The sequence below is a fragment of the Cesiribacter andamanensis AMV16 genome (genome assembly GCF_000348925.1).
Classification (GTDB): Bacteria; Bacteroidota; Bacteroidia; order Cytophagales; family Cyclobacteriaceae; genus Cesiribacter; species Cesiribacter andamanensis.
Genome location: NZ_AODQ01000013.1, coordinates 1 through 57,671 on the forward strand (window position 1 = coordinate 1; position 57,671 = coordinate 57,671).

Sequence of the window (57,671 nt, forward strand, 5' to 3'; positions counted from 1 at the left end):
CGGGCAGAAAGGCCACAAAGGGGGGTACCCAGGGGCCGTAATTAGCGCCCGATAGCACCCCGCTCAGGATATCGACTATACTGCCCAGGCAGTAGCCCTTATGACTTCCCCGTTCGTACTCACTGCCAAGTGGCAGCAGAGCGCCCCCGGCTTTTAGCTCATTGGGGTTGGTGCTGCTGCCTCCGGCGGCATCCTGAACCCAGCCCGTGGGGGTGGAGAGCTGCTTGCGCTGCAGAATCTCCAGCTTGCCATTGGCGGCCGTGGTGGTGGCAAAATCGGCTACAAAGGGAGGTTCCTGACCGGCGGGTACTGCCACGGCTATAGGGTTGGTGCCCAGCATGCGCTCGCTGGCAAAGGTGGGGGCCACCAGGGGGCTTGCATTGGTCATGGCCATGCCAATCATGTCATGGGCCAGGGCTTGCATGGCATGCTGGCCGGCAATGCCAAAGTGGTTGGAGTTGCGCACCGCTACCCAGCCGGTGCCCACCACCTGAGCCTTTTCTATGGCTAGTTTCATGGCAGCAGGGGCACTTACAAGGCCCAAGGCACCATCGGCATCCAGCACAGCAGTAGAGGGGGTTTCATGCACCACCTGCATGTTGGGCCGGGCATTGATGCGCCCTGCCTCCCACAGCCGCACATAACCCGAGAGGCGGGCTACCCCATGCGAGTCGATGCCACGCAGATCGGCGCTCAGCAACACCTGTGCGGCAAGCTGTGCTTCGGCGGCCGTGCAGTCCATGGCCCTGAATATTTCTTTAGTAAAGCGGAGGAGCTCCTGGTAAGAATAGGTGTGTGATGCCATACAGCCAAATGCCAAACATAGGGAGTGCCCTTTCTGGTAGAGAAGGGGGGTAATTTGGGCTGCAAGTTACTGTTTTCGGCCGATCAGGAGAAGCTATGCCCTAAAAAGTTGCGGGCCGGCATGCCGGTGGGCTTGCGCAGTCCGGGCTGGGGTTTGGTCAGAATCTCTCCCAGCACCCCTTCTTTAAGGGCGTAGGCAGATACGCGGATGCGCTTGAGCCCGTAGGCCTCCAGCACAAAGCGGATCAGGCAGGAAGCGACCACGATCATATCTACCCGAAGGGGGATCATACCCGGAATCTGCAGGCGCTGGGCCTTGTCTTTCACCAGCAATTCTTCATGAATGGGGTAGTAGGCTGGCAGCGAAAGTGGAAATTCCGTTCCCATGGCATCGCGTTCTATTTCATGTTTATGGCAGTAAATGTCGCTGAGGGTGTCAAAGGAGCCGCTTGAACCTACCAGGGTGCTGGGTTGCAGCCGGGCTACAGCTTCGCTTAGGGGCTGAAGCTTTTCGTGCAGGTAGTGGTTAAGGCGCAGCACCTCGGCAGGCAGCATGGGGTCGTGGTGATGGAACAAATCCAGCAGGCGCTGGGCGCCTATCTCAAAGCTTTGCTTGTAAAATGCCTGGCTTGCATCGGCAATGATGAACTCTACACTGCCACCGCCTATGTCCATGATCAGACTCTTCTCGCTGCCCAGGTCCATGGCGCGGCGCACACCCAGGTAGATCAGTTCGGCTTCTTCCTCGCCGGAGATCACCCGCACGCGGATGCCGGTTTCTTTATAGATCTGCTCGGTAATAGCAGCAGAATTGCGGGCATTGCGGATGGCACTGGTAGCCGTAGCGTATACCTCCCGGATGCCGTTTTCTTCAATGATGCGGCTGAAGTGTTTCAGCGCCGATATAGCCCGGGCCTGCGCCTCTTCTATGATGATGCTGGTAGTAATGCCCCCTTCACCAATCTTTACGGCCACTTTTTCACGATGCAATAATTCTGTCTTTTGCCCGCGAATACGGGCAATTAAGAGGTGGAAGGTATTGGTTCCAAGATCTATGACAGCAACTTTTCGCATGCGTTCTTATAAAAAACTTCGGCAAATATAGCGTTTTAGTGGCTTGTACAGCCAGTAGGCGTACGCTATTGCAGGATTTTTTAGAATTTAATATCCTAAAAATACCTTTTGTGCAGGCTGCACAAATAGTGCCAGTCTTTTGTTTTACGTATGCCAGCCTAAAAAAGTGGCGTTACCGTATAAAAACTACCGCTGCGCTAACTTTATAAAGGCCATAATCGTTTACTTACATCAGGTTTTGCACAGGCCACTGTGCGGAAGCACCAGCACCTGATCATTCATCTCTTTTTATGGGGAACAGCCTAGACAGTGCACCTGCACTTATTTTTATACCTGATATCAATGGCTTTACAGCCTACATCAGCAAAACCGATATACGGGTTGCTAAAAAGGTAATTCCTGCCCTGCTGGAAACAATCATTGAGCAAAATGAGCTTGACCTGAAGCTGGTAGAGATTCAGGGCGACGCCATTCTCTACTACAAGATCGGGGAGCCGCCCTCGCCCACGGCTATGGTGTCGCAGGCAAAAAAAATCTTCTCGGCCTTTACCGAGAAGCTGGAGGAACTCAGCCTGAGCCTGCCCCAGGAAACACTCTCACTGCCCGAGCGCCTGGGGATCAAAATTGTGACCCATTACGGCAAAATAGCCATTACCAAGATCAGGGGCAATGTACGCCTCATAGGCGAAGATGTGATCATTGCCCACCGGCTGCTGAAAAACAGCATAGAAGCAGATGAATACCTGCTGATGACCGAAGCCTATACCTCCTATTTTGAGGAAGAAGAGCTGGAGCAGGTCTTTGCCTTTGGCGAGCTTATGAAGGGGCAGGATACCTATGAGCATATTGGGCCGGTAAACTACCGCTATGCCAGCCTTAAGCCGCTCTTTAGCCGCTCCGTACGCTGAGGGGGCAGTACATACCCCCTTGCCAGCTTAGCGCATGTTGTACTGGGTTACAAAGAAGATGCCGATAAAGGCCACCACGGCCAGCACCAGCCCTCCCATAAACACACTGTAGGAGATGCGCAGCAGGCGGTATTTTTCCGTCAGCACCAGGCCCAGAAAGTAAATATCAATGCTCATGCTGTCATAAAGCAGGTCTTTTGACTGCCCTATTTCCTTCATGTTCTTAATAAATTCGGGCAGCTCCATGTTGGTGAAATTGCCAAAGAAAAGCGCACTGCTTTGCTTGTTGCGAACCTTCTCCAGGCTAACATCCTTTTTGGTCACATTGGGCCGCGCCGAGATGATGGCGTAGATTACCGATACCAGTGAGCCGATCAGCAGGATGCAGATGGGGATGGTAAAGCGCATGTTTTCAATAAAGGCCCGCTCGGTAAGCGTAAAACTACCACCCACTACAGTAATGATAATGGACATGATAATGGTATTGATGCTGATCATCATGTTGGCCTTGCTGTCGGCAATGGCGCTTAGCTCTATGTGGTTGCGGTAGGTAGCCCGGTACATGGTTTCAATGCCACGCTTGGGTTCCTTGTCTTTTTCCTTTTTGCTTTTGGCCTTTTTATGTGCCGCCCGTTGGTCGTTGATGTTTTTTTCCCGCCGGTCGCCGTATTCCTTGCGGAAATAGTCGGTATAAAAATGGGTGTTCAAAATATACTCCTGCTGCAGCTTGTTCCATTCAGAGGGGCTGTAGTGCTTATCCAGGAAAACCTCCCATTCAATGCGCAGCAGCTCGGCTTTTCGGGCAAAGCTTTTTTTGCCAATACTGATGCGGTCAGCATCGTGCAGGATCTTTTCCAGCAGATCAGTGGGCTCGTGCTCCCATTTGGTAGAATTGATCAGGCGCATCACCTCCTTTTGCCGATCGGCCGGGTACTGCTCCTGCTGTAGAAAGGCGCTGGCAATGGTCTTGCTTTCTTCCTCATGCCCCCTGTAGGTGGTAACATAGCCGGCATCATGAAACCAGGCGGCCACCAGCAATACTTCCTGCTCGGCCGGGGGCAGCTCATAATAGTCAGCCGCCTCGGCACAGGCTTCTACGGTCTGGCGGGTATGGTTCAGGTTGTGGTATACGTATTTGTTAGACAGCTTTCGGGTAAAAAAATCGGTTATGAAGTCCCGCGATTTATCAACGATCTTCATGCTTTGTTCTTCCATATAAAAGGGATGGTGTTAGCGGCTTATACGGAATACAAACATTCAGGGATAGTGCTATGTTTTAAGGATAAGTGCTTTTTCTGCACGGCCTCTGGCAAATAGCCTGCTATCCTTGACGCTATCAACTGACCATGAAACCCACCTGGCTCTACCTACTAAGCTGTATGCTCCTGCTGCTGGCCTGCCGGCAGGAGGGCGATGGCGGAACGAACGGTGCAACTACCTCTCCTTATACTGGCAGCGAAAGCCTGGCCGCCCTGGGCTATCGCATTGACCAGCCGGCCAAAACCTATACCCTGCCCGGTAGCCTTAGGGAACTCTCCGGCATGCAAAGCCTTGGGCAGCAGCAGCTAGCCTGCATTCAGGATGAGGAGGGCATTATCTACCTCTTCGATCTGCAAAAAGGGGAGGTGGTGCAGGAGGTGCCCTGGGGAGAACCGGGCGATTACGAGGGCGTAGCCGGCAGCCGGGAAGAGCTGTGGGTGCTCAAAAGCGATGGCACCCTCTACCAGCTACGCAAGCTGTGGACGGGCGAGGCTCCCCAGGTACGGGAATTTCAGACCCCCCTTACCCAGGCCTGCGATGCCGAGGGCCTAAGCCTGCTGCCCAACGCTCAGGCCCTGCTTATCGCCTGTAAAGAGGGGGCTGCCGGCGAAAGGCGCATCTGGAGATTTAGCACCGACAGCCTGCAGCTGGATCCGGTTCCTTATTTGCAGCTGGAGCATGCCGAGATGGAGGAAGAATTTATTGAAACAGAGTTGGATCGGGTTTCCTTAAGCCTGCAGAAGTTCCTGAGCGTACGGGGCGAGTCTGGTGTTTTTGTACCCTCCGGTCTGGCCATACACCCCCTTACGGGAGATTTATTTATTCTGTCGGCGGCCAGCAAAATTCTGGTTGTGGTAGACAAAACCGGAAAGCTATCGTATATACAGGAATTACCAAGCGCTATTTTTTTACAGCCTGAGTCCATCACCTTTTTGCCAGACGGTACCCTGCTGATTGGCAACGAGGGAGGGGCCGCAGAGTCAACTATTTTGTTATTTACCTATGATGCACACTAAACCGGCAGCTGTTAGCTGGAGCTGGGCGCTACCCCTGGCATTTTTTATAGCCGCCTGTGGAGCCGTAAAACCCTATATAGCAAGAGAGCAGCGTAGCTGGCAGGAGGTAGCCCTGCCCCCTGCAGAAGAGCTGCTCCACACCGTATACCTGGTAGGCGATGCCGGCAAACCCGACAAAGACCGGCAGGAGCCCAGCCTGCGCCTGCTGGAATCGCAGCTGCGTGGCCAGTACCGCTCCGAGCAGGATGGGGGAATCTCCCAGCTGCCCGATTCGCTCAAATCGGTGATCTTTCTGGGCGATAATATCTATGAAGATGGCCTGTCTGCCCCGGACGATCCCGACCGGGAAGAGGAAGAGCGCATCATTGTAGAGCAAATGCAGGTGGTGCAGAGCTGGGCCGGTACCCCTGTTTTTATCCCCGGCAACCACGACTGGAACCATAGCCGGGTAGGGGGGCTGGAGAAGGTGATGCGGCAGGGCGAATTTGTACGCCAGTTTCTGGACAATCCCAGAGCCTTTCTTCCCTTTAATGGCTGCCCCGGTCCCGTAGCCCTGCCGGTAGGCGATAATGTAGTGCTGGTGCTGATAGATTCGGAGTGGTGGCTCACCCCCCATCGCCGTCCGCGCGGCCCTGAGGGAGGCTGCAATGTAGAGTCGGAGCTGGACTTTATTGTGCAGCTGGATGATATGCTCTCCCGCTATAGCGATAAGCACATTGTGCTGGCGCTGCACCACCCCCTGAAAAGCAATGGCAACCATGGGGGGCACTACAACCTGGGCGACCATATTTTTCCGCTCAGGCTCAAATATGCCAATGCATATGTACCCCTTCCCCTGATTGGCTCCATTTACCCCCTGGGCCGTATGTATGGCGTTTCCCGCCAGGATATTGCCAACCCCAAATATCAGCAGCTTATCAATGCCCTTACCAGCATTACCGAGGGCCGCACCAATGTGGTGATTGCCGCCGGGCATGAGCACAACCTGCAGTTGCAGGAGCTAAACGGGGTTATGCACATTGTCAGTGGCTCGGGTGCCAAAGAAACCTTTTGTGTGGGGGGGCGCGATGCTCTTTTTGTGCACAGGTCCAAAGGCTTTGCCCGCCTCAACTACTATAAGAATGGCGAGGTGTGGGTAGAATTCTGGGTGCCCGAAGGGGATGGCGAGCAGGGAACCCTTACCTTCCGTACCCCCCTCTATGCCCTTACTCCGGCAGAAAGTAAAGAAGTGAAGGAGGCCGTAGCTGACCTAAACTATTCGGACAGCACCAAGGTAGTGGCCGCCAATCCTGAATATGCCCAGCGCAGCAGACTGAGCCGTGCTATCTGGGGCGATCATTACCGGCAGGAGTGGAGTACGCCCATAGAGGTACGCTATCTGGATTTACAGCGTGCCAAAGGCGGACTTACCCCCATTCGCAAGGGGGGCGGTAAGCAAACGCTGAGCCTTCGCCTGCTTAACCCTGATAGCATCCAGTACCAGTTCCGCTCCATAGACAAGATTCCCTCGGCCATTTTGCCGCCAGGCCTGCAAACTACCTTTGCGGCCGATGTGGTGCAGGACCAGATCTCATCCGCGCACCCCTATGGCAGCTTTACCGTACCGCGCATGGCTGATGCCATCGGCATCTACCATACCGATCCCGAACTGTACTACATGCCCAGCTCAGCCCTGCTGGGCCCTTATATCAGCGATTTTGGCGGCATGATCGGGCTGCTGGAGATCCGGCCGGATGAGGACCTGACCGCCTACCGCAACTTTGGCTTTACCCAAAATGCCATTAGCACCCGCAACATGCTCAGCAAATTGCAGGAAGATAATGATGACGACATAGACCAGCCCCTGTACCTGCGTACCCGTCTATTTGATATGCTCATAGGCGACTGGGACCGCCATGAAGACCAGTGGCGCTGGGCAGAGTTTGAAAAGGAAGGAAAAGGCAAGCGTTACCTGCCCATTCCCCGGGACCGGGATCAGGTGTTTGTAAAGTTTGATGGAATAGTGCCCTGGCTTGGCTCCAGAAAGTGGGCGGTACGCCACTTCAGCCATTTCGATTATGAGTTTGAAGACGTAAAGGGCCTGAACCTGAGTGCGCTTAAAATGGACCGGCGCCTGCTTAGCGGACTCTCCTATGCCCAGTGGCAGGAACAGGTAGCGCATATTCAGGAAAACCTGGAGGATGTGTTCATAGAAGAGGCCATGCGCCAGATGCCCGATGAAGTGTTCTCCATCAGCGGTCCGGAGATCATAGCCAAGCTAAAGAGCCGCCGTGCTGTGCTGGATGAAGCCGCCCGGGAATACTACCTGGCACTGGCAAAATATGTGGACGTATTTGGCTCCGATAAGCATGAGCGCTTTGAAGTAGAGCGCCTGCCCGATGGCAGCACCCGGGTAGTGGTCTACAAGATCAAAAAAGACGGTGAGCAGGAGCATATCCTGTACGATCGCCTCTTTCTGCCCGACGAAACCCGCGAAATACGCCTGTGGGGACTTGCTGGCGAAGATGAGTTCCGCATAAGCGGCGAAGCACCTGATGCCATACTGCTGCGCGTAATTGGAGGTGCTGAGAAAGATAGCTACAAGGATGTCTCCCGGGTACGGGGCGGCAGAAGCATTATTTATTATGATAATGTGCTGGATGAAAACAAGATCGAGAAGGGGCAGGAAACCAACCTGCGCCTTTCCAACAAGGACTACATAAACGACTACGATGCCGACGATTTCTTCTATACCTACCTGGGCCCCCGGCTTTCGCTGGCCTTTAACCCCGATGATGGTGTGTTTATTGGTGGAGGAGCTAACCTGCGGAGCTATGGTTTCCGAAAAAGCCCGGCGGCCTCAGACCAGACGCTGCTGGTAAACTATGCCTTTGCAACCGGTGCCTACAATTTCCGTTACAAAGGGGCCTTTTACCAGGCTTTTGGCCGGGGCAATGATCTGCTGCTTGATTTATCCTACCAGGGACCCCAGTTTGTGCTCAACTACTTTGGGCAGGGCAATGAGAGCCCCAAAACCGAGCCTATTGATTTTTACCGGGTGCGCCTCAATAGCTTTAATGCCGAGCTGCTGGCCAACCGCCGCCTGGGTCCGTTCATTAACATCGGCATAGGCCCGCATTTTCGCTGGGTAGGGGTAAACGAGAATAAAGATACCTACATTGACTCGGATGATTTCCGGACCAGCGATCTGTATGCCAGTGAGGAGAGCATGCTGGGGGGCAGGGCTTATTTCAGGCTGGATGCCACCAACGACCCCCGCATCCCCACCCGGGGGGTGATCATTGAAAATTCCCTGCAGTATACCAACAGCCTGCGCTCTGAAAACATCAACCTCACACGGCTGCATTCGGAGTTCTCCATCTACATATCGCCGAATACCGATCGCTTTCGCCCCACTATTGCCCTGCGCTTTGGGGGGCAGCGCAACTGGGGAGATTATCTCTTCTATCAGTCGGCCGCTATCGGCAACAATACCACCCTGCGCGGCTTTCGCAATTACCGCTTTGCCGGCTATGGCGCGGCCTACCAGAATACCGAGCTGCGGGTACCCATCAGCCCTATCTACAATTATGTGTTTACAGGCAGCTGGGGGCTCTATGGCTTTATTGACCATGCCCGGGTGTGGGCAGAAGGGGAGGACTCCATCCGCTGGCACCGGGGCTTTGGGCCGGGTGCGTATTTAAACCTGTACCAGTTATTTGTGGTGTCGGGAGGAGTGAGTTTTTCAAGAGAAGGCCCCTATTTCCTGCTGCGCTCAGGCTTCTTCTTCTAGCCTGAGCGATCGGCCGGATACGCAAGGAGGCACTCTTCTCCCTGCGTATCCGGCCAGGCAGGCCAGGGGCTTAGGCGTGGGTGAGGTAGGTCTGGGTCTCGGCCACTTCCATCAGGCCTTCGGCCGTCAGGCCGGTCATGTCTACCGGCTTTAGCTCGTTGATGAGCATGGGGTCGTATTTGGCGGCTACCCGCACATAGTTTTCGGTAAAGCCGTGCATCATTCCGGCTACCACATCATCCTCAAACAACACAGTAGCCGTGCGGCCTATGTTCTGCTCGTAGAAGTAGCGCTTCTTTTTCTCGCTCAGGCTGCGCAGCATGCGGCTGCGGCGGTTGCGCTCCTTCATGGGCACTACCTGCTCCAGCTCGGCGGCAGGGGTATTGGCCCGTTCGGAATAGGTGAATACGTGCAGGTAGCTTACCGGCAGCTCGTTCAGAAACTGGTAGGTGTCCAGAAAGTGCGCCTCAGTTTCGCCGGGAAAGCCCACAATCACATCTACCCCTATGCAGCAGTGCGGCATCAGTTCCTTGATCTTGGCTACCCGCTCGGTGTAGAGCTCCCGCTGGTAGCGGCGGTACATGGCCTTTAGGATCTCATTGTTGCCCGATTGCAGCGGCAGATGAAAATGCGGCACAAAGCGGCGGGACTGTGCCACAAACGCAATGATCTCGTTGCTGAGCAGGTTGGGCTCAATGGAGGAGATGCGGAAACGCTCAATGCCTTCAATCGCATCAAGGCCCTGCAGCAGGTCCAGGAAGCGCTCTTTGCGGCGGCCCTCCTGTATACCAAAATCCCCTATGTTCACCCCGGTAAGCACCACTTCCTTAATGTCGGTAGCGGCTATTTCGCGGGCCGATTCCAGTATGTGCTCAATACTATCGGAGCGGCTTTTGCCCCGGGCCAGAGGTATGGTGCAAAAAGAGCAGTTGTAGTTGCAGCCGTCCTGTACCTTTAAAAAGGTGCGGGTACGGTCGCCGTAGGAGTACGCATTGTGAAAGGTATTGGCCTCGGAGATCTCGCTGGCAAGCACACGGGCAGCCGGTGCTTTCTCAAAGGTAGGAATGAGGTCCAGCAGCCTGAATTTTTCGGCAGCGCCCAGTACGGCATCCACCCCGGGTATGTCGGAGATCTCCTGCGGCTTTAGCTGGGCATAGCAGCCGATGATGGCCACATAGCCCTGGGGATTGATCAGCTGCGCTTCCCGCACAATCTTGCGGCATTTTTTATCGGCATTATCGGTCACCGAGCAGGTATTGATAATGAAGATATCGGGTGTGTCGGAAAACTCTACCTTACGGAAGCCGCGCTCCTCAAACTGGCGGCCAATGGTAGAAGTTTCGGAGAAGTTGAGCTTACACCCCAGCGTATAAAAGGCTACTTTCTTCATGCAGCTGCAAAATTACACAATCTTGATCTCTTGACCAACGAGCCTGCACGCCAGGAGGTTCCGGCTGTTGCTGTGAAAAGGGGTGCCCACTCGGCCTGCTGCTTCTCCATGGCAGAGTGACCCAGTGAGAGCAGCAGGCTGGCGGGTGGCTGGGGGCGATGGATGCAGCCGCTTGAACCCCAGCCAGACAGAATCTGCGCCAAGATTTTTTTGCCGGGTTGGAAGGGGTTGCGTAAGCTTTTGCCTCCGGATGGCGCTGTTTCCTAAACAGACTTTCCCAGGCCAGAAGTGGGAAGCGGGGAGCCAGGGGGCTGTTTGAGAGCCAGAAGAAGGGAAAAAGGGGTGCGGGCGTGTAGTGTGTTGTTAGGTAGGGTGTAAGGATGATCCGTTATTTACGCAGCATGTGCAGGATCTGGACTGTATCTTCATCCTTTCATTTAGGTAGCCAAAAGAACGCCGGAAAATGGGAGGAGAGGTACGAATAGTAGTGGCGGATGATCACCGGATGGTGCGCAAGGCATGGCAGCTGTTGCTGTCGGCAAAACAGCAGTATACCGTTGTGGGCCAGGCGGCCAATGGCGCCGAAGTGCTGCAGCTGTTGCAGACGATGCGGGCCGATCTGGTGCTGATGGACCTGGACATGCCCGTAATGAACGGCTTTGATGCTACCGAACAGATCAAAAAGCGCTATCCCTGGATCAAGGTGATTGGCCTTACCCAGCAGAAGGAAAGCGGCTATATCAAAAAACTGTTTGCGCTGGGCGCCTCTGCCTACCTCACCAAGAATGCATCGGACGAGGAGCTGTTTGAAGCCCTGGAACATGTGCTGGACGAAAAACGCTACCTTTCCAGGGAAGTAAGCGATGTGCTGAGCAAAAGCCTGCTTACCCCCCCTTCTGAAGGATCTGCCGATCAGGTATTCATGGGGCTTTCGGCCCGCGAGATTGAAATCGTTAAGCTGATTGCGTCGGGCCATACCACTCTGCAGATCTCCAATACGCTGCACCTGAGCATCAAGACCATTGAGAGTCACCGGCGTAACATTTTTAAGAAGCTGCAGGTTAAGAATGTAGCCCAAATGATTGGCAAGGTAAAAGACAGAATTGTATAGGGAGCGGATAGTAGCTGCTCCCGATTTTTTAAGCTGGAGGCCCATTGCCCGCAGGCAGAAGGTAGCCCCTTACCCCCTTTGTACGCATCGGGAATTTTTTTTAAAAAGCATGAATTCAGCTCTTTCCCTACTTGAGTTTACATCCCTTCATCAGTTCCGGGCGGTATATGAGCCGGTGAGTGACCTGGTGTTTCTCATCGACCTCCATAACCATGCCATTGTAGCCGCCAATCCGGCCTTTAGCCAGCTGATTGGCGAAAATGGCGGGCTGCCCGGCCTAAATGCCGATAGCCTCATACCGGCAGACGTATTCCGGCAGCTGCCCCTGCTGGATGTGCACACCCTCAGCATGTGCCGGCCCGGCAGCGATCCCTTTGAGGTAGTGCTGCAGCTGCTGCCGGCCCGCATTGGCGAAGAACTCTATTATCTGTGCATCGCCCGTGAAAGCGAGCGGGCCGAGCTGGAAGACCTTATTGCCGCCGCCGAAAAGGAAAAGCGGGCCCTGTTGAGCGAGGTGTACCACCGGGTAAAGAACAATCTGAACATTATCCTCAGCCTGCTGAGCCTGCAGCTAAACCGGGTGCAGGAGCCCAATGCCCGCCACCTGCTGCTGGAGAGTAAAAGCAGGATCTATACCCTGGCCCTGCTGCAGGAACGGCTCTATGCCTCGCCCCGGCTGTCGGAGATCAGGGCAAATGACTATCTGGTCAAGCTTATGCAGGCCGTGCTGGCCTCCTTTCGCATGCCTGGCCAGGAGATAGCGCTTCAGCACCAGATCAACGCTGCCTGGATGAATGTAGATCAGCTCCTGCCCCTGGGGCTAATTGTGCATGAGCTGCTGGCCAATGCCGTACAGCATGCCTTTAGCGCCCGCACAGATGGCCGAATTGAGGTAACACTGGCCGAGCCAAGCTCCGGCAGATGCCGGCTGACCGTGCGTGACAATGGGAGCGGGCTGGCAGACCCAACGCTTTATGCTACTCCCAAAAGCGGAAGCCTGGGCGCCCAGCTGGTGCTTAACCTGGTGCGGCAGCTAAAAGGTGAGCTGCAGCTGACCAGTACCTCTGCAGCGGGCACCACGGTACTTGTTGAATTTCCTTTTATACCGGAGCATGCCGCATAGTGTACTGATAGTAGAGGATGAGGTGATTGCGGCCCTCTCCCTGCAGGAAACCCTGCACCAGCTGGGCTATAGCGTATGCGGACTGGCCTCAGGCAGTGAAGAAGCCTTACAGGCTGTGCGGCAGCAACAGCCGGATCTGGTGCTTATGGACATAAACCTGGGCGAGCAGCAGGATGGCATACAGCTTGGCCAGACCATCATGCAGGCGTACGGCCTGCCGGTGGTCTTTTTAACGGCCTATTCTGATAGGGGCACTATAGAACGGGCAAAGGAAGCCTTCCCATACGGCTATATGATCAAGCCCTGGCAGGAGGCCGAGCTGCTGGCCACCCTGGAAACAGCCCTGTACAAGCACCTTGCCGACAAGCGGCAGTTTGAGCTGCAGCAAACCCGCAACAAGTTTTACACCATCATTGGCCATGATCTGCGCAGCCCGCTGGCGGCCTTGTCGGTTTCTACCCGGGCTTTGCTCAAGCATCTGGATGCGCTATCGCCAGATGATCTAAGAGAATTTATCAGTGATATTCACCATACGGTAGAAAATCTGTATGCCTTTACCGATAACCTGCTGGAGTGGTCCAGGCTGCAGTCGGGCAGGCTGGAGTACCGGCCGCAGGCAGTAGCCGTACAGCCCCTGGCCGAGGAGGTACTGGCATTGCTGGAAAGCCATGCCCGCAACAAAGGGGTGCAGGTGCGCCTGCAGGCAGCTGCCCGGCTGCAGGTGCAGGCCGACCGGAACATGCTGCATACCATACTACTCAACCTGCTGAGCAATGCCATTAAGTTTTCCTATCCGGGCAGCGAGGTGTGGCTGGAGGTGTCCCGGCAGGATGCTGCCCGCCTAGAGCTGCAGGTACGGGATAGGGGCAGGGGTATACCTGCCCAACAGCTGGCGAGTCTCTTCGATTTTAAAACAGCCATTCATACCCCCGGCACACAGGAAGAGAAGGGCACCGGCCTGGGCCTGCTGCTTACCAAAGAATTTGTAGAGGCCCATGGCAGCCGGCTGGAGGTTAGCAGCCAGGAGGGGGTGGGGACCTGCATTCGCTTTTTCCTGCCCCTGATCACTTAACGAAGCTGCTCCAGGAGCTGGTGCAGCTCCAGCATGTTTACGGGCTTTACCAAAAACCCATCTACCCCGGCAGCTTCTATGCGGGCCACTGTTTGGGGCTCTGAATTGCCGCTAATGATGATCACATGGGGAGAGGCCAGCTGGCGGATCGCTTCCAGGGTTTCAAGTCCGTCCAACCCCTTGCCCAGTTTTATATCCAGCAGCACCAGATCTACCGGCTGTTGGGCCAGCAGCTGCAGTGCCTCCCGGCCGCTGGGGCAAACGTCCACTATGGTATAGCCGCTATCTTCCAGTTCTGCCGCCAGCGCCATGCCTATTACAGCTTCATCTTCTATTATCAGGATTTGCTCTACAGGCATGCGGTCGGTTTCAGGTACTACATTGGAGAAGTATCGGTAAAAGTGATCAGAAAGTGTGCGCCGCCCTCGGAGTAGGAGTGCAGGCTGCCGCCCAGCTGGCGCACAAGGCTATTGACCAGCTGCATGCCCAGGCTTGTAGATTGGCTGCTCTCAAACTGGGCGGGCAGGCCGTGCCCGTTGTCGCTCACTTCCAGGGAATACAGGTCCCCTTTTTGTTTAAACTTAACCGCTATAGCTCCCTCTTGTTTTCCATGGAAGGCATACTTATAGGCATTTGTGATCAATTCATTTAAAATTAATCCACAAGGTACGGCCTGTACAATATCCAGATCTGCGGCATCGGCCTGTATCTGCAGCTGCACACTGGTCTGGCTGCTTCTGAAAGAATAGGAGATGCCCTGGGTGAGCTCCTGAATGTACTTCTGAAAGTTGATACGGGATAAGTTCTTGTGCTGGTAGAGCAGCTCGTGGGTAAGGGCCATGCTTTTAATGCGCTGCTGACTTTCCCGGAAAAGCGTACGCACCTCGGGCTGCTGGCTGTGGCGGGCCTGCAGGCTCAGCAGGCCCGAGATGATGGCCATGTTGTTTTTAACCCGGTGGTGAATTTCCTTCAGCAGCACTTCCTTTTCCTGCAGTGACTGGTGCAGGTTGGCTTCTACCTGTTCCCTGGCCAGCATTTCCTGCTGCATTTTGGTGAGGGTGGTTGCCAGGCGGGCAGTCTTTTGGGTTACCTTGGCCTCCAGTTCGGCATTGAACTGGCGCAGCAGCTCCTCGCTGTTCTTGTGCTCGCTGATGTCGGCAAGGGCGCCGGTGATGCGAATGGCCCTGCCGTCAGCATCCCGGATCACATAGCCCCTGTCTTTCACAAATTTATAGGAGCCATCGGCGCAACGGTAGCGGTATTCAATGGTCCACTCGGTGCGCAGGCTGTTCACTACCCTGGTCAGGTTAGCCAGTACCCGATCCCTGTCCAGGGGGTGCAGGTGGTCCGACCAGTAGGGTAGGCTTCCCAGGCTGGGATCCTGCCCAAAGAGTGTGGCATAGCCTTCCCCAAAATAGCCTTTCTTATTTACCAGATCCCAGTCCCAGATGGCATCCTGGGTGGCTTTGGTCACCAGGCGGTAGCGCTCGTTGATGATCCGCAGCTCTTCTTCGGCCTGCTTGCGTTCGGTAATGTCTATGGCATGGGCCATAATGGAGGTTTCTGATCCGTGATGGAAAAGGGTCAGGTACACCTCAACAGGGTACAGGCTGCCATCCCTGCGTTTGTGGGTGGTCTGGTAGGTCAGGCTGTTTTCCTGGCCTATCAGCAAGGGGTGAAACAGTTTTTTGTACTGCAGCCGGTCATAGTCGGGGTTTACATCCAGCGGGCTTAAAGATGCCAGTTCATTGCGTTGATACCCCAGGTTGTCGAGTCCCTTTTTGTTGATATAGGAAAATTTGCGGGTAATGGTGTTGATAATATAGACCTCATTGCCACTGTCTTCCACGGCCTGATTCAGCTTCAGGAGTTCTTCCTGCGCCTGTCGTTTCTGCGCAACGTCTATGAATATGCCTACCAGGTATTTGAACTGTTGCTGCTCGTCCAGCACGGCAGTGCAGCGCAGGTAAAACAGGCGAATGCTCCCATAGGCATCATAAATATCAATATCGCCCTCCCATTGGCCCAGGGCATACAGATCCTCAATGATGCGGGTGGGTACGGCCGGGTCTACAAACATTCCCCTGGGGCCCCCTATGGCATTCATGCGGGGCACATCCCAACCCAGCGTACTCAAAAAGGCGGCATTGGTGTACACCACTTCCTCGGGGCTGGTGGCAATACCAATTGCATCAGAGGTGTTTTCAATGGCAATCATGATGCGCTCAAGTTCCTCCCGCTGCTGCTTTTGCTGGGTAATGTCGCGGCCCACCAGGTAAATAAGGTTGTCTGCCAGCGAGGATTGCGTGGTAAAGGCCAGCCAGCGGTAGCTTGCATCCTTGCAGCGTATGCGCAGCTCCAGGTTCTGGCAGGTATCGCCGCGGTAGATCTTTTCAAGCGCGGCCCGCCCCCTTTCAGCATCGTCGGGATGGATAAGCTCCGCCACCGGCAGCAGGCCGTAGTCGTCGGCCGAGTAGCCCAGCAGCTCCTGCAGGGCCGGGTTGGCCCGCTTGGGCAGCCCGTCAAAGCCTATAATGCAGAATAGGTCTGGGGTAAGGGTAAAGAATTTTTTAAAGGCTTCATTATTCTGCCGGCGTTCTATTTCGGCGCCCAGCTTTTCCATCAGGCTCTGCAGGTGGGCCGGATCAAAGTCTGGATTCTCCTGTCGCTGGGCGGCCCAGAGGCCTAGTACGCCCAGCGTTTTGTTGCGGTAAACGATGGGGATGGAAAAAAAAGCCTGTAAGCCACAGGCCAGGGCCACCCCTTTGCGCCGGATGCTGGCATCAAGCCGGATGTCAGGTACAAAGTAAGGTTTGCCGGTGCCAAAGAGGTGCTTCTTTTCGCTGGCCATGTCCCAGGTGCGGTCTATGGATGCGCTGGTTACCGGCCAATAGTCGTTGCCGGCTTCCCAGTAGGCTTTCATGCGGGTGTGGGTCTGGCCCAGCATGGGCATCCAGAACTCCCCATATTGAAAACCGGTATACTGGCATAGCAGCTGCAGTACGGCAGTGGCCCCCTCCTTGAGCGAATACGCAGAGCTGAGTGCCCGGCTGGTGTTGTTCAGCAGGGCCAGATCTTTCTCGTAGTCTACTTTTTTGCTGATGTCCTTGATGGTAAAGAAAAAGCGGCTTACGCGATTTCCTTCCGTTATGGCTCCAACGGCAATAGAAGCTGTAAAGGGAGCGCCCATACCCTTCATTTTACTTTCAATCTGCAGATTTTTCCCCTGCAGGATCAGGGGCAGACCTGTGCTGAGCTGGCTGCGGGCCTCTGCGGGCAGCAGATCAAGCAGATTGGTGGTCATCAGCGCTGCTGCCGGGCTGCCGGTCAGTAGTTCTGCATGCTGGTTGGCTATAGCTATTCTCCCCTGAACATCGGTGATGAAAATGGCATCCGAGTAATTTTCAATCAGGGAGCGATACAGTTTTTCGCTCTCCTTCAGGGCCTGTTCGGTATTTTTGCGTTGCGTAATATCCTTGCAGATGTGCACGGAATGGGTTAGGCGGCCCTCCGGGTCCAGAAAGGGGGTGATGGCTGTATACACCCACATGGGGCACCATTTCGGGCCTGTACCTGTATCTCGCCTTTCCAGATCTCGCCTCTCTGCAAGGTGGCCCGCAGCTCATCGGCAGAAGCAGCCAGGGGGTGGTGGGCAGGATTGAATACCGCATGCGGCCGGCCGTAAAGCTCCTCCCGGCTGTACTGGCTCAGGGCGCAAAAATTGTCGTTTACCCAGCTGATGCGCCCTTCGGCATCGGAGGTAGAAACAATTGCCGAGGCATTGAGGGCAGCCTGCAGATCTTCCAGCTGCTTTTTGGCAGATTGTGCTTTTTGCTCAAGGGCTCTTTTTTCGGTCAGGTCTGAGAAGAAGATCAGCAGCCCTTCCTTGGAGGGGTAAATGCGGCTCTCCAGGATGCGCTGGTCCGGTCCGCCGGGGCCGTAGGGGTTTTCGGATACCCGCAGCTGCTGGCTGGCCAGGGCTGCCTGGCAATCCTGGTAAAATTGGCCGCCTACCTTAGCCGGAAACACCTCCTGCCAGATGTGCCTGCCTACCAGCTCCTGCTCACTGAGGTCCAGCAGGCTGCAGGCTTTTTTGTTGGCGTAGGTATACATCCAGTTGCTGTCCAGCGCCACCAGGGCATCAGAAATATGGTCGAGTGTGCTGCAAAGGCTGCCCTTGAGCTGAGGGGGGAGCTGGTCTGCCTGCTGGTCTGCTGCCTGCTCATCTGCTGCCCCACCTGACTCGTCTTCGGGCCTGCCTACCCATACCTGAAAGGGACCGGTGCTGCTCAGGCGCAGCTGCCAGCGAAACCGCTGATGCGTGCCGGCCACCGTAGCAATACCCGCCGTAAAGGCGGTATGCCTGTGGCCCTGCTTTACTTGCTGCAACGCCCGAGCAAATGAGGGCCTGTCGGCCTCCAGTATAAGATCTGCTAAGTGGGGGCGGGCGCCTGTTTGTGCGGCCAGTCTTGTAAAGGAACTACTCGCCCGGCTGATGCGCCCGTCAGCCTCTGTACAGCACACAATTCTCATACGCTCTCCCCTGATTCTGGCTAGGCTCTTCTTCTGCAAAATACAAATGGTCCGGCTTGGCTGAATTAGAATATTTCAATTCTAACCAACTCCTAAATGTAGCACAAAGTGCCCGAAAATTGAGATAAGTGTAAGTTTTTCAATGATTTGTAAGGAGCATTTTAAGGGTATACCCTTAGGGGTGGTAAGGGTAAGGGTTGAATTTCCATTAAATAATCATGTTTTGCGCAACATCTGCAGGGGGGTGCTTCTATCTTGTGAGTAACAAAGGCAACCACACCCATGCACCACACCACCCGACGTTTCCTTTATGCGAAGATATACCTGCCTCTGGGGGGGGGCTGCTGCTTTTTCTGCTTAGCCTGGGGGTGTATTGGCAGGCCAGCCAGCAGGAGAAAGCCCATGCCCGCCTGCAGCAGCAAGCCCTGCTGCTCCATGCCAGCCTGCAGGAAGCAGTAACATTGCCTGACAGAAACTTGCAGCGGGCACTTACGGAAAAAACCCGCCAGCTGGATCTGGCATTCAGCCAGCAGGCGGCCAGCTGGCCGGCGGGCATGCTCACCGACTGGCAGGCCTTAAAAGTACAATGGGGTAGTGACACACCAGCGCAGTCTGCGGGCAGCACAACAGCCAGTATGGCTGCGGCTCAGGCACTCCAGCAGTCCTGCCTGCAGTTTGCCGGCCAGATGCAGGCAGCCGAGCAAGCCGCCGGCCTTCAGGCCTCGCTGGCCTTTGGCAGTATGCTGCTGCTGGCAGGAGGCATGCTGCTTTACCTGCTGCTGTTCATGCACCGCCAACTGCTCAGGCCCCTTGCTCAGCTAAGCGAACAGCTGCACCATCTGGCCGCCGGTACCGAAGGTGACACGCCCAGGCTGTACGGCGCCACCAAGGCCCTGCAGCAACAGCTAGCCCAGTACCAGGCGCAGCTTAAGCAGCTATCGCAGCAAGCCGCCCTGGTGGGCGATGGAAGCCTCCGGCTAAGCCAGGCCGATGTGGCAAACACCGGTCTGCTGGGCAAAGCCATGCTGGGCATACAGGATAAGATGCACCAGTTTTTTTTGGATGAACAGCGAAGAAGCTGGAGCAGCAAGGGGGTAGAACAATTTGCCCGCTTGCTGCGGGAACATAATCAGGATATCGAATCGCTGTCCAAAACCCTTATTTCCCAGCTGGTGCCTTTTGTAGATGCCAACCAGGGGGGGATTTTTGTGCTGGAGGAAGAAGATAGCGGCCATGCGGTGCTAAACCTGCAGGCTGCCTATGCCTGGGGACGCCACAAGTTCCTGAACAAAACCATTGAGATAGGAGAGGGCCTGGTAGGCCAGGTAGCCCAGGATCGGGAACTGGTGCTGATTACCGATGTACCCGAAGACTACATCCAGATTGGGTCAGGGCTTGGCCGGGCCAGGCCCCGCTGCATACTGCTGCTGCCCCTGCTTACCAATGAACAGTTTATGGGGGTAATCGAACTGGCGGCCTTTCGGGTATTTGAGCAGCACGAGCTGGATTTTCTGCATAAGCTGGCCGAAAACATTGCCTCAACCCTAAGCAGTCTTAAAACGAGCACCCAAACGCGCTGGCTGCTGGAGAAAGCCAACGCTGCCAATGCCCACCTGCAGGCCCAGGAAGAGGAGCTGAGGCAAAATACCGAAGAGCTCATGGCCACCCAGGAAGCCATGCAAAAGAAAGAAATGGAGCTAAGCGGTCTGTTTGCCTCCATCGATTACAGCCTGTTTACCGCCGCCTTTGATCTGCAGGGCCAGTTATGCGAGGCCAATACCCGGCTGCAGCAGCTTACCCGCCAGTCGCTGGAGGGCCTGCAGCACACCACCCTCTGGCAGTTGCTGCACCAACAGGGCTGGGGCCAGCCCGAGTGGGAGGCGCTGTGGCAGCGCCTGCTGGCCGGCGAGCCCCAGAACCTGGAGTGCCAGCTGGCAGCCAACAGCACCTGCTGGCTATCCGCCTCCTTTACGCCGGTGCTCAACCAGCGAGGGAGGGTTAGTAAGATCATGATGCTGGCCACCGACACCAGTGAGCGCAAGCAGGCCGAGCTAACCTACATTGCCCAGGCCGAGGAGATCATCCGGCACGAAGAAAAGCTGCGCCTCTACACCGCCGAGCTGGAAAAGCTGCAGGCCAGCCTCTCAGGCAAGCTAGAGGATGCCCGCCTGGAAATGCAGCGGCAGATAGAAGAGATAGCGGCTGAAAAGGCAAAGAACGAAGCCATACTGGAAGGCTGTGTAGATGGGGTGGTTTCCTTTGGTGAAGATGGGGTGATCGACTTCTTCAACAAAGCCGCCGAAGACATCTGGCAGGGAACGCGGCAGCAGATCATTGGCCGCAGCATCAGGGAGTTTATCCCCCTGCAGATCGTGTACCAGAGCCATGAGCCCCAGGCCTTTTACCTGAAAGACGGCGTTCAGCGCTGCCTGGATATCCGCACCGAAGTGCCCATCACCGGCATGGGAGGCCATGAGCTGGAAGCCCTGCTCACCCTTACCCGGGTACGGGTAAACGGGGCCTATATGTTTACCGCATTTGTTCAAAAAGTAGCTGTAGAACTGTTCTAATCTAATCTGGCAATGGAGTTTACAAAAGAAGAATTTATGGGGAAGGTAGGCCGGCTGGAGGCCTTGCTGGAGCGGGATTTTAGCACCCTCTCGGGCAGCCTGCGCAAGACCCACGCCAGCGCCCCAATCTCCCACAGCAAGCAGCGCCTGATCGAACAGTTGCAGTACCACGACATCATTCGCCAGAAAATTCAGCATGTGGGCCAGTTTGGCCCCTTGCTGGAAGAAGAATTTGCCGGCTTTACGGCAGGCCGGCCCACAACCACAGCGGCTGTGCTGCCGGGCCTGCTGGAGCTGTCCATGGCCCTGCTGCAGTTTGCCCGCCTGGAGTATGATGAGATAAGGGAAGAAATACAGCTGCAACTGCTGGCCCTGCCCAGCTCTCCAAACCCTGCCGGCGAGGCAGTCTACAGACAGTTTCAGCAGGAAGTACAGGAGCTGATCAAAAGCCTGGGCCGGCTCTACCTGCTTACCGACCCCAGCGGGCCGGAGGCAGACGGCGAGCTGTCATCCGAAAAACTGCGCAAGATCTGCCAGTCCTTCAGCATGCAGTCTGAGCGGGAGATCTTTCGCTCCCTTTTTGAAGAGGATCTGACGCCTGAGCTGCCCGCCGAAAAAGGGGAGGATTCTACCAATATAGAACTATTCTAGCCATGCACCATACCCTGGAATCAGACCCTGCCGGCCGGCCCAGTGCCCTTGTGCTTAGCGGAAATTTCAGCATTGCCCACAGCGAGCAGCTGCGCCAGCTACTGTTGCAGCATTGCCAGCCGGAGCGTCCGCTCTTGCTTCGGGTAGGGGAGATAGAAGTGCTGGACCTTAGCTTTCTGCAACTGCTGCTCGCCTTTACCCAACCCCTGGCAGAGGGGCCGCCGCCCTATCAGCTGCACAGGGATCTGTCACCCCAGCTGCAGCAGCTGCTCCGGCTTGCCGGCCTTACTCTACTCACCCTTTAGCGCGATAGCCTCATGGAAAAGTCAATTCTGATTGTAGACGACTCTGAAACGATCCGGGAAACGGTAAGTTTTACCCTGGAAAATGCCCAGTACAAGGTGCAGAAAGCCGTAGATGGAGAAGATGCCCTGCAGCTGCTGGACAAGCACCAGTACCAGCTCATCATCACCGACCTGCACATGCCCCGGCTGGATGGCATCGGGCTGATCAAGGCCATCCGGGCCCGGGAAGCCCACCAGTTTACCCCCATTCTGTTTCTGACCACCGAAAGCCAGACCAGCCGCAAGGACGAGGCCCGGGCTGCCGGTGCCACCGGCTGGATCGTAAAGCCCTTTGTGCCGGAAAAATTGGTAGCGGTTGTTCAAAAGCTGATCCGATGATCGAGCACCTGAAGCAGAAGTATCTGGAGGAGGCCCACGACCTGCTGCTGGAGCTGGAGCAAACCCTGCTGCTGCTGGAGCAAAACCCTGCGGCCGCCGAGGGAGTAGAAACAGCCTTTCGGGTCATGCACACCCTTAAGGGAAGCAGCGGCATGTTTGGCTACCAGCAGATTGGCGAGCTGGTGCACCTGCTGGAGAGCGGCTATGATGCCATACGGGCCAGCGGCAGTCCCTTTCCCCATGCGCTGCTAAACCTGAGCCTGGAGGCCGTAGACCACATCCGCCTGCTGCTGGATGCTGCCGCTGCCGCCACCGAGGCCTGCCAGACCACGCACCGCCTGCTGCTCAAACGGGCCGCAGAAATGCTCTACGAGGTAGTGCCTGCCACAGACAGCAGCACAGCCCCCACCAGGCAGGAACTAACCAGCTGGGCGCTGCTCTTTGCCCCCCAGGCCGATCTGTTCAAAAACGGCACCAACCCCCTCTACATCCTGGAAGACCTGGCCAGCCTGGGCCAGCTCCACACCTTTGCAGACACGCAGCTGCTACCCCCTGCTCAGGCCCTGGACCCCCGCTGCTGCTACCTTTCCTGGAAGCTGCTGCTGGTGACCGATGCTCCTGAGAGCGATATCCGGGACTGCTTTCTGTTTGTAGAAGGAAGCTGCCGGCTGGAGCTGCACCCCCTTGGCCCCGGCAACTGCCTGAGCAGCCTTAGCGAGCCGGCCACTGCCGAGCTGGCCCGGCAGGTGCGGGAAGGACTCTCCTGGGAGCAGTTTCTGGAGCAGCTGCAGCAGCCAGGGGCGGCAGTAGCGGCCGGGCCAGGCCAGTTGCCTACAGCAGACAGCCTGCCGGAAGCAGAGGGCGGAGCCGCCGGCCTGCAAACCAGGGGAGCGGCCAGCATACGGGTAGCCTCCGATAAGCTTGATGATCTGATGAACCTGGTGAGTGAACTGGTGGCCAACCAGGAGCGCCTTTCGCTGCTGGCCGAGCTAAGCCTGCAACCCGAGCTGGCCGGTGTGGCCGAAGAAATTGAAAAAATCACCCGCCAGCTGCGGGACAAAACCTTTGATATCTGCCTGGTGCCTATTGGCAGCATGCTCACCCGCTTTAAGCGCCTGGTGCGGGACCTTTCTCAGGAGCTTAATAAAAATATTGTGTTTGAGGCCGAAGGGGTAGAGACGGAGCTGGATAAAAATGTGATCCAGAATCTGTCAGACTGCCTGGTGCACATCTTCCGCAACAGCATAGACCACGGCATAGAAGGGGAGCAGGAACGCCTGCGCAAGGGCAAACCCGCCCAGGGCAAAATAGTGCTGAAGGCCTACACCTCTGGCACCAATGTAGTCATAGAAGTGCAGGACGATGGCGCCGGCATAGATCTGCAAAAAGTGCAGCAGAAGGCCCTGCAGAAGGGACTTATTGGTCCCGAAGATACCCTAAGCGAACAGGAGGTGCTGGAGCTGCTCTTTATGCCCGGCTTTAGCACGGCCCAGGGGGTAACTGCCGTGTCGGGGCGGGGGGTAGGCATGGATGTAGTGCGCCGCAACATGCGGGAGCTGCGCGGTGAGGTAACACTCAGCAGCCGGCAGGATGCAGGCACTACCCTTACCCTTACCCTACCGCTTACCATTTCCATCATTGACGGGCTAATGGTTCGCATTGGCGACACCGACTTTGTGCTGCCCCTCTCCTTTGTAGAAAAGAGCTATTCCATAACGCCCGGTCAGCTGAGCGCAGCCTTCAACAATCAGCTGGTGCTGGATGGGGAGCCCATGCTTTATGCCAACCTGGCCGATGCATTTGGCTGCCCGGGAGTGGGCCGGCAATCCTTTGGGGTAGTGGTAAAGACCGGCCAGCAGAAAATGCTGCTGCTGGTAGATGCCATCCTTGGCGAGTACCAGGCAGTGCTAAAACCCCTGGGCCGCTTTTACCTGGAGCAGGACTTCCTCTCGGGCGGCAGCCTTAAGGGCGATGGCACCGTGGCGCTGGTGATAGACCCGCAAAAACTTATACAGGATATTATACAAAAAACAGCCATATCCATATGAAACAGGAGGAACTAACAACACTAAACTCCTACCTCTCCTTTAGCCTTGATCAGGAATGCTTTGGGGTGAATGTAGGCAAGGTGATCGAGATCCTGGAGGTGCCGCACATTACCAGGATACCCAAAGCACCCCCCTTTATGCGCGGGGTCATCAACCTGCGGGGCACGGTGCTGCCCGTGGTAGATACCCGCCTCAAATTTGGCCTGGCTCCCAAAGCCGACACCATCAATACCTGCATCATTGTCTTTAGCATTTGCATAGGCGAAGAACAGGTGATGGTAGGCGCGCTGGTAGATGCCGTTCAGGAGGTGTTTGAAATGCCCGAAAGCGAGCTGCGGCCCACCCCCAGCATGGGGGGGCGCTACAAGGCCGAGTTTATCCGGGGCATGGCCCGGCGTGATGATGAATTTATTATGGTACTGGATGTGGACCGGATCTTTGCCCATGAGGAGATCCTGGATCTGCAGCTCGATCTGGAGGCACTAAAGGCTTAATGGTTAAATAGATTAACAACAGGATGAGATGAATATTACAATTAAAACCCGTCTGATTATTGCGTTTGTGTTCCTGATAGGGCTTACAGGCTTTGTCTATTACCTGGGCACTTCCAATACCAATGAGCTCAATAAACAGATCAACTTTATTGTTGACAAAAGCGCAGAAAAACTACTGCTCTCCAGCCAGCTGGCTGAAGATATCCAGTTCATCACCAAGCGTGAAAAAGACCTGATCCTGACCCGGGACCGGGAAAGCCTGCAGGAACTTGTGGTGGAGACCGATCAGCGTATTTCCGAAATGTACAAACGCATTGAGGACCTGAAGGCGGTAGAAGACGAAGGGGGCATGGAAGATGTAGCCATCCTGGAGCAAAAACTGAAGGAGTACCTGAAGGTGAACAAAAAGATCAGAACCCTGGCCTATACCATCAATACCGACTCCTCCAGTGCCGCAGCCTATCAGCTCTCCACTACCCTGGCCCGGGAAACGGCCGCCGATGTGATCGACTTCGCCTACTTCCGGGTAAAGAACAATAAAAAGGAGCTGAAGGAGGTGGATGTGATGACCGACCAGCTCTTTGAAGAAGGCAAGAACATGATGCTTACCTCCCTGATTGTTGCCATCAGCATAGCCCTGATCATGTCCTTCTGGATCATCACCAGCATTTCCAACTCCATCAATAAAGCCAAAAGTGCGCTTAAATCGGTTTCTGAGGGGGATCTTACCGTTCAGATTGACATCACCAACAAGGATGAGATTGGCGAACTGCTGCAGCACCTCAAAGGCATGGTAGAAAAGCTGAAAGAAGTGATTGGCTCTGTAACCTCAGCAGCTGATAACATCTCGTCGGCCTCGCAGCAGATGAGCTCCTCCTCCCAGCAGATGTCAGAAGGGGCCACCGAGCAGGCTGCCTCAGCCGAAGAGGTATCCTCTTCCATGGAAGAGATGGCCGCCAACATTCAGCAGAATACCGATAATGCCCAGCAGACCGAAAAGATTGCCCTGCAGGCAGCCGAGGATATACAGGAAGGCAGCCGGGCGGTAAACCAGTCGGTAGAGTCCATGCGCAAGATTGCCGAAAAGATCACCATCATTGGTGAAATAGCCCGCCAGACCAATCTGCTGGCCCTCAATGCTGCCGTAGAAGCGGCCCGGGCAGGGGAGCATGGCAAAGGCTTTGCCGTAGTAGCGGCCGAGGTGCGCAAGCTGGCCGAGCGCAGCCAGGTAGCTGCCAATGAGATCAACGAGCTATCTTCCTCTTCCGTAGCCATTGCCGATAAATCCGGCAGGTTGCTGGAGCAGATTGTGCCCAATATTCAGAAAACCTCCCGCCTGGTGCAGGAAATCACGGCCGCCTCGCTGGAGCAGAATGCCGGTTCCGAGCAGGTTAACGGCGCCATCCAGCAGCTAAACCAGGTGATCCAGCAAAATGCTGCCGCCTCTGAAGAGATGGCCGCCGGCGCCGAGGAGCTGTCCTCTCAGGCCGATCAGCTAAAAGATACCGTCAGCTTCTTTAACATTGGCCACAGCAGCTTTGCCCAGAGCAACCGCAGCAAAAGCAAAAAGCGCCACCACATACCCGTGGTGCAGCTGAATGGCCAAAGCAACGGCATCCCTAAAAAAGGCCCCTCGGCCAAAACCGGCCTGCAGCTGGACCTGAACGGTCATGATCAGCTGGATGCCGACTTTGAAAAGTATTAGGCCTTTTCTCTAAAAGCCGCCGGCCAGGCGCTGGCGGCTTTTCTTTTCCCTTTATGCCTACTGCTTTGCTTGCCTACAGCCCCCTGATAAGGGCTGCCTGCTACCGGCATGCCGGATGGAAAGGGGTCAAATGGCCTTTCAGTAGTACGTAACCCATACCAACCATGATCCATCATACCCTATCAGCTGCCCTTAAGAGCCTGCTAGCCGGTACCACCTGCAGAAAGTGCAGCCTGCAGCTAGGCCTGCCAGTGCTGGTGATGCTCGGGGGTGGGCTGCCGCAGGCCGCTGCACAACAGCTCTCAAAAGATTCGCTGGCCCTCTGGCAGCAGCCAGAAGCACCAAAGGCAGGGGCGGGGGTGCGCAAGAAGATCGAGATTACCCAGAGCCTGCAGCTCTGGAATGTGTATACCTTTGAGGCCCTGGGCGAGCAGGCCGGAGAGCGCCGAAACGATCTCTACATTCGCCGGGGCCGCCTGGGGGTAAAGGGGGAGCTGCGGCAGGACCTGGACTTTAACATCTCTTTTGCCTATGACGGGATTGGCCGAGACAAGCACACCGCCGGCAACGGCAGCCCCAATCCTGATGATAATAAAGAATTCTTTCTGTGGGAGGCCTTCTGGATGTGGCGGCAAAGTCCGCTGTTCAACATCACAGCCGGCTATTTCAGGCCACAGGTGGGCAGGGAGCACATGACGGCGGCCTTCAAGACCGCTTCCTTTGAAAAATCGCTCTCAAACTTTCAGCCCCGGGCACATGCCTTTGCCAGGGGTACCGGGCGGGAGCTAGGCCTGAATGTAGGGGGGCTGTACCAGGGGCAGGGCTGGAGCCTGAACTATAACCTGGGAGCCTTTGACATCTCAAGCGAGAAACTGGTAGGAACAGGCAGCCGCTGGTTTCCGCTGCTGGCGTCCCGCCTGGCCATCAGCCTGGGCGATCCCGAACTGGATACCTACGGCATTGGGTATACCCATTCTTATTACGGCAAGCGCAGGGGCATCACCTTTGCCCTCAACAGTACCTACCAGGGCGAAACGGAGCGCTTCAAAAGCAATAGTTTTTACGGGGGTGATATACTGGCCAACTGGGGTCCCTGGGACATTACCGCCGAGTGGGACTGGCTCTACCGCAGCAGCCTCTTGCTGCAGGAGCCGGCCGATGTGTACCCCCTCCAGCCTGCCCCCACCACCGATCAGGTATTCACTTTCAAGCTGGCCTACAACCTGCCGCTGAAGGGGAGCAGAATCCTGCAGGCGGGCGCCATGTACTCCAGCCAGCAGGCCCAGGCCTGGGGTGAAACCCAGGGGCTGAATGCCCTCACCGGCGCCACCGATCAGCAGGTGTATGATTTGGGTCTCAATTACCTGCTCAACAAAGACAACCTGAAACTGAGCCTGCACTACATCTGGGGCCAGCGGGAAGACCGCTCTCCCGGCCACCACTATTCGTACCTGGGTAGCGGCTTTCAGTACCTGTTCTGAGCATGCCCGGGCTAGCCTGGGAATTACGGTACATCAGAAGTGCCCTTACTGATCACCCTTTTGCCAACGGGATATGCTATTAACAAAACTGCTGCTGGGTGGAATGGTGCTCTGCGCTCCTGTGCTGGCAGGGGCAGAAGCACTGTTTACCGATCGGATTGGGCTGGCTGAAGATGCCCAGATGACCCTGCCCAGGCGCTGGAGCCTGGAGGCTGGTCTTAATGCCGCCTGGGCTGGTACCCGGCTGGGCAGCAGCAGTGCCTTTGGCGTGCCTAGCCTGCTGCTCAGAGGGGCGCTATCAGAAGGGGTAGAGCTTCGCCTGGCTACAGAGTACCTGATGGGCCGGCAGCTCAACAGGGCCAGTCTAGATCAGCCCGTACTGCACTCAGGGATCAATTATGTATCCCTGGGTACCAAGCTTACACTCCTGAACGAGCGGAGCCTCATTCCCCAGACAGCCCTTATGGGCATGATGGGGCTAAAGGAAGCCGGGCCCTGGCAGGAGGCAGGCCGGGAAGCGCTGCTGTCGGTACGGCTGCTGAGCGATAAATCCTTTGGCGATAAAAAGACCCTTTCGCTAAATGCCGGCCTTAGCAGGGCCGGCAGTGGGGCAGCCTGGGAGGGAGACAATACGCTCACCTTTGGCTACCAGGCCACCAAAAAAATGGAGTGCTTTGCAGAAGCCTGGAACAGCTGGTATGCCGGCTATCACCAGCTGGGCGCCAATGTGGGCCTGTTTGCAAGACCCTTTTCCCTTATCAGGCTGGAGCTGATCGGGGGGATTGGCTATGATGGGGATACTCCCCAGCTAATACTCTCCGGTGGCCTGGCCATCAAAACACAATAAAACGATTAGTGCCATGATCATGCAAAAATTTACCGCCGCCACCCTCACCCAGCCCGAATTTGAGCTGCTGAGCGGGTATATCTACACCCACTATGGTATAAAAATGCCACTGGCCAAGAAAACCCTGCTGCAGTGCCGCCTGCAAAAACGGCTGCGGGTGCTCAACATGGAGCGCTTTGATCAGTACATCGACTATGTGTTCAGCCAGGAAGGGGTTGAGAAGGAGCTGCAGCACATGACCGATGTGGTAACTACCAATAAGACCGATTTTTTCCGGGAGCCGGCGCATTTTGAGTTTCTGCAGCAGCTGAACTGGGCAGACTTTATGGGCGGCGAGCCCGCCGGAAAGGTAGTGAAAGCCTGGAGTGCCGCCTGCTCTACCGGCGAAGAACCCTACACCCTGGCTATGGTGCTGCAGGAGCTTAAGCTTGCGTACCAGATCCTGGCTTCCGATCTGTCGGTAGAGGTGTTGCAAAAAGCGGCCACGGCCGTGTATGCCAGCGACAAGACGGCCCCGGTGCCCCAGCTGCTCAAACAAAAATACCTGCTCAGGCACAAAGACCCCAAAAATCCGCTTACTCGCATTGTGCCGGAGCTGCGCAAAAAGGTGAGCGTTAAGCACCTAAACCTTATGGATGACCATTATGATGTGCAGGGCAAGTTTGACCTGATCTTCTGCCGCAATGTGCTCATCTACTTCGACCGCAAAACCCAGGAGCAGGTCATTCGCAAACTGTGCGCCCACTTGCGGGAGGGGGGCTATCTCTTCATCGGGCACTCCGAATCGCTCACCGATCTGCGGCTGCCGCTGCTGCCTGTTAAATCAACCATCTTTCAAAAAAGAGGCTAAGCTTATCCGGACTAGCTAGCCGCCTTCTTTCCCTTTGCCCCTAACCAAACGCTTTTGGAACTACTGGATAAAAAATTTCTATACCCGGCTACGGTATTTGCCAGCAAAAGCCCCACCCTGGTAACTACCATTCTGGGTACCTGTGTGGCAGTTTGCCTGTTTGACCCCATCAGTAAAATAGGGGGGATCAATCATTTTATGCTGGCCAGCTGGGATGGAAACGGGCTGCCCTCGGCCAGGTTTGGCGACCGGGCCATGCAGCAGCTGCTGGAACGAATGCAGCAGCTGGGCGCCGACCGCCGAAGCCTGCAGGCCCGTGTGTATGGGGGCCTGTGCCGCAAGAGCGGAGGCGATCATTTCAACATTGGTGCAAAAAACATTGGCATGGCCAGAAGCCTCTTGTCCCAGCTGCAGATCCCGGTGCTGACACTGGATGTGGGCGGCCGCAGCCCTCGCAAACTGGCGTTCCAGACCCATACCGGTACTGTAAAGATAGACCTGCTGCTGCCCGAAAAAATACGCTAGCCCCCCTTATGCCGCCATGGAAAAAATAAAGGTGTTTATTATAGACGACTCTGCCCTGATGCGGCAGGTGCTCACCGACCTGCTACAGGCCGATCCGCAGCTAAAGGTAATCGGTACGGCGGCCGACCCCTTTATTGCGGCCAAAAAACTGGCCGAAGAAGCGCCCGATGTGATTACGCTGGATATTGAAATGCCGCGGATGGATGGGCTCACCTTTCTGAAAAAGCTGATGGCCCAGCATCCCGTACCGGTGGTGGTCATCAGCAGCCTTACCGACAGAGGGTCAGAATCTGCGCTGCGGGCCCTGGAGTACGGAGCCGTTGAGGTGATGAAAAAGCCCGAGGAGTTGCGCGGACAGGCGCTGGAAGAGGTTGGCATCCGGCTCATCGACAGCATTAAGGCGGCCCGTAATGCGCGCATTCGGCGCCGCCCGGCCGGCACTGTGCAGCCCGGCACTATGGCCCCGCCGGCGCCCAAGTACTCGGCCGATGTGATCATGGCACCGGCCAGCGGCCGCAGCATGCTGCGCACTACTGAAAAGGTGGTGGCCGTGGGCGCTTCTACAGGGGGTACCGAAGCGCTGCGCGTCTTTCTATCCGCACTGCCGCTGGATGCGCCCGGCATTCTCATTGTGCAGCACATGCCCGAGATGTTTACCAAGTCCTTTGCCAAGCGCCTCAATGAACTCTGCCGCATATCGGTAAAGGAAGCCGAGCATGGCGATACGGTAATCCGGGGCCGGGCCCTGATTGCCCCCGGCAACAAGCACATGCTGCTGAAGCGCAGCGGGGCCCGCTATTTTGTAGAGGTGGTGGAGGGCCCGCTGGTAAACCGGCACCGGCCCTCGGTAGATGTGCTCTTTCGCTCTGTAGCCACCTTTGCCGGCAGCAATAGCGTAGGGGTGCTTATGACCGGCATGGGTGCCGATGGCGCGCAGGGGCTGCAGGAGCTTAAAAAGAGCGGCGCTCATACCATTGCCCAGGACGAAAAAAGCTGCGTGGTCTTTGGCATGCCCAAGGAAGCCATTAAACTGGGCGCTGCCGATAAGGTACTGAGCCTGGAGCAGATTGCCGCCAATGTGCTGGCGCATGCCTAAGCCTCTAATCCCCAGGCCGCATTTACAGGTAAGTATGGGATGGGGCTGAGGGTGCCAGCGTCAGGCCGCCCCAGCTGAAAGGGAGCAGGCCTAATCCAGTCTTCTCAGCTCCTTCAGGTAGGCCACAATCTTTTTTGATTCTTCCCGGGAGATCACCTCCCGCTTAAAGGCCGGCATCACCCCAACCCCATGGCGGATCTGAAAGCGGATCATAAAGCCGGGCAGGGGCTTGTTGTTAATGGCAGGTCCCAGGCCGGATGTGCCCTGTGGATGGCAGGAGTTGCAGTAGCGGTCGTACAGCATTTTGCCCTCCAGCACCCCCTTTTCCTGGGCCAGGATAGGCTGGGTATAGGGCATGCCCCTGCGGGCTGAGCAGGCGCCCATGGCCAGACTCAGAAAGAGCAAAAACATGGCAGCCACCTTACTCATGGGGTGGTGGTTTTGCGTACTTCCCAGATCACACCGCTGCCCTGCAGAGGCTTGGGATTCTTGCCGTCCATGTGCATAATGCCAAAATCTACTATGTACATGCTGCTGCCATCCGGGCTGAAGCTTACGGATATGGGCCGCTCCAGGCCGCCGCTTTTCTGCCAGCTGGCCGGTCCGCCGCGCTTGCCCTTGTTGGCGACAAAATCTTCTACCGTGCCGGTTTGGGTATTTACCCGCACTACTTTATAGCCCACCGGATGCCATACCTTGCCAATGGCCGGGGCCATATCGCCAAACTGGGCAATAAAGGCATCGCCGGCAAAACCAAAAGCGGCACTGCTGGAAAAGGCCAGCCCGTTGGAGGAGGAGTGTACCCCCAGGTTTACCACCGGGCGGGGCGGCTTTTGCGGATGGCGCTCCAGCAGGGGCCTGGGATCTTCACCGCCGGGTACTTCCCGCTTGCTCAGGGGCACGCCCCCGCCAAAGTCGGGCCAGCCATACCAGCTGCCTTCCTGTATTTTCCAGAGCACATCGCCCACGCCCCATACCGGGCGGCTGCCCCGTACATCGTAGCTGTTTTCGGTTACATAGAGCTCCCCATCGGGCGAGAGCGCCAGGCCATAGGGATTGCGCAGGCCCCAGGCCACCAGCTCCAGCTCACCCCCCTGCAGGGGCAGGCGCATGATGGAGCCATTGCAGGGCAGCGCCCCCTTAATAACCTGTCCCTTGCTGGTGGCCTGGCCAAAGGGCACAAAGGCGCCCGTGCGTACCGGCTCGGCAGCGCTGCTCAGTAGGGGGTTGGGACTGGTAAAGTTCTGTCCCATCAGCACAATGTCCTCACAGGGGGTGTCATGGAAGTCGGGCTTGCGGCGCAGCCAGCCATAATCGGCATTATCGGGGCCTACCACGGCCGCGTTGGTAGCAGTGCCCTGACCAAAATACACATAGCCCTCCCGGATCACCGGCCCGTTGGTATGGTGGTCGCCCAGGCTGGGCAGGCCCTCTACCAGGGTGGTAATGCTGCCGTCCCGGCTTACCCGCAGGATCTTGCCACCCTGCAACTGACCCCCCTCGGCAATGTAAAAATAGCCTTCGTGGAAGCTAATGCCCGTCCAGGGACCGTTCTTATCCCCCTGGGCAATAAGGGTGCTGCTGCCATCTGCTTCTATACGCAGCAGCTTGGGAGGCAGAAATACTTCGCCATAGGCATAGCCGGACTCTACTACATACAGGCGGCCCTGATCGTCCAGGGCAGCGGCGGTGGGGAAGCTAAGCCCCTGGGCCAGGGGACGGATGCTGTAGCCCTCCGGCAGCAGTATGTCGGCCGGATCAAGGGTACGGGTTTGGGGCTGGTGGCTCAGCTGTCCGCCCCCCTTGGAGGGAATTATACGGTAGCAGCTTTGCAGACTAAAAAGTAATACCAGCAGCCCACAGGAAGAGAGAGAAAAAATTTCATGAGGCGGTATTTCATGGTATAACCTATCGGTTGATCTACTGTTTACACTTCCTCTTATTTTAATACTATTTGGTGCTGGCGGGTAGCCGGGAGGCGGCAGAAGGGCCCTGCGCCGGCTGCTTTGTTTCCGCTGCTAATGCCGTATCTTTGCACGGCAACTTGTTCCTTATTCTCACTGGCCTTTGAGCACATGATCAGCATCATTACCTCCGTACACAACCAGCTTGGCATGAACCAGCTGTATATGGAGTACCTTACCCGGTACACCCATTATCCCTTTGAGCTGATTGTAATAGACAATGCATCTACCGACGGGACGCTGGAATTTTTCCGGGAACATGCCGATGTGGTGATTGCCAATGAGGTGAATTATTCCTACCCCTACTGCCAGAACCAGGGGGTGCGCGCCGCCCGATATGACATCCTGGCCTTTCTGAACAACGACATACTGGTATCGCCCGAGTGGGACCTGCGCATGCTGGAGGTCATGCAGGAGCATGGGCTGGAGATTGCTTCCTTTGCCACCAACGATCACCTGGAGAACCGCAAGGCCCAGAAGGCGCTTAACCGCCGCTGGAAGCGCATCAAGTACCCCACTCAGGCCCTTTTTGGTACCGGCAAGGGCAGCCTGCAGCTGATGGCCAGGCTCATGTACGGAAATTGGGAGCGCTGGTGCGAGCGGCGCTACCAGCAGTTTGGCAAGGGCATCAAAGAGGGATTCAGTGGCTCCAGCATTATCATGCGGCGCTCGGCGCTAGAGAAGCTGGGGCCCTGGGACGAGCGCCTGCAGGCGGCCGATTTCGACCTCTATTTCCGCTCCAAAGACCGCAGCCTGCAGCAGGGCGATATTAAGCCCATGATGCTGGCCACCGGGGTGTACATACACCACTACCAGCGCCTTACTTCCAAAGCCAAACGCCCCGCCTTTGTAGATGCCGCCAACCACATTTCCCTGACCGACAAATGGGGGGATAAGGCCCGCCTCTATAATGAATTTGTAGAGAACTAAAGCAGCTCCGGCAGGTGCACCCTTTTAGGCACCGCAGCCCCCCCTCGGTTCTGCACTTCTGCAGGCTCAGCCCACTTAACATTTGCCCATTTTGCAGGCTATACCATGCAGTTCTTGAGGGATTTAGAGGAGGTTGTTATTTGTTAAATATTATTTTTCTCAGCATGATGGTAATCGGCTGCAAAGCAGTATTTTCGCAGATAAATAAGGCCTACGCCCGGCCTTATGGGGTGCTGCCCTCCAGCAGCTGCCAGCCCGGGAAGCGTGATTCGAGGAGTAAATAGTATAAACAACGTATGGTGTATGTTTTGATTTGCAGCGCGCTGATCGCTGCCAGTGTAGGGGGTATGTATGCCTACTTCCGCAAGCCCAAACCTGCTAAAGCTGCTAAGCAGCCCATCAAGTTTGAGGAAGCCTTAATTGACTTCACCCCCAAAAAGGGATACCTGCCCATGTTTGGGCGGAATCACCGGCTCACCTAGGCATAGCCGCGTATTCCAGACCGTATTTGAGACCACAAAACCCCCGTCAGGCCAGCCCTGCCGGGGGTTTCTTTTTAGGTGCCCCCCGGGCCAGGAGAACAACTTTCGTTTCTCCCATAACAACACATAGTTAAGCGGGATAGGGAAAGGAGGGTAGCAGCAGCTTTCTGGATGCGGGCAACTGCAGAACAGGAAAGCGCCGGGCGGCCATGCGCTGGGTATGACACTGGCCTGTTGCACCTGATGGGTGAAATTGCTACCTTATTCTACTGGCTGCCCCCTTTTACTGCATAGCCTGCCAAGCAGCCTGACCTTTCCTGCCAGCCTGTCCATGCCTGCAGGTGGGAGGGTAACTACAACCATCTTTATCCACCGGGGATATGAAACGGATACACCTTTTTGAATTTGAAGATCAGGCCTGGTTTCCGGACTGGCTGCGGCAGCGTATGCTGCGCCTGCTGCAGGTGCTTCACCGCCTATTGGGTACAGCCCAGGCCCTAACACCCCTGCTGAACAGGGCCCTGCAGCACAGTGCGCATCCCGCCCTGATAGATCTTTGCTCGGGCAGTGGCGGCCCCATGCTGGAGGCGCATGCACGGCTTCGGCAGCAAGCGGGACTGGAGGGAGTAACGCTTACCCTTACCGATCTGTACCCAAACCAGGCCCTGGCCAACCAGCTTCGCCGGCAGGGTGATCCGGCGGTGGTCTATCTCCCGCAGCCGGTGGATGCGACCAGCGTACCCCCAGGGCTGCAGGGGGTGCGGACCATGGTCAGCAGCCTGCACCACATGAAGCCCCGGCAGGCCCGGGCCATACTGGCCGATGCCCTGGAGAAAAAACAGGCGCTGTGTGTGCTGGAGATCAGTGATAACCGCTTTCCCATAGCCCTCTGGTGGGTGGCCCTGCCCTTTAACCTGCTTACCGCACTGCTACTGGCCCCGCTGGCGCGCCCCCTGGACTGGCGCCTGCTGGTCTTTACCTATCTTATTCCCCTCATTCCTATATGCTTTGCCTGGGATGGAGCCGTCTCCAATGCGCGCACTTATACCCTTGAGGATCTGGAAAAACTGCTGGAAGGACTGCAAAGGGAAAATTATCGTTGGGAAATGGGCAAGATTCCAGGCCGCTCAGCTAAGGTCTACCTGCTGGGCCTGCCTCAACAAAACAGGGCATAGATGGGGATACTACCAATGAGAAAGGCTGTACCGCATGAGAAATATGCCGGGTACAGCCTTTAGTAGTGTGCGTCGTTCGTTTTTGCGGGTGTGATGGGCCTCAGTACGGAAATAATGTCTTTTTTAATGGTAGAACTCCAATCTACACACTTTTCGTATAAGCTGAACGGCCGATCTACACTAAAGACACACTTTTTTGTAAAAAAGTGCGAATGAGACTAAAAAAATGTTTAGCCATTGATTCTTTTTCTCCTACAAAAAGCGGGGCAGGCTCAGGTTGTAGCGGACGGCCAGCAGCCGTATCCCTACAATCAGTCCGGCCGATAGCAGGGCATTCAGCTCCCGGTCCAGGTGCACACTGGCATTGAGCAGCAGGTAGCAGACCGCCCCCGCCAGGCAGGCACTGGCATAGACTTCTTTGCGGAAGATCACCGGCGTTTCATTTACCAGCGTATCGCGGATCACACCCCCCATTACGGCTGTAAACATGCCCATGATGGCGGCAATTTCGGGTTGTACGCCCAGGCTCAGGGCCTTCTCCAGCCCCACAATGGTAAAAAGTGAGATGCCCAGTGTATCAAAGAGCAGAAAGGTGCGTCGCAAACGCTCCAGCAGCCTAAAAAAGATCTTGGCCGCAATAACCCCTGCAATAATGGCATACAAAAAGTTGATGTCGCCTACCCACACCAGGGGATAGCTGCCCAGTAAAATATCCCGCAGACTTCCGCCCCCTATAGCGGTAATAAAGCCCATAAAACTGGCGCCAAACCAGTCGTGCTCACTGTCTTTTACGGCCAGCGCACCGGAGATGGCAAAAAAGAAGGTGCCAAAAAGTTCTACAATATACTGAACACTCATGCAGGGGGTTGACTAGCAGCGTTAAAGGTACACATTCGCACCCAAAAACCCTTGCAGCAGGGGGCATGGCTGTAGTCAGGCGTATAGGAAGAAAGGGTACAGGATGGGGAGCTAAAGTGTGCACCGACACTTATCGGAGCGCCAGATGGTTTGCCTATGGGTTAGTACAGGCTCCAGACTGGGGCAGTCCGTAAGATCTTCGCATAGGCTTGCCCCGCTGCAGTCGTAAATGGAGGTAAGGCCGTTGCAGTCGGGGCAGCAATTGCCGAAGACAAACACAGCTTTGCCCTGGTAGCGGGCCTGCTGCACGTACAGGTACTGTCGATAGGCCGCCGGACTGGCCTCGGCTGCTTCAATACGCGCTTCAAGCCAGGCCAGGCTGCCGGCTTCATGTATCCAGCCAGGGGTATCGGCTGATACGTCCAGCCCGCAGTCGCTGTCAATCATGGCAGCCTCTTTTTCGCATCCGGCTACCAGCGCCAGCAGCAGGAGCAGCATGGACATCCTACGTCGCTTTGCCATAAAAAATCCTTTTTCAAAGGAAGCAAATTCCCACTCAGCAAAAGCACCCGCAACATTAGCAGATTATGAATTTATATGCCGCTTATGTGTCTGAACGTCAGTGGTTTGATAATCTTTACTAAATATACATAAAGCTGGAATAATATGGGCCAATCCTCCAAAAATCTGCCCTGGCAGAGGGCGTCTGAGGCAGTTTTTATCCGGCTGACAGTCAGCGCTTTGTCCCCAGGGCAGTACAGATAGGACTGTTGCTGAGAAACGCCCCACTTTCTTCTGGTATGGGCTGCCTTGCTGCAGAAAAAATCGGTCCCCAGTGCTGGGAACCCTGTTACAGGTAGCCTTCCGGTAAGAAGCTCATTTGCCAGACCTGGTCAATAGCTTTCCACCTGACCCCTGTTTGCCAGGCCAGAGCTGGTTAGAGGGGAGGATATTAGTTGAATTCCCGGAAGCTTACAGGTGCAGGTAACGGGCTTCTACCGGCTGACCCAGAAAAGTAGCGGCGCGGCTGTTGAAATCTTCCGGTTTTTCGGTGGTGAAAAATTCGCGCCTGCCCCCCCTGGTGCAAAGGTGCTCTATTTCGGGATGGCGCTGCAGGTAATCAGCCAGGCTTCTGGCCACAATTTCTCCCTGAGGTACCAGGCGGATATGGGCCGGCGTATATGCCCTGATCTTGTCCATCAGCAGGGGGTAGTGGGTACAGCCCAGCAGAATGGTGTCGATCCGGGGCGATTGTTGCAGTAGGGCCTCTACGTGCCGCTTCACAAAGTAATCGGCCCCGGGCGATTGGTGCTCCCGGTTCTCAACCAGCGGCACCCACATGGGGCAGGCCTCCTGGTGTACCTGCACCCCCGGAAAAAACTTTTGAGTCTCGATTACATAGGATTGGGAATTGACCGTACCCTGCGTTGCAAAAATGCCCACATGCCCGCTCTGGCTTAGCTCGCCCAGCAGTTCGGTGGTAGGGCGGATCACCCCCAGCACCCGGCGCAGCTCGGGCCGGCGGGGCAGGTCCCGCTGCTGAATACTCCGGAGCGCTTTGGCCGAAGCTGTGTTGCAGGCCAGGATCACCAGGCTGCAGTTCATCTTAAACAAGGCCTCTACACACTGCAGGGTATACTCATAGACCGTATCAAAAGAGCGCACACCATAGGGGGCCCGGGCATTGTCGCCCAGGTAAATATAGTCGTAATCGGGCAGGGCTTTGGCAATCTCCTTAAAGACGGTAAGCCCTCCGTAGCCGGAATCAAATACCCCTATGGGGCCTGCGGGTGATGTGCTCATGTTGCTGCTGAAGTGCGGATGGGGGATTGCCAGGCTGGTAGGTAGGCTTTATGCCCGGGCCTTTTTCTTAGCGCCTTTCCCTGCAGGCTTGCCCCCCAGGCGACTGTCAAGCGCGTACCTGCCAGGCCCAAAGACCAGCAGGGTCAAAAAGATCATCAGGTATAGCAGGGCCATTTCCTTGCGGGCAAAGGGATCGGCGCCGTGCTGGATAAAGGCCGCCACCCCCATGGTGATGCTCAGGGCCAGGGCTGCAAAGCGGGTAGCCAGACCAAGGCCCAGCAGGATGGAACAGAAAAACTCGGCAAATACGGCCAGGGCCAGCGATGCGGCAACACCTATGCCCAGGGGATCGCTAAACTTGAGCTCACCCCCTTCTACCAATTTCATCAGCTTGGGATAGCCATGGGTCATCATGGCGGCTGCTACGCCCAGGCGCAGGATCAGCAGCCAGGCATCGGCCAGGGAACGGTTGTAGCTAGTACTGAAAAGTTGTTTCATGCCGGCAAAGTAAGGATAATCCGGCAGACAGCGGGCTAGGCGGGGGGAGAAAAAGTTGAGGCAATTTCCTCGCTAATGCGTTTGGGGCGCATGCTGGCGGCATCCAGCAGGCACCAGCTGGTTTTGGCCTGGGCCAGCAACTCCTGGCTGCCGGCCCGGTACAGGCGTACATGCCGCGCTACTTTTGGCCCCTGGGCGGGTTCTACCCAGGTGTAGCCCTCAATGGTATCCTGCAGAAAGGCCGGGCGCAGGTAGTCGATCTCGTGCCGCAGCACCACCCAGGAGTACTGCTGCTTGAGTTCGGCTGGGGCTACGGCCTCCCAGTGGGCGGCTGCCACCTCCTGCACCCAGCGCAGGTATACCACATTGTTTACGTGCCCCAGCTCGTCAATGTCGCGCTGCTGTACGGATAGGGTATGGCAAAAGGCCGTATTGGGTTCGGTGGGGCGCATGTGGTTTCAAAGGGGGCTGGTAGCTGGCCTAAACTAGTAAATGAAGACTGGCCAACGGGCTGTCTGTTTGCGATTTTACATTAAATTTAAGTCAACAAGAAATTTTTTAGCCCATGCCTTATACACCAAGTGCCGATCGGTACCAGCAGATGGAGTACCGCCGCTGTGGCCGCAGCGGCCTGAAACTGCCCGCCCTATCGCTGGGGCTCTGGCACAATTTCGGAGGGGTAGATACCCTGGAGAATGCCCGCCAGATCCTGCAGCTGGCCTTCGATAGGGGGATCACCCACTTTGACCTGGCCAATAACTACGGCCCCCCGCCGGGCTCGGCTGAGGAGAACTTCGGGCGGATCTTAAAAGAGGATTTCAGCGGCTACCGGGACGAGCTCATCATCTCCAGCAAGGCCGGCTACCTGATGTGGGAGGGGCCCTATGGCAACTGGGGCTCCAAAAAAATACCTTGTAGCCAGCCTGGACCAGAGTCTGCAGCGCATGGGGCTGGACTATGTCGATATCTTCTACCACCACCGCCCCGACCCTGATACGCCTCTGGAAGAAACCATGGGGGCGCTGGACCTACTTGTCCGGCAGGGCAAGGCGCTTTATGTGGGCCTTTCCAACTACCATCCGCAGGAAGCTGCCCGGGCCCTTCAGCTGTTGCAGGAGCTGGGCACCCCCTGCCTGATCCACCAGCCTAAATACTCCATGCTGGAGCGCTGGGTAGAGACCGAAGGCCTGCTGGACCTGCTGGAGCAGCAGGGGGTAGGCTGCATTCCCTTTTCGCCCCTGGCCCAGGGCATGCTTACGGATAAATACCTCAGGGGCATACCGGAAGATTCCCGGGCGGCCAAGGAATGGGGTTTTCTGCAAAAGGAGCAGCTTACGGAAGAAAGCCTGGGCAAAATACGCCGCCTGAACGAGCTGGCGCAGCAACGCGGCCAGTCCCTTGCCCAGATGGCCCTGGCCTGGCTGCTGAAAGATGAGCGGATTACTTCTGTGCTGATTGGGGTAAGCAAACCCGCCCAGCTGCTGGATTCACTTAAATGCCTGGAGAATACCCGCTTTAGCCAGCAGGAACTGCAGCAGATAGAAGGGGTGCTGGGCTAAGGATAGAACATATATTCTGGCCTCTGTGCTTTTGATCGCCATCAGCAACATACCAAACTTGCTTTCTGGTCAGAAGCGGCGATACGAACGGTTTTTCCGGAGTTAAACTCCAGGTAATCTTCCAGTACCCCATCACTGAATATCACCCCATTCTCCGGCATCTGAGACTCGATGATCAGGTCCGTGCTTCTGTTGATCATGCCGGCTACTATCTCGCTGCCAGTGTATAGACTTTTGTAGGGTTCTCGCACCACAAAGCACAGTTTCTCATCATCCCATTTCATCTGATGGGTAAAGGTGGTGTCATGCAGACCAAAGAGTTGTGACAGGCCATTAAGCTCATTAAATACGGAACTGAGCCAACCCGTAGAACCTGCTCCGGTAGAAATGATCAGACCGCTGGAGGAATGATTTTCTGTTTGTTCTCCAAAGGAGATCTTGTAGCGGGCAGAGGTATGATTTGATTTTCCAATGTAAAAGTCATTAAAGGCCAGTAGCGTTTGGCCGTCATTAAGCCTTGCTTCTGCCATGGTAACTTTTTTCAGGAATTTTTCTCCGGCAAAGGCATGCTGCAGCCCCTTTCTGAACGTGGTGGCAGAGAAGGGCAACAAGACTCCCTTGTAGCGTTTAGGGTCCGGATTGATTGCGAGGATTGGATTTGCACCTACATATTTGGCGGTATTGGCTACCAGACCGTCCTGACCCAGTACTACCACCAGATCCGTATCGGCAAACAGAAAGGAGGGGAGAAAGCTCTTTTCTATAAGCGTTGTCTTGAGCGTTTTGGTCATTGTTTTCTGTACCGCCAGCAGGCCTTCATAAAAGGTGTTATGCTCCTGCTCGTAGTCAGCGAAATTGCCTCCGTTATGCTCCAGGTAAAACCTGGCCTGGGCTTTTGAGTTGAACTTCTCAACCAGTTGCTCCAGGCGGGTTTTATTCTTTATCAGAATGATGCGGTCAAAGTCCATCTTACTTTTTGCTTGTTTTCACCAAGGTATCCAGTAGGTCGGGGCTTATGTTAAGGGTGCCGATTTTATGTGCGTTTTCGGCAAGCTCCCTAAACGCTAAGGCTATGTTGTTGCCGGCATCGGAAGAGGTATTGGTAAGCGCCGAAAGCAGTTTCCAGTCCAGGCTGCGGTAGGGTTTGATGGTTGCTTCTATGGCATACCCCTTGGCATCAGAATTTTGCTTTTCGTTTTCTACCTGCATCTTAATCAGATCCTGCCGTTTGGTTTCTACGGCTATGTCGGCCTCTACTTTCATCTCCCGGATCTTGCGTTCATTCTGGGCTTCGGCCACCTCTCGTTCCATTTGCTTTTCGGCGATCTCTTTTTTCTTCTCCACAATGGCAATTTCCGTATTAAGCTCACTTTGCCTGATTTTCCGCTCCTGCTCTACGGAGAAATTTCGTCGTTCGTAAATGGCCAGATCGGCTTGCTTGAGCAGTTCTTCCCGGGCTTTAGCTTCCAGCGCCCTGCTGGTTTCGGGATTGGCTTTAATAGCAAGAATGTTAATGCTAAGGGGTTCTATACCCAGGGAGGCAATGGTTTTGGAGTCGTTCAGGCCGGCAGCAATAATTTTCTCCAGCAAGTCTGAACTGTTGATGGCAGCAGTAAGATTCAGTTTTCGGATGTGGGAGAGGGTAGCTGTTTTGGCTTCGTTTATGATCCTGTTATTCAACTTCTCATGATCATTGCTCTTGAGTTGTCCTTTATCATTTACAGAAAAGTCCAGCAGATCGGCCAGCTGCATGGGGTCTTTTATTTTGTAGCTGATCTGGCCCTGAATACTTACTTCCTGAAAGTCGGCGGTGGTTTCAGTAAAGATAAAATTCACATCTATGCTTCCCAGGGGAATAGCGGTAATAGAGGTGTTGGGAGCGAAATAGAAGAAGGATAAGCCCCTTCCCTGCTTAACGATCTGACCATTCTTGTACAGAATCACATAGGTCATGGAATCGAATTTGATAAACTTTAAGCCAAACATGATGCGTACTTTTAGGTGGAAATTTTATTTGCGTTATGTTTACACAAATATGTAATATGTGTTTTTAATACGCAAATAAAAAAGCGTGTTTTTTACGCAAAATAGGGTGTGCTAAAAGTAAGTTACTAAGGGTTAGAGGGTTATAGTTCGAAGTTGATTCCTTCTTTTTTCAGCTGGAAGTATTTTTTTTCATTGAACTGGTACAGATTGCCAGGACGACCGGCCCCTTCCAGTTGCTGTTTTTCTGTGGTTTCTTCCAGAAAGCCAAACTTCAGGATCTTCTTTTTAAAGTTCCTTCTGTCTAGCGGGCGGCCCAGCACCGTCTGGTAGAGTTTTTCAAGTTCGGAAAAGGGAAAGCGCTTATCCAGCAGTTCAAAGCCAATGGGTTCATAGATGATTTTCCCCTGCAGGCGTTTAATGGCTTGCTGGAGTATGTCCCGGTGGTCAAAGGCAAGGGGGGGTAGGTTCTCTACATTAAACCAGGCGGCATCGCTGGCGTCTGTATTGGCCTTGATCTCAAATGCATCGGGTTTTACCAATCCGTAGTAGGCTACGGAAACCACCCTGTTTCGGGGATCCCTTTGGGGCTGTCCAAAGGTATACAGTTGCTCCAGGTAGTTGATGGATATTCCGGTTTCTTCTTTTAGCTCCCGTTCTACAGCTTCTTCCAGCGATTCATGATCCCTGACTAGGCCCCCTGGCAGGGCCCATGTTTTCTCAAAGGGCGCTACTTTTCGTTTGATCAACAGCACCGACAAGCCCTCTTTAGATGTATACCCAAAGACAACGGCATCTACTGCAAGTTTTATGTTTTGGAGAACAGTCATGAGCTAAAGGTAGCAATTCACGTAAATATTACGCAAATAATTAGGTCGTTTGCGGATGGGCCGGCCAAAAGAGGCAAATACCTACAGCTGTGGAGCGCTAAAACTTTCTGGCAATGAGTAGTGCATTGGTAGGCGGGGGCAGGAGTTTCTGCAGCCGGCCGCTTCTCTCATCCTTGCTGAAGAGTGCAACTTTATTTTCAAAGCGGTTTTGCTGAATCCAGGGATTTGTATACGCAGCAGAACTTTCCATTACACTAAAACCGGCTTCCTCAAGCTGGTTTTTCCAATCCGTAAAACTCCAGAAACAGAAGCGCTCGTGCATTTCGCTTTGCCAGTTATCCGTATAATCTTTGGTGAGCATAAACTCTGCCGCATCCCGCAGGGGAAGGCAAACGTATTCCTGCTGCCCAATGCGCTGGAGACTGTAGGAGATCTGATCGCCCTCCTCTTTGCGAAAGTCTTGTGCAAAGCGCAGAAAACGGGTGTATGTGGAGCATTCATTCAGGTACTTTGCCAAAGCCCTGGCATCGCAGAATTCCTGCTGGTAGTCATCATTACGGCCGTCCTCCCTATTGAGCCACATATACACCAGGCTGTCTCCCTTTTCGGGGCCTATTACATCTCTATTGATCCAAACACCACCACTTTCCAGCTCATTATAGCGGTTTTTTATAAAGTTCAACAGGTCGGCCCGGCTCCCATAGGATTCAATTTCATGGGTGAGCGAAGAGGTATGAATGGTATTCATGGATTCCGGCTCAAAGACCAGAGATGTAACCGCATTTTTTTGTCCAAAAAACACATTGGGATTTTTGAACTCGCCATTGTGCTTACGCTGCAGGCAGATATCATAGAGCTGACGGGCCAGTTCTATCCCATAGAAATCTGACTCCCGATGCCGGGGGTCTTCGCAGGCCTGTTTGATCCAGGAACCCACCGCACAACCGATATCCCCAATTCTGCCAGCTTGTATATAGGCAGCGGTTTCCTGGTATTTAATCTCCGCGATGTCGTCCATCTGCCGCACATAGCTGTTGTAATCTCTGGATTCGGTAATGTCGCCATCATCGCCAATGATGGGATCGGATAGAATTCCTTTCACTTTTTCGCCCAGCCGATACGTTTTCCAGATTGAAAAGCTGGCAGGATGGATGTTTTCGATGATCTCCTGTTCGCACTGCCACTGGTCTGCATTGCCGATTAATTGTACCAGATCCCAGGGAAGTAATGTAGAATAGCAAAGGGGTTGGCTACTGCTCAGTTCTGCCGGTAGTATGGTAAAACCCAATTCCTCGTACATATTCATGACAGGTGTAGAACAAACAATGCAAGTGTTGGCAGGATCTAGCTTGAGCTGTTGTTCACTCTGGTGCCGGATTTGCTTAAGGGTATAGGATGCAAAATTCTCCAGCGTACCTACATCATCAATGCCAAAAACATAGCAGCGAACAGGGAGCTCCTTACAGAACTCCTGAATCATCATGGCCCGCAAATAAAAAGGGATGGGGTTTCGCTTGGTGCCACTATGGTTGGCAGAGGTTACAGCAAAAATAATGGCCTGCACGGGTTCTTTCTTTCCAATGTAGGCTCCATGTACGTCTTTAGCCTTTGCTAAACCTGCATGAATAAGCTTGAAAAGGTATTTAAACTGAAAATCGGTAAGGATATGATGCCGACCCGGAAACAGCAGGTACATAGGTTGTAAGTTGAGATGGAAAGATAGCAGATAGGGCGGAATTAAGCCAAGCGTTATCACGTACCTTCATGATTAGACACTGGCTTTTTCTGATAGCCCCCCGGCACTCCTAGGCTGGAAATACTCTGGAAAAACCCACATTAGTAAGGGGGAGCTGGAGCGAATAGAGGGGGTGCAGGGCAAGAAACTTTAAACTATTGCCCTGGACTGCCCCTGTTTTCTAGAGCTTCGGGTTAACACCCATGCTGGCGGCCAGCTGCTGATACAGTGCCTGCTGGTCGTGCGTAAGCCCCTTTCGGCTGCCTACCCGCTCTAGCAGGTCCATGGCAAAGCGGCCGCGCTCATTGCGCAGGCTGTAGGAGTTGGCCATCAGCAGTTGCTGCACAATGTGGGTGGCCTGCTGGGGGCTTAGTGCTGCTGCGTGGCGTATGTAAAAACGTTCGATAAAAGCCAGGGACTCCTCCAGTTGCCGGCTGGGCTGCTGCTGCCCATAGGCCTGCTGCACTACTTTGGCATGAAAGGCAATGGCCAGCCCATAGGCCTGGTGCGGACACAGGTGCCTTAGTGATTTTAGCAGGCTGCTGGTCTGGGCGGCCATTTCTGCAACGCCTATGTCCCGGTCAAAGAACTGTCCCGTATCGGGGTTCCAGTTTAGGATGTTGTACTGCAGAAACTCAAAGCGGTCAAACTCCACCATCCAGTCGGTGCGCCAGACCCCTTCCAGCCGGTGGCCCTCCAGCACCATGCGTTTGAGCAGGTAGTAATAGCGAGAATCCGCATCGATGGCGCGCCAGTCAAAGGCATCGCCCACAACCTCCGCAGATGCGCTTTCCTGCCGGCAGTCCACATCCAGGGCCGGATAGTCCCGCAGCGCATTGGTAAATTTCAGGTAGTTGAGGTAAAGGTGGTAATAGCGGGGATCTTCCGGCACCCGGAGGGCGCAGGCCAGGCGGGGCGAAAACTTGCCTTCTATGATCTTCTGAAAGATGTAGGCCTGCACACTGACCAGATCGCCATAGACCTTGGCATCGGGCCTGGGCTTGCCCTGAAGGTGCTGGATGTACTGCAACTCGTAACGGTTCTGAATACTGGTGAAGGTTTCCAGGGCCAGCGCTTCAAAGTCGCAGAGGAGCTGTTGGCCCCGCTCAAAGCGTTCGGCCTGCTCATAAAAGTGGATCAGACTGTATTCATACACCTCCCGCTGGGGCCGCAGGCTGCAGAGCCGTTCGGCCTGCAGGCGGCCGGCCTCTACCTCGGCTTGCAGGTAGTTGCGGATGCCCAGCATGGCTTTGATCAGCCCGGCCCTGCGCTGGCCCGGCTGCTGGTAGCGGAAGGCCAGTTTCTGAAAGTGCCCAAAGGCCAGTTGCTGCTGCTGTTCGCCGGTAAGTTTCTGGAGAAGCTCCAGCCAAAGCTCGGCCTTGCGCTGGCGGGCCAGCAGGGGTTCCCAGCGCTCCTGCTCCTCTTTGCTCAGAAAGAATTCCTTCCACTCCTCCCGGCTCCGGTAGGTGCTGTCAAGGCCCCTGCGCTGGAGCTGATCGAAAAAGAGCGCCCAGTTCTCCTCCGTGTGTACGGTATAGGGGATGCTGTCGCCCTGCTGCTGCTCCAGGGCCCTGATCAGGATTTCGGCCCGCTTTTCCTGCAGCCGGCTGTTGTTCTCCAGGCTGCCTTCTACCGAAGCCCAGGCCCGTATTTCGGCCTTATCAATCACATAGAGGGTATCGGTCAGAAAGGCCCGGATGGTTTTTACATCTTCCGGATCGGGCGCAGCCATGTTTTTTTCAAAGAGCAGGCCAAAGCGCTTGCGGCGCGCAATGCCCAGGGCGGGGGTATAGGGGTAGGGGGCTGTGCCGGCATACCAGCGGCGGGAAATATCCTGAAAGTAGCTTGCCCTGTCAAACGGACTGCAATTGGAGAACTCCAGGTAAGGCAGGCCGGTGATCTGCTGCCCGGGCAGGGCCTGGAAGTGCAGCAGGGCAAAGGGCTTTTTCTTTCGGTAAAAGGCCAGGGTGTAGCGAGTGGCGGTAGCCGGCGCCTGGCCCACCTGCAGGCGATACGGGGCCTTTGCAGCGCGGAGGCTGCGCTGCTTTCCCTTCAGCGCCTTCCGGAAGCGCCTTTGGTTGGTTGTACCCCTGCTTCGCTCCTGGTATTGCGGGTAGAGCTGCGCCCGCAGGGCCTCCCGGTCCAGGCTGGAGGTGCTGTCTGTTTCTGTTAGCAGCTGTAGGCTGCTCTGGCGCCGGTTGAGGCTAGCCCCCAGGACCGGGAGCTTGTCAAAAAGCAGTACCACCTCTCCCTGCTGCAGTGCCAGGGGGTCCAGCTGGTAGCCGCTCTGGCTCAGTTTTTTCAGCAGTCGTTTTTCTTTAGGCCGGGCATCGGGCAGGGGTTCCAGCTTCCAGAACAGACCCCGGTCCTGCCCCTGCAGCGGCAGGCATAGGCAGATCAGCAGCCCCAGTAGGGAGAATGTTGGGCAAAACAGGGTGGGTAGCTTCATTCAGCGCAGGGTGTAGTCATGCTCATCTTAACGGTGAGGATATGGCATGAATTGCAGGAATGCTGTAGAAAGTTGGAATTTTCTCCCTGTCGCCAGGCTAAAAAAGGGCCTCCAGTACCTCTACAGCCTACCTTCCCTATCTCAGGAAAACAGCGCGTTGCCCGCAGGGCAAGCGGAATATACCCCCTGTAGTATCTTACTTCTTTGGCATCTCCCAATCGTCGGTGCGGAAGCTGGAGGCGGGCAGGCCCTGGCGGTTAAAGAGGTTGGGCTCGGCGGTATTGCTCCAGGCAAAGCGAACGGCCACCGGCTTTGCTACCCCTTTGGCGCGCACCACCAGGGTGGAGCCTTCTATGGTGGCCTGGGCGGGCACAAACTGCTGGTCTTCGCCGGCAATCTCAAAATGGGTAAGCGCACCCCCTTTGGCCACCAATCCGCCCTCGGCATAGTCGAAGTGGAGGCGGATCTTGTCACCCTCTGTCTGCATTTGCCGGTACAGGGGCCCCGAGGCCGGAAAGCCAGTTTGCCCATACGTCTTGTTGAGGGCCAGGTGGGCAAAGCGGCGGCCAACATCCAGCTTGTTGGAGGGGTGCATATCCTGCACATCCCCAATATCGCTGAGCACCACCATGCCGGTTTTTGGCACCCGCAGGCTGCGGCGCTGCCCATCGCGGATCAGTACGCCCTGGTAGGGGCTGCCATAGGCATAGGGGGCTATCTGGGCAAAGTAAAAGGGAAACTCCCAGCCCCAGGCGCTACGCCAGCTGCGGATCAGGGTGGGCAGCAGCTCCTGGTAGGTATGCGGACTGTGGATGTTGGATTCGCCCTGGTACCAGAGCACCCCGGCCAGCCGGAAGGGGATCAGGGGGGCAATCATGGCATTGTAGGCCTTGCCGGGCAGGTGTGGGCCATAGGGGCGCTCCCAGGCTTTGGCGGCTTCTTTTGCCAGCAGGGGGCTGGCGGCAAGGGTATCGGCATGCACCCAGGTTTCGGCAGGGGTTCCGCCCCAGCTGCTGTTGATAATGCCAATGGGCACCCCCAGCTCCCGCTGCAGCTCCCGGGCAAAAAAAGTAGCCCACGGCGCTGAATTTTTTCATGCTTTCGGGGGTAGAGGCCTTCCACTCGCCGCCCAGGTCCAGCTGCGGACCATCGGCGGTGCGGTGGGCTACCGAAAACAGGCGAATGCTGGGGTGGTTGGCCTGCAGAATCTCGCCCTCGGCCCCATCGATGCCCGCCGAAGCTGACCACTCCATGTTGGACTGGCCCGATACCAGCCATACTTCCCCAATCAGCACATCTTCCAGCAGGATGCCCGTATAGCCCAGGATCTGGACCGTATAAGGCCCTCCGGCCTTAGGGGTTGTGAGCATTACCTGCCAGCGGCCGTTGGGGTCGGTCTTTACGCTGTGTTTCTTTTTGTCCCATGAGGCGGTAACCCGGATGGTCTCTCCGGGCCGGCCCCATCCCCAGAGGGGTACCTGGGCCTGCTGCTGCAGCACCATGTGGCTGGCAAAAATGGCGGGAATTTCAACGGCGCCAAGGGGGGTACAGGATAACAGGAGCATGAGTAGGGCAAGAAGAGGAAGGGTTTTAATAGGCATAGCAGGCAACAGGCTGTTCATAAAATTAAGAGGATGTTGGCGCCCCGGCAGGAAGGGCAGCACCCTGCCGAAACCATTTGGTGTTTAACGAAACAATCACTGTAATTGTAAGCCCCACCAGCGCCACCAGCGCAAAAGAGGCCCGCAGGCTTAGCAGATCGGCGATAAAGCCAATGAGGGGTGGCCCCAGCAAAAAGCCCACATAGCCCATGGTAGAGACCATGGCCAGCGCAATACCGGGCGAGAAGCTCTCATTCTTGCCCACCTCGGTATAGGTGAGTGGAATCACTGATGAAGTGCCGGCCCCCACCAGAAAAAAGCCCAGGATGCCCGTAAGCAGGCTGGGGTAGAGCACCGCCGTCAGCAGCCCCAGGCAGATGAGCAGGCCACTGATCCTGATGATGGTGGCGCTGCCGTAGCGGTTGGAGAAGTAATCGGAAATAAAGCGGCCCAGGGCCATCATGCCCAGAAAGGACATATAGCCAGCTGCCACCATGCCCTCCTGCGCACCGATCACCTGCTTAAAATACACCCCGCTCCAGTCAAACATGCAGCCCTCGCAGATCAGTCCGCAAAAGGCAATCGAGGCCAGGATCAGCAGGTGGCGGTCGGGCCGTTTCAGTACCAGCTTTTTGCTGCCCCCCGCCCCGCTTTCCCGGCTCAGGTGGCGTACGCTTAGCAGCAGCAGGATGATAACGCTAAGGCTAATGAGCATAAAATGGTTGACCACCGGTACTTGCAGGTAGAGCATGAGGGCCCCAATGCCCGCCCCGCAAAAGCCCGCCAGGCTCCAGAGCCCATGGAATGAGGCCATGATCACCCGCCCAAAGTGCTGCTGTACCACCAGCGCCTGTGCATTCACCGAAATGTTGAGCAGGTTGGCAAACATGCCAAAAAACAGGATGCTGGCGCCCAGCAGGGGTACCGAGGGGGCCAGGCCCAGCATCACCAAACTGATGCTAAAGCCAATAATGCCCACCGTGGCGGCTCGTCGGCTGCCAAAGGCATCTACCACATAGCCTGAAATGGGCAGGGCAAAAAGCGCTCCCAGCGGGCGGATCAGCAAGAGGCTGCCCAGCTCGCTGTCGCTAAACGCAAAGGCTTCCTTAATATCCGGAATGCGGGAGGCCCAGGTAGAAAAGCAGAGGCCGCTCTGAAAGAAAAGGGCGCTGAGCGCCAGGCGCTGTCGGGTTTTGAGCTCCATAGGAAAGCAATGCATATAAGGGGTGCATTGTTCAGGCAGGGGGTAAAAAATACGCAGCCGGGGGCCGGTCAGGGAAAGATACCCCTAAACAAGGGGATAGCAGGATACCAAAAAGGAAAATCTCTGCTGCATAGCCTGACCCGCTCTACGGGCGTAATGGGGGCCAGGAAAGATGGTTTGGAGGAATTAGGGCATAGCCTGGGTGAAAGAATGCTCCTATGTAATCCTGAATGATAGGGCCATAACTATATGTAAATCAATCATTTATAAAAATATTTCTTTCATTTCATGCACAGAATTACGCAACTTTTTATAGCTTTAATCTAATTCTGTTTTTTACCATGTACCCTGCCCATACCTGGAAGGCCTTTTTGCTAATGGCGGCGCTCTCCCTGGCTGCTGTTACAGGTTGGGAATGGTACTGCCGCTACAGCGGAAAAGAGCTTTCCTATCCCAATTCAAAGGGATTTTGGGCACAGCAGCGCCGCCTGCTGGCGGATGATCCTACCGCAACCGTCATCATTGGTTCTTCCCGGGTACAATTTGGTATTGACCTGGATACCTGGGCGCAGGAAATGGGCCGCAGGCCGGTGCAGCTGTCCATGGAGGGAAGCTCACCCCTGCCTATCCTCAGCCACCTGGCGCAGGATCCGGCATTCAGGGGCAGCCTGCTGGTGGGGGTAACGCCCAACTTATTTTTTAGTCCGGAGCAGTCCAGAGGGGGGCAAAAGGCCGCCAAGCTGGTGGCGCATTATCTGCAGGAATCTCCTTCGCAGCGCCTCGGCAATGCCCTTAACCTGGCGCTGGAAAGCCGGCTGGTGTTTCTGGATGAGGACCAGCTGGGCCTTGATCGCTTTCTGGAATTTGTAGAGCTGCCCAACCGGGAAGGGGTCATGACCATGCCTCAGTGGCCCTATCATTTTACCACGCTTACCAAACACCGCCAGCGGAACATGAGCCAGGCCTTCCTGAACAGCCGGCAGGCGCAGCTGCAGCAGCTGGCCGTTTGGCGGACCTTTATGGGCTGGGAGAAGCAGGCGCCCGTGCTGGCAGGCGAGGGGCTGGCCCGGCTGTTTGAGCAGATCAGGCAGGATACCGAGGCCATTCGCAGCAGGGGAGGAAGGGTGCTGTTTGTGCGCATGCCCTCCACCGGCTCTTACCTGGCGTTTGAGGATGCGCGCTATCCGCGGGAGGCCTACTGGGACCAGCTGCTGGCCAAAACAGGCTGCAAGGGCTACTATTTTTCAGATTATCCGGCCCTTTCGGGCTTTGACTGTCCGGAAGAATCTCACCTTACCCCTGCCGATGCCAAACGCTTTACCCGCAGCCTGGCAGAAATTATCCGGTCGGATAAGCTGCCGCCCATTATTGTGGCCTCCAAGGCGCAGGCCCCATAAGCAGCGGGCAGCGCCCGGAGACTATCTCCCTGAGAAAAGGGGCTATCTGTTTTTTTAAACCATAACGGGGGTCCTTTGCCCTCTGATAGCAATCCATTTTTCACACAACGCCTGTACCCAATACCATGTATCCACCCCATGCCTGGAAGTCTTTTTTAGTAATGCTGCTGCTGGTGGCCGCTGCCGGCCTTGGCTGGGAGTGGTATTGCCGCACCCGGGGATGGGAGATCTCCTATTCCCCCCTCTAAGGGAGGCTGGGCCCAGGAGCGGCGTAAGGTGTCGGAGCAGGCCCTGCCTACCGTCATCATCGGCTCCTCCCGGGTGCAGTTTGGCATTGATCTGGATACCTGGGAAGAAGTAAGCGGGCAGCGGCCCATACAGCTGGCCATGGGAGGACGCTCGGCCCTGCCAGTCCTGGACGATCTGGCCCGGGATGAGCACTTCAGGGGCAGGCTGCTGATAGGGGTTACGCCCGATCTGTTTTTTGTGCGGAATACCGATCGCTCGGTGTTGGAGGCGGGGGACGTAGTGGCCTACAGTAAGGAGCAGAGCCCCTCGCAACGCCTGAGCCACTGGCTGGGTGCTGCGCTTGACAGCCGGTTGGTTTCGCTGGAAGAAGACGGGCTCAGCATGCAAAGTTTTATGGACCGGCTGGTGCTCCCCAACCGGCAGGGGGTGCCGGAATTTCCTGTATGGCCCTATCAGTTCAGCAGGGGCACCGCCGACCGGCAGGAAAAAATGCTGCAGGCCTTCCTGAACAGTCCGGCCTATCAGCAGCAAATGATCGGGGTGTGGGCAGAATTTTCTGCCTGGGAAGTGCAGCCAATGATCAGCGGCGATACCCTGCAGCAGCTGCTGGAGTCGGTCAGGCTAGCCTGCGACCGGATTGAAAAAAGGGGCGGAGAGGTGCTGTTTGTGCGCATGCCCTCCACTGGCTCCTACCTGCAGCGGGAGAAAGAAAAATACCCACGGGAGCACTCCTGGGATCTGTTGCTGGCGCATACCGGCCGGCGGGGCTATTACTTTGCCGATTATCCCAGCCTGGCTGGCTTTGACTGTCCGGAAGAGTCGCACCTGAGCCCCGAAGATGCCAAAACATTTACGCGCAACCTGCTGGAAATCATGCGGTCCGACAGGCGGCCGCCCCTGATCATCGCCTCACATCCACCCACCCCTTAACCTATCCGGCCATGCTGTTCAATTCTCTTAGCTTTATTCTGCTCTTTATACTGGTGCTGGTGCTGCACTACCTGCCCCGCCTGCCCTGGAAGATCAAAAAGACCAACCTGCTGCTGGCCAGCTACCTGTTTTATGCAGCCTGGAATCCCCCCTTTGTGATTCTGCTGTGGATCTCCACGCTCATTGATTTTTTTGTGGGCCGGCGCCTGTATTATGTACATGGGGTGGCCATGCGGCGGCTGTTGCTGGGCCTGAGCCTGCTGGGCAACCTGGGCCTGCTGGCCTTTTTCAAATACGGAGGCTTTCTGCTTGATAATTTTGTACAGCTGCTGGCGTTGGGCGGCATTTCCTACACCCCTGCCAAGCCCGATATCATCCTGCCTGTGGGCATTTCGTTTTACACCTTCCAGACACTTTCGTATACACTGGATATTTACCGCCGCAATACCACCCCGGAAAAAAACCTGCTGGACTTTGCGCTGTATGTGACCTTCTTTCCGCAGCTGGTGGCCGGCCCTATTGTGCGGCCCGATGGGCTGCTGCCACAGTTTAAGGAGCCCAAGCGGGCGGGTCTCAACCAGTTTTTCTGGGGGCTCTTTCTGCTTACGCTGGGTCTGTTCATGAAAATTGTGCTGGCCGATGTGATCATGGCCGGCCCCTCCGATCAGGTGTTTGGCGCCCCCCAGGCCCTCAACAGCCTGGATGCCTGGGTAGGAGTGCTGGCCTTTTCGGGGCAGATCTTTTTTGACTTTGCCGGCTACTCCACCTGTGCCATAGGGGTAGCGGCCTGCCTGGGCTTTTACCTGCCGGATAATTTCCGCTACCCCTATGCAGCGGTGGGCTTTAGTGATTTCTGGCAGCGCTGGCACATAAGCCTTTCCAGCTGGCTGCGGGATTACCTCTACATCCCCCTGGGCGGCAACCGCAAGGGGCCCCGCCTTACCTATGCCAACCTGCTGTTTACCATGCTTATTGGCGGGCTGTGGCATGGCGCCGCCTGGACCTTTGTGGTCTGGGGCGGGCTGCATGGGCTCTACCTGATGGCCGAGCGGCTACTCAGGGGGGCTGTGCAGGCCCCTCCCTGGCTTAAAACCGGACTGGCGCAGTTTGGACTGGGCTTGTTCACCTTCTTTCTGGTCAACATCACCTGGGTGTTTTTTCGGGCGCAGGATTTCTCCACTGCCTGGCGCCTGCTGCAGTCCATGTTTGGCTTTGCGCCAGAAGGGGCTAAGATTCTCTACACTCTGAGTATTTTGCTGGTGCTGACGGTGGTAGTGCTGATGGTGGCAGCGCACTGGATCATGCGCCGGCGCTCAGTGCTTGGGGTGGCTAGCCAGTCGCCTTACTGGGCTACGGGCATTGGCTGGGCAGGCATGCTGCTGCTGATCCTCTGGGCGCAAAAGACCAGCGAAAGTTTTATCTACTTTCAGTTCTAGGCCTCTAGCAGGTGCACGCCGGTACCGGTGCGGCTGGGAAAATAGACCTTACCCTCCCGGATGCTGACCCCCTCGGCAATGTCTTCCTTCAGCAGGAGAGCGCCGTCCAGATCGGCATAATCCACCAGGGGGAGCAGCTGGGCAATGGCCGAGATGCCTACGGTCGACTCGGTCATGCAACCCACCATGACCTGCAGGCCCAGCTGGCGGGCCCTGCCGATCATGCGCAGGGCTGGGGTAAGGCCGCCGCACTTGGTCAGTTTTATGTTAATGCCGTGGAAGTGTCCCTGGCACAGCGCCACATCACCCTCCCGCTGGCAGCTCTCATCGGCAATCAATGGCAGCGGCGATTGTGCAAAGAGCAGCTTCATGCCCTCTGCATCGCCCGCCGGCAGGGGCTGCTCAATGAATTCAACCCCCAGGCCCTGCAGGGCACGGGCATTGGCCAGGGCTTCAGAGACCGTCCAGCCCCCGTTGGCATCTACCCGAAACAGCGCCTGTGTATGCCTGCGCAGCTCCTGTACAATTTTGATATCATCAGGGGTACCCAGCTTTATTTTGTAGATGGGCCAGGGCTGGTCCAGCATTTTCTGACGCATGCCGGCTACCGTATCCATGCCTATGGTGTAGTTGGTTAGGGGTAGCCGGTGCAGGCTAAGCCCCCAGTGCTCCCAGAGGGGTTGCCCCAGTTTTCTGGCCCAGAGGTCATGCATGGCCACATCCAGCGCACAAAGGGCAAAGGTATTGGCTTTCAGAAAGGGGGCGCAGCGTTCCCAGAGGGCATCGGGCGTCAGGTTGCCGCTGTCTTCGATCAGGTGACGTATCTCCCCCAGGGCTTCCATCATTCCGTCCTGCTGTATGCCGTAGTAGGAGGTGGCAGCCGCTTCTCCCCAGCCGCTGTGTTCGCCATCGGCCAGCTCTACCAGCAGGGTTTTCTGGCTTGAGCGCGAGCCGTGGCTTGTGGTAAAGGGCTGGCTGAGCTGCAGCTCATAGGGATGTAAGCGAAGTTTCATGGGGGCAAGCAGCGGATGATGCGGAGCCTTAAATTTGGTGGATAATAGGCTAATTTCCTATTTGCAAAGGGGGAGTTGTTGCTTGCCGCCTGCCCGTTGGCGGCTAGCGGCCAGGCATGCCGCTTTGGCGCTTGCGTCCCAGCAGGCTGCCCGCAAGCAGGGCTGCGCTGCCCGCTGCCACCAGGTAGGGGAGGCCCCACTCCCGGCTGCCCGCCACAGCACCCATAAAATCTACATAGGGCATGCCCTGAAATACCCCATAGCACAAGATGAGCAGTACCACCTGAAACAGCTTGCCACCGCCCGTAAGAATGCCCGCAAAAATAGCCAGGCTCGGCAAAAAAAATACCGCTGCCAGCAGGGCACCTGCCGCATACACCTCTCCGGCCAGGGCGCTCCGGAGCAGCACGCCAGCCGCCAGCAGCAGGGCCCAGAGTACGGCCGCCCCCCAGGAGGCCAGCAGCTGCCGGCTTAGCACATGGGGTGCCGCAAAGAGCAGCTGTTCGGTCTGGTTGATCTTTTCCCGGGAGCCCAGCGCCGACCAGACCAGTACCTGCAGCAGCCAGAGCAGGAGCAGCAGGCGCTGATGGGCCAGCTGGAGGTCTACAAAAAAGGTAGCGACAAACAGGCCGCCTGTGGCCAGCCACCACCAGTGGGACTGGCCCCGCAGCATCAGCCGGGCTTCGGCCAGGAGCAGGGGCAGTGTACTAAAGCGCAGCCTGGGGAGGGGGAGCCGGGAGTAGGGGGTAGGTGTACCGGTGGCGCCTTTGGCCCTGCCAGCGCCCCTTTTGGTGGTTTCGTAGGCAGGGTCGAAGCGGCGAAAGGCTGCGGCCCCCAGCACCAGCAGCAGCCCGGCCAGGCCCAGCCAGTAGAGGCGGTAAAGCAGTTGCAAGGGGCTGGGGCTCACTGCGGCAAACTCCACTGTTTGGATGGCATGCCGCCCATCTCCGTGCAAAAAGCCAATGGATTGTCCGCCGCTATAATCGCTTACCTGCTGGCTAAGCTGCGCTTTGAGCAGGTGAAAGCTGTTTTCTACCCCAAACAGGTCAAAGGCAAACGCCCCCACCCCCTGAAGGCTGTGCGAGCTGTGTGAATTTCCCAGAAAGAACATAAAGCCAATAAAGTACAGGATGTTCACCAGGCCGGCATTCAGACGCCTGAAACTTTCTGCTACTGCTGCCAGGCAGGCAATGAAGAAAAGAGCCGGAAGGGGGATCCACAAGAAAGGCAGGTAGAGCTGCCATAGGGTCAGGCTGCCGGTTTCGCTGTACAGCAGCAGGAGCACGGTAGCCATGCCCGCCACTGCCAGCACAATAGTGAGCAGTACGGCAAAATTACTTAGGGCCTTCCCCATCAGGTACTGTAGTTTGCTTACCTGTGTGGTGGCGATGATCTGGCCCAGTCCGGTCTCATAATCGCGCTTTACCGAATTGTTGACCAGGTAAAAGCCAAAGAGCGACAAAAATACGCTGCACATCATGGCCACCATATGGCCCACCCAGGTGGCATTGTACAGCCCCCGGTAATTGCCCAGGCGTACCGTTATGTAGTCGGCCTCGGGTGAGGGCACAAACGTATAGGCCGCATAAAGGCACACCCCCAGTGTCAGCAGAAAGAGGGGGCTGCGGACCCGCTGCAGAAAGTCGGCCCGGGCTATGTGGTAGAGACTATACATAGGCAGAGGCTTTAGCTTTGTGGCTTACCTGCCAGAGGTAGGCATCTTCCAAGGTGGCCCGCACGGGCGTTTCGGTAGAGTGGGCCGGCAGGCCGGAGGCATTCAGGTAGCGGGCCATCCAGCCCCCCTGGCGCCGCATGGTATGGATGATCTGCTGCCGGCTGGCAAAGTCCTTCAGCTCGGCCTCCTCCAGCAGGGCTTCGTACACCTTTCCTTCTACCCCCTGCAGGATCTCATGCGGATAGTTGTGCTGCAGCAGGCTGCCTCCGTTTATGATGGCAATGCTGGAGGCAATGGTCTCAATATCGGAAACGATGTGGGAGGAAAGGATCACCAGCCGCTCGCCGGAGAGCTGTGACAGCAGGTTGCGAAAGCGTACCCGTTCTTCGGGATCAAGGCCCACGGTGGGCTCGTCCATGATGATGAGCCTGGGATCGTTCAGCAGTACCTGGGCAATGCCAATGCGCTGGCGCATGCCGCCCGAGAAGGTACGGATGGGCTGGTGGCGCACCTCTGTGAGGTTTACCTCTTCCAGTAGAGCCTCAATGCGCTGGCGAGTGGCCCGGCCGCTCATGCCCTTAATGGCAGCCAGATAGGTGAGAAACTCCTGGGGACTCAGGTTGGGGTACACACCAAAATCCTGGGGCAGGTAGCCCAGCACCCGCCGCAGGGCATTGGGGTTTTTGAGAATATCAATGCCCTCCCAGTGTACACTGCCGGCTGTGGGCTGGGTAATGGTAGCCAGGATGCGCATAAGGCTGGACTTGCCCGCCCCATTGGGGCCCAGCAGGCCCAGAATGCCGTTTTGCTGCTCCAGGCTGATGTTGCGCAGGGCGAGCTTGCCGCCTGCATATTCCTTGCTTATGTTCTTGATCGAGAGGCGCATG

Annotated in this window: 50 protein-coding genes and 1 pseudogene; 27 read left to right on the top strand and 24 right to left on the bottom strand. The window is 56.0% G+C overall.

Annotation, left to right across the window (positions count from 1 at the left end; genetic code table 11):
* Positions 1-805: Ldh family oxidoreductase (locus ADICEAN_RS03970; RefSeq protein WP_040396162.1), on the bottom strand; the 805-nt coding region annotated here is incomplete at its 3' end.
* A gap of 83 nt (positions 806-888) precedes the next feature.
* Entirely contained in the window at positions 889-1,878 is a 990-nt protein-coding gene (locus ADICEAN_RS03975; RefSeq protein WP_009194237.1) for a Ppx/GppA phosphatase family protein, read from the bottom strand.
* A gap of 290 nt (positions 1,879-2,168) precedes the next feature.
* Between ADICEAN_RS03975 and ADICEAN_RS03980 the strand changes: the two genes are divergently transcribed.
* Positions 2,169-2,786, top strand: a complete 618-nt coding sequence (locus ADICEAN_RS03980; RefSeq protein ID WP_009194238.1) for a DUF2652 domain-containing protein — start codon at positions 2,169-2,171, stop codon at positions 2,784-2,786.
* Positions 2,787-2,813: 27 nt separating this feature from the next.
* Here the strand turns inward: ADICEAN_RS03980 and ADICEAN_RS03985 are convergent, their stop codons facing one another.
* Positions 2,814-4,001, bottom strand: coding sequence for a Pycsar system effector family protein (locus ADICEAN_RS03985; RefSeq protein ID WP_009194239.1), 1,188 nt, complete (start codon positions 3,999-4,001; stop codon positions 2,814-2,816).
* Between the two features lie 164 nt (positions 4,002-4,165).
* Here ADICEAN_RS03985 and ADICEAN_RS03990 point away from each other — a divergent pair, with 164 nt between their 5' ends.
* Positions 4,166-5,062 carry a hypothetical protein gene (locus tag ADICEAN_RS03990; protein WP_040396164.1) on the top strand — a complete coding sequence of 299 codons (897 nt, stop codon included), beginning with the start codon at positions 4,166-4,168 and terminating at the stop codon, positions 5,060-5,062.
* Entirely contained in the window at positions 5,049-8,834 is a 3,786-nt protein-coding gene (locus ADICEAN_RS03995) for a BamA/TamA family outer membrane protein (RefSeq protein ID WP_009194241.1), read from the top strand. The genes ADICEAN_RS03990 and ADICEAN_RS03995 overlap by 14 nt, the downstream gene beginning before the upstream one ends.
* Before the next feature lie 70 nt (positions 8,835-8,904).
* Here the strand turns inward: ADICEAN_RS03995 and mtaB are convergent, their stop codons facing one another.
* Entirely contained in the window at positions 8,905-10,224 is a 1,320-nt protein-coding gene (gene mtaB / locus ADICEAN_RS04000; protein ID WP_009194242.1) for a tRNA (N(6)-L-threonylcarbamoyladenosine(37)-C(2))-methylthiotransferase MtaB, read from the bottom strand.
* Positions 10,225-10,687: 463 nt separating this feature from the next.
* On the opposite strand from mtaB, the gene ADICEAN_RS04005 reads away from it, so the two are divergent.
* From ADICEAN_RS04005 to ADICEAN_RS04015, 3 genes are all read left to right on the top strand, one after another.
* Positions 10,688-11,335, top strand: a complete 648-nt coding sequence (locus ADICEAN_RS04005) for a response regulator (RefSeq protein WP_009194243.1) — start codon at positions 10,688-10,690, stop codon at positions 11,333-11,335.
* A gap of 109 nt (positions 11,336-11,444) precedes the next feature.
* Positions 11,445-12,458: a sensor histidine kinase gene (locus ADICEAN_RS20900; RefSeq protein ID WP_009194244.1), complete on the top strand. Its 1,014-nt coding sequence runs from the start codon at positions 11,445-11,447 to the stop codon at positions 12,456-12,458.
* The gene (locus tag ADICEAN_RS04015) at positions 12,448-13,530 is read left to right on the top strand and encodes a hybrid sensor histidine kinase/response regulator (RefSeq protein ID WP_009194245.1); all 1,083 of its coding nucleotides are present in this window, start codon (positions 12,448-12,450) and stop codon (positions 13,528-13,530) included. The genes ADICEAN_RS20900 and ADICEAN_RS04015 overlap by 11 nt, the downstream gene beginning before the upstream one ends.
* On the opposite strand, the gene ADICEAN_RS04020 is transcribed toward ADICEAN_RS04015, so the two are convergent.
* From ADICEAN_RS04020 to ADICEAN_RS04030, 3 genes are read right to left on the bottom strand one after another with little or no spacing between them, the layout of a single operon-like run.
* On the bottom strand, positions 13,527-13,889 hold the full coding sequence (locus tag ADICEAN_RS04020) for a response regulator (RefSeq protein WP_009194246.1): 363 nt from the start codon (positions 13,887-13,889) through the stop codon (positions 13,527-13,529). The two genes, ADICEAN_RS04015 and ADICEAN_RS04020, sit on opposite strands and share 4 nt — an antisense overlap.
* Positions 13,890-13,906: 17 nt before the next feature.
* Positions 13,907-17,080: a PAS domain S-box protein gene (locus tag ADICEAN_RS20905; protein WP_009194247.1), complete on the bottom strand. Its 3,174-nt coding sequence runs from the start codon at positions 17,078-17,080 to the stop codon at positions 13,907-13,909.
* Complete coding sequence (locus ADICEAN_RS04030) at positions 17,029-17,919, bottom strand: PAS domain-containing protein (protein ID WP_040396168.1); 891 nt, start codon at positions 17,917-17,919, stop codon at positions 17,029-17,031. Before ADICEAN_RS04030 ends, ADICEAN_RS20905 begins: the two co-directional genes overlap by 52 nt.
* Positions 17,920-18,320: 401 nt before the next feature.
* Here ADICEAN_RS04030 and ADICEAN_RS20910 point away from each other — a divergent pair, with 401 nt between their 5' ends.
* From ADICEAN_RS20910 to ADICEAN_RS04090, 12 genes are all read left to right on the top strand, one after another.
* Entirely contained in the window at positions 18,321-20,633 is a 2,313-nt protein-coding gene (locus tag ADICEAN_RS20910) for a PAS domain-containing protein (protein ID WP_051068782.1), read from the top strand.
* Positions 20,634-20,645: 12 nt separating this feature from the next.
* The gene (locus ADICEAN_RS04040; protein WP_009194250.1) at positions 20,646-21,284 is read left to right on the top strand and encodes a hypothetical protein; all 639 of its coding nucleotides are present in this window, start codon (positions 20,646-20,648) and stop codon (positions 21,282-21,284) included.
* A gap of 2 nt (positions 21,285-21,286) precedes the next feature.
* On the top strand, positions 21,287-21,589 hold the full coding sequence (locus tag ADICEAN_RS04045; RefSeq protein ID WP_009194251.1) for an STAS domain-containing protein: 303 nt from the start codon (positions 21,287-21,289) through the stop codon (positions 21,587-21,589).
* Positions 21,590-21,601: 12 nt separating this feature from the next.
* Complete coding sequence (locus ADICEAN_RS04050) at positions 21,602-21,967, top strand: response regulator (RefSeq protein WP_009194252.1); 366 nt, start codon at positions 21,602-21,604, stop codon at positions 21,965-21,967.
* The gene (locus ADICEAN_RS04055) at positions 21,964-24,015 is read left to right on the top strand and encodes a chemotaxis protein CheA (protein ID WP_009194253.1); all 2,052 of its coding nucleotides are present in this window, start codon (positions 21,964-21,966) and stop codon (positions 24,013-24,015) included. The genes ADICEAN_RS04050 and ADICEAN_RS04055 overlap by 4 nt, the downstream gene beginning before the upstream one ends.
* Entirely contained in the window at positions 24,012-24,509 is a 498-nt protein-coding gene (locus ADICEAN_RS04060) for a chemotaxis protein CheW (protein WP_009194254.1), read from the top strand. Before ADICEAN_RS04055 ends, ADICEAN_RS04060 begins: the two co-directional genes overlap by 4 nt.
* Positions 24,510-24,537: 28 nt before the next feature.
* Positions 24,538-26,214: a methyl-accepting chemotaxis protein gene (locus ADICEAN_RS04065; RefSeq protein ID WP_009194255.1), complete on the top strand. Its 1,677-nt coding sequence runs from the start codon at positions 24,538-24,540 to the stop codon at positions 26,212-26,214.
* A 164-nt stretch (positions 26,215-26,378) separates the two neighbouring features.
* Positions 26,379-27,695, top strand: coding sequence for a phosphate porin (locus ADICEAN_RS04070; protein ID WP_009194256.1), 1,317 nt, complete (start codon positions 26,379-26,381; stop codon positions 27,693-27,695).
* Positions 27,696-27,768: 73 nt separating this feature from the next.
* Positions 27,769-28,542 carry a hypothetical protein gene (locus ADICEAN_RS04075; protein ID WP_009194257.1) on the top strand — a complete coding sequence of 258 codons (774 nt, stop codon included), beginning with the start codon at positions 27,769-27,771 and terminating at the stop codon, positions 28,540-28,542.
* 13 nt (positions 28,543-28,555) lie between these two features.
* Entirely contained in the window at positions 28,556-29,392 is an 837-nt protein-coding gene (locus ADICEAN_RS04080; RefSeq protein WP_009194258.1) for a CheR family methyltransferase, read from the top strand.
* A 54-nt stretch (positions 29,393-29,446) separates the two neighbouring features.
* Positions 29,447-29,917: a chemotaxis protein CheD gene (locus tag ADICEAN_RS04085; RefSeq protein ID WP_009194259.1), complete on the top strand. Its 471-nt coding sequence runs from the start codon at positions 29,447-29,449 to the stop codon at positions 29,915-29,917.
* A 16-nt stretch (positions 29,918-29,933) separates the two neighbouring features.
* On the top strand, positions 29,934-31,013 hold the full coding sequence (locus ADICEAN_RS04090; protein WP_009194260.1) for a protein-glutamate methylesterase/protein-glutamine glutaminase: 1,080 nt from the start codon (positions 29,934-29,936) through the stop codon (positions 31,011-31,013).
* 90 nt (positions 31,014-31,103) lie between these two features.
* Here the strand turns inward: ADICEAN_RS04090 and ADICEAN_RS04095 are convergent, their stop codons facing one another.
* On the bottom strand, positions 31,104-31,442 hold the full coding sequence (locus ADICEAN_RS04095; protein WP_009194261.1) for a c-type cytochrome: 339 nt from the start codon (positions 31,440-31,442) through the stop codon (positions 31,104-31,106).
* A complete protein-coding gene (locus ADICEAN_RS04100) occupies positions 31,439-32,503 on the bottom strand; it encodes a PQQ-dependent sugar dehydrogenase (RefSeq protein ID WP_009194262.1) in 1,065 nt (354 codons plus the stop codon). The genes ADICEAN_RS04095 and ADICEAN_RS04100 overlap by 4 nt, the downstream gene beginning before the upstream one ends.
* A 33-nt stretch (positions 32,504-32,536) precedes the next feature.
* Between ADICEAN_RS04100 and ADICEAN_RS23150 the strand changes: the two genes are divergently transcribed.
* The 4 genes from ADICEAN_RS23150 to ADICEAN_RS04110 all read left to right on the top strand — a co-directional run bounded on the left by ADICEAN_RS23150 (position 32,537) and on the right by ADICEAN_RS04110 (position 35,564).
* A complete protein-coding gene (locus ADICEAN_RS23150; protein ID WP_236612864.1) occupies positions 32,537-32,860 on the top strand; it encodes a hypothetical protein in 324 nt (107 codons plus the stop codon).
* 228 nt (positions 32,861-33,088) lie between these two features.
* Complete coding sequence (locus tag ADICEAN_RS04105) at positions 33,089-33,907, top strand: glycosyltransferase family 2 protein (protein WP_009194263.1); 819 nt, start codon at positions 33,089-33,091, stop codon at positions 33,905-33,907.
* A gap of 296 nt (positions 33,908-34,203) precedes the next feature.
* Complete coding sequence (locus ADICEAN_RS22265) at positions 34,204-34,389, top strand: hypothetical protein (protein WP_009194264.1); 186 nt, start codon at positions 34,204-34,206, stop codon at positions 34,387-34,389.
* A gap of 380 nt (positions 34,390-34,769) precedes the next feature.
* The gene (locus tag ADICEAN_RS04110; protein ID WP_009194265.1) at positions 34,770-35,564 is read left to right on the top strand and encodes a hypothetical protein; all 795 of its coding nucleotides are present in this window, start codon (positions 34,770-34,772) and stop codon (positions 35,562-35,564) included.
* A gap of 252 nt (positions 35,565-35,816) precedes the next feature.
* On the opposite strand, the gene ADICEAN_RS04115 is transcribed toward ADICEAN_RS04110, so the two are convergent.
* The 5 genes from ADICEAN_RS04115 to ADICEAN_RS04135 form a co-directional block, all read right to left on the bottom strand.
* Positions 35,817-36,422 carry a trimeric intracellular cation channel family protein gene (locus ADICEAN_RS04115; protein ID WP_009194266.1) on the bottom strand — a complete coding sequence of 202 codons (606 nt, stop codon included), beginning with the start codon at positions 36,420-36,422 and terminating at the stop codon, positions 35,817-35,819.
* Between the two features lie 111 nt (positions 36,423-36,533).
* Entirely contained in the window at positions 36,534-36,944 is a 411-nt protein-coding gene (locus tag ADICEAN_RS04120) for a hypothetical protein (protein WP_152426309.1), read from the bottom strand.
* Positions 36,945-37,394: 450 nt separating this feature from the next.
* Entirely contained in the window at positions 37,395-38,225 is an 831-nt protein-coding gene (gene murI, locus ADICEAN_RS04125) for a glutamate racemase (RefSeq protein ID WP_009194268.1), read from the bottom strand.
* A gap of 48 nt (positions 38,226-38,273) precedes the next feature.
* Positions 38,274-38,723, bottom strand: coding sequence for a DoxX family protein (locus tag ADICEAN_RS04130; protein ID WP_009194269.1), 450 nt, complete (start codon positions 38,721-38,723; stop codon positions 38,274-38,276).
* Positions 38,724-38,758: 35 nt separating this feature from the next.
* The gene (locus ADICEAN_RS04135; protein WP_009194270.1) at positions 38,759-39,175 is read right to left on the bottom strand and encodes an acyl-CoA thioesterase; all 417 of its coding nucleotides are present in this window, start codon (positions 39,173-39,175) and stop codon (positions 38,759-38,761) included.
* Between the two features lie 113 nt (positions 39,176-39,288).
* Here ADICEAN_RS04135 and mgrA point away from each other — a divergent pair.
* Positions 39,289-40,282, top strand: a pseudogene (gene mgrA, locus ADICEAN_RS04140) (L-glyceraldehyde 3-phosphate reductase).
* A 41-nt stretch (positions 40,283-40,323) separates the two neighbouring features.
* Here the strand turns inward: mgrA and ADICEAN_RS04145 are convergent.
* The 7 genes from ADICEAN_RS04145 to ADICEAN_RS04175 form a co-directional block, all read right to left on the bottom strand.
* Positions 40,324-41,250: an NAD(+)/NADH kinase gene (locus tag ADICEAN_RS04145; RefSeq protein WP_009194273.1), complete on the bottom strand. Its 927-nt coding sequence runs from the start codon at positions 41,248-41,250 to the stop codon at positions 40,324-40,326.
* 1 nt (position 41,251) lies between these two features.
* The gene (locus tag ADICEAN_RS04150; protein WP_009194274.1) at positions 41,252-42,268 is read right to left on the bottom strand and encodes an SPFH domain-containing protein; all 1,017 of its coding nucleotides are present in this window, start codon (positions 42,266-42,268) and stop codon (positions 41,252-41,254) included.
* Positions 42,269-42,408: 140 nt separating this feature from the next.
* On the bottom strand, positions 42,409-43,095 hold the full coding sequence (locus ADICEAN_RS04155) for an NUDIX hydrolase (protein WP_009194275.1): 687 nt from the start codon (positions 43,093-43,095) through the stop codon (positions 42,409-42,411).
* Positions 43,096-43,192: 97 nt separating this feature from the next.
* Positions 43,193-44,791, bottom strand: coding sequence for a class I SAM-dependent methyltransferase (locus tag ADICEAN_RS04160; protein ID WP_009194276.1), 1,599 nt, complete (start codon positions 44,789-44,791; stop codon positions 43,193-43,195).
* Between the two features lie 220 nt (positions 44,792-45,011).
* Positions 45,012-47,279, bottom strand: a complete 2,268-nt coding sequence (locus tag ADICEAN_RS04165) for a hypothetical protein (RefSeq protein ID WP_009194277.1) — start codon at positions 47,277-47,279, stop codon at positions 45,012-45,014.
* Between the two features lie 196 nt (positions 47,280-47,475).
* Positions 47,476-48,315, bottom strand: coding sequence for a sialate O-acetylesterase (locus tag ADICEAN_RS22955; protein WP_009194278.1), 840 nt, complete (start codon positions 48,313-48,315; stop codon positions 47,476-47,478).
* A 590-nt stretch (positions 48,316-48,905) separates the two neighbouring features.
* Positions 48,906-50,084, bottom strand: a complete 1,179-nt coding sequence (locus ADICEAN_RS04175; RefSeq protein ID WP_009194279.1) for an MFS transporter — start codon at positions 50,082-50,084, stop codon at positions 48,906-48,908.
* A gap of 341 nt (positions 50,085-50,425) precedes the next feature.
* On the opposite strand from ADICEAN_RS04175, the gene ADICEAN_RS04185 reads away from it, so the two are divergent.
* The 4 genes from ADICEAN_RS04185 to ADICEAN_RS04195 all read left to right on the top strand — a co-directional run bounded on the left by ADICEAN_RS04185 (position 50,426) and on the right by ADICEAN_RS04195 (position 54,096).
* The gene (locus ADICEAN_RS04185) at positions 50,426-51,481 is read left to right on the top strand and encodes a hypothetical protein (protein ID WP_009194280.1); all 1,056 of its coding nucleotides are present in this window, start codon (positions 50,426-50,428) and stop codon (positions 51,479-51,481) included.
* Between the two features lie 125 nt (positions 51,482-51,606).
* Positions 51,607-51,729, top strand: a complete 123-nt coding sequence (locus ADICEAN_RS23500) for a hypothetical protein (protein WP_009194281.1) — start codon at positions 51,607-51,609, stop codon at positions 51,727-51,729.
* A gap of 28 nt (positions 51,730-51,757) precedes the next feature.
* Positions 51,758-52,660: a hypothetical protein gene (locus ADICEAN_RS04190; protein WP_040396178.1), complete on the top strand. Its 903-nt coding sequence runs from the start codon at positions 51,758-51,760 to the stop codon at positions 52,658-52,660.
* A gap of 11 nt (positions 52,661-52,671) precedes the next feature.
* Positions 52,672-54,096: an MBOAT family O-acyltransferase gene (locus tag ADICEAN_RS04195; protein ID WP_009194283.1), complete on the top strand. Its 1,425-nt coding sequence runs from the start codon at positions 52,672-52,674 to the stop codon at positions 54,094-54,096.
* Here ADICEAN_RS04195 and ADICEAN_RS04200 read toward each other — a convergent pair.
* The 3 genes from ADICEAN_RS04200 to ADICEAN_RS04210 form a co-directional block, all read right to left on the bottom strand.
* Positions 54,093-55,109: a dipeptide epimerase gene (locus ADICEAN_RS04200; protein WP_009194284.1), complete on the bottom strand. Its 1,017-nt coding sequence runs from the start codon at positions 55,107-55,109 to the stop codon at positions 54,093-54,095. The genes ADICEAN_RS04195 and ADICEAN_RS04200 overlap by 4 nt on opposite strands.
* Positions 55,110-55,212: 103 nt before the next feature.
* Positions 55,213-56,784 carry an ABC transporter permease gene (locus ADICEAN_RS04205; protein ID WP_009194285.1) on the bottom strand — a complete coding sequence of 524 codons (1,572 nt, stop codon included), beginning with the start codon at positions 56,782-56,784 and terminating at the stop codon, positions 55,213-55,215.
* Positions 56,777-57,670 (bottom strand): ABC transporter ATP-binding protein, encoded by an 894-nt coding sequence (locus ADICEAN_RS04210; protein ID WP_009194286.1) that lies wholly within the window; start codon positions 57,668-57,670, stop codon positions 56,777-56,779. Before ADICEAN_RS04210 ends, ADICEAN_RS04205 begins: the two co-directional genes overlap by 8 nt.
* Between the last annotated feature and the right edge of the window lies 1 nt (position 57,671).

Bases quoted from the DNA above. Each gene is read 5' to 3' on its own strand.
- ADICEAN_RS04155 (WP_009194275.1), bottom strand. From the start codon at position 43,095: ATGACTGTTCTCCAAAACATAAAACTTGCAGTAGATGCCGTTGTCTTT.
- ADICEAN_RS04150 (WP_009194274.1), bottom strand. From the start codon at position 42,268: ATGTTTGGCTTAAAGTTTATCAAATTCGATTCCATGACCTATGTGATT.
- ADICEAN_RS04055 (WP_009194253.1), top strand. From the start codon at position 21,964: ATGATCGAGCACCTGAAGCAGAAGTATCTGGAGGAGGCCCACGACCTG.
- ADICEAN_RS04120 (WP_152426309.1), bottom strand. From the start codon at position 36,944: ATGGCAAAGCGACGTAGGATGTCCATGCTGCTCCTGCTGCTGGCGCTG.
- ADICEAN_RS04105 (WP_009194263.1), top strand. From the start codon at position 33,089: ATGATCAGCATCATTACCTCCGTACACAACCAGCTTGGCATGAACCAG.
- mtaB (WP_009194242.1), bottom strand. From the start codon at position 10,224: ATGAAGAAAGTAGCCTTTTATACGCTGGGGTGTAAGCTCAACTTCTCC.
- ADICEAN_RS04115 (WP_009194266.1), bottom strand. From the start codon at position 36,422: ATGAGTGTTCAGTATATTGTAGAACTTTTTGGCACCTTCTTTTTTGCC.
- ADICEAN_RS04205 (WP_009194285.1), bottom strand. From the start codon at position 56,784: ATGTATAGTCTCTACCACATAGCCCGGGCCGACTTTCTGCAGCGGGTC.
- ADICEAN_RS20905 (WP_009194247.1), bottom strand. From the start codon at position 17,080: ATGTGGGTGTATACAGCCATCACCCCCTTTCTGGACCCGGAGGGCCGC.
- ADICEAN_RS03995 (WP_009194241.1), top strand. From the start codon at position 5,049: ATGATGCACACTAAACCGGCAGCTGTTAGCTGGAGCTGGGCGCTACCC.
- murI (WP_009194268.1), bottom strand. From the start codon at position 38,225: ATGAGCACATCACCCGCAGGCCCCATAGGGGTATTTGATTCCGGCTAC.
- ADICEAN_RS22265 (WP_009194264.1), top strand. From the start codon at position 34,204: ATGGTGTATGTTTTGATTTGCAGCGCGCTGATCGCTGCCAGTGTAGGG.
- ADICEAN_RS20900 (WP_009194244.1), top strand. From the start codon at position 11,445: ATGAATTCAGCTCTTTCCCTACTTGAGTTTACATCCCTTCATCAGTTC.
- ADICEAN_RS03980 (WP_009194238.1), top strand. From the start codon at position 2,169: ATGGGGAACAGCCTAGACAGTGCACCTGCACTTATTTTTATACCTGAT.
- ADICEAN_RS04040 (WP_009194250.1), top strand. From the start codon at position 20,646: ATGGAGTTTACAAAAGAAGAATTTATGGGGAAGGTAGGCCGGCTGGAG.
- ADICEAN_RS04070 (WP_009194256.1), top strand. From the start codon at position 26,379: ATGATCCATCATACCCTATCAGCTGCCCTTAAGAGCCTGCTAGCCGGT.
- ADICEAN_RS04210 (WP_009194286.1), bottom strand. From the start codon at position 57,670: ATGCGCCTCTCGATCAAGAACATAAGCAAGGAATATGCAGGCGGCAAG.
- ADICEAN_RS04095 (WP_009194261.1), bottom strand. From the start codon at position 31,442: ATGAGTAAGGTGGCTGCCATGTTTTTGCTCTTTCTGAGTCTGGCCATG.
- ADICEAN_RS03990 (WP_040396164.1), top strand. From the start codon at position 4,166: ATGCTCCTGCTGCTGGCCTGCCGGCAGGAGGGCGATGGCGGAACGAAC.
- ADICEAN_RS04045 (WP_009194251.1), top strand. From the start codon at position 21,287: ATGCACCATACCCTGGAATCAGACCCTGCCGGCCGGCCCAGTGCCCTT.
- ADICEAN_RS04005 (WP_009194243.1), top strand. From the start codon at position 10,688: ATGGGAGGAGAGGTACGAATAGTAGTGGCGGATGATCACCGGATGGTG.
- ADICEAN_RS23500 (WP_009194281.1), top strand. From the start codon at position 51,607: ATGTATCCACCCCATGCCTGGAAGTCTTTTTTAGTAATGCTGCTGCTG.
- ADICEAN_RS04075 (WP_009194257.1), top strand. From the start codon at position 27,769: ATGCTATTAACAAAACTGCTGCTGGGTGGAATGGTGCTCTGCGCTCCT.
- ADICEAN_RS04050 (WP_009194252.1), top strand. From the start codon at position 21,602: ATGGAAAAGTCAATTCTGATTGTAGACGACTCTGAAACGATCCGGGAA.
- ADICEAN_RS04130 (WP_009194269.1), bottom strand. From the start codon at position 38,723: ATGAAACAACTTTTCAGTACTAGCTACAACCGTTCCCTGGCCGATGCC.
- ADICEAN_RS04135 (WP_009194270.1), bottom strand. From the start codon at position 39,175: ATGCGCCCCACCGAACCCAATACGGCCTTTTGCCATACCCTATCCGTA.
- ADICEAN_RS04145 (WP_009194273.1), bottom strand. From the start codon at position 41,250: ATGGACTTTGACCGCATCATTCTGATAAAGAATAAAACCCGCCTGGAG.
- ADICEAN_RS04015 (WP_009194245.1), top strand. From the start codon at position 12,448: ATGCCGCATAGTGTACTGATAGTAGAGGATGAGGTGATTGCGGCCCTC.
- ADICEAN_RS03975 (WP_009194237.1), bottom strand. From the start codon at position 1,878: ATGCGAAAAGTTGCTGTCATAGATCTTGGAACCAATACCTTCCACCTC.
- ADICEAN_RS03985 (WP_009194239.1), bottom strand. From the start codon at position 4,001: ATGGAAGAACAAAGCATGAAGATCGTTGATAAATCGCGGGACTTCATA.
- ADICEAN_RS04160 (WP_009194276.1), bottom strand. From the start codon at position 44,791: ATGTACCTGCTGTTTCCGGGTCGGCATCATATCCTTACCGATTTTCAG.
- ADICEAN_RS04060 (WP_009194254.1), top strand. From the start codon at position 24,012: ATGAAACAGGAGGAACTAACAACACTAAACTCCTACCTCTCCTTTAGC.
- ADICEAN_RS04185 (WP_009194280.1), top strand. From the start codon at position 50,426: ATGTACCCTGCCCATACCTGGAAGGCCTTTTTGCTAATGGCGGCGCTC.
- ADICEAN_RS04080 (WP_009194258.1), top strand. From the start codon at position 28,556: ATGATCATGCAAAAATTTACCGCCGCCACCCTCACCCAGCCCGAATTT.
- ADICEAN_RS04200 (WP_009194284.1), bottom strand. From the start codon at position 55,109: ATGAAACTTCGCTTACATCCCTATGAGCTGCAGCTCAGCCAGCCCTTT.
- ADICEAN_RS04175 (WP_009194279.1), bottom strand. From the start codon at position 50,084: ATGGAGCTCAAAACCCGACAGCGCCTGGCGCTCAGCGCCCTTTTCTTT.
- ADICEAN_RS04065 (WP_009194255.1), top strand. From the start codon at position 24,538: ATGAATATTACAATTAAAACCCGTCTGATTATTGCGTTTGTGTTCCTG.
- ADICEAN_RS04165 (WP_009194277.1), bottom strand. From the start codon at position 47,279: ATGAAGCTACCCACCCTGTTTTGCCCAACATTCTCCCTACTGGGGCTG.
- ADICEAN_RS04195 (WP_009194283.1), top strand. From the start codon at position 52,672: ATGCTGTTCAATTCTCTTAGCTTTATTCTGCTCTTTATACTGGTGCTG.
- ADICEAN_RS04020 (WP_009194246.1), bottom strand. From the start codon at position 13,889: ATGCCTGTAGAGCAAATCCTGATAATAGAAGATGAAGCTGTAATAGGC.
- ADICEAN_RS04090 (WP_009194260.1), top strand. From the start codon at position 29,934: ATGGAAAAAATAAAGGTGTTTATTATAGACGACTCTGCCCTGATGCGG.
- ADICEAN_RS04110 (WP_009194265.1), top strand. From the start codon at position 34,770: ATGAAACGGATACACCTTTTTGAATTTGAAGATCAGGCCTGGTTTCCG.